The sequence below is a fragment of the Stenotrophomonas sp. genome (assembly GCF_032103445.1).
In the GTDB taxonomy this organism is placed as follows: Bacteria; Pseudomonadota; Gammaproteobacteria; order Xanthomonadales; family Xanthomonadaceae; genus Stenotrophomonas.
Genome location: NZ_DAMDFR010000009.1, coordinates 1 through 57671 on the forward strand (window position 1 = coordinate 1; position 57671 = coordinate 57671).

Below are 57671 nucleotides of genomic sequence, written 5' to 3' on the forward strand. Positions count from 1 at the left end.
GCCGGAAGTGCGCGCGGCGGCCGACGGTCACGAGACCAGCACAGCGCCGATGCCGGCGCTGAGCGCGCAGGAAGCCACGGCACGTCACGCCGCCGACGCCGCCACCAGCGAAGCCGCGCAGATCCGTGGCGAAACCCAGACGGCGACCCAGCGCAGTGTGCAGCACGTACAGCAGGCGCAGAAGACGCAGGAAATGCTGGCCCAGCGCGCCCGTGGCGAATCCCGTGTGGAGTACAGCTTCAACAGCTGGGGCGCAGGGCACGCCGTGGTCGCACGTCAGCAGGGCGGTCACTGGACCCTGCAGCCGTCCTCGACTCGCGTAAGCCAGGCCTTGGGCAGCAGCACAGCTCCCGACGGCGTGCAGATCCGCCTGACCGGTGAAGGGAAGGGCGTGGACGCCGCGCTCGAGACCGATCCGGATGGCCGTCGCCGCCAGCAGCAGGAGCAGGACACCCCATGAGCGCCCGCCACTGGCCCTTCGCCACCTTGACCGAGGCCGACGTGGCGCAGGCCCGGGTCGCGGCCGAGGGTGCGCGCCTGGGGCTGCGCTTCGAGTGGAGCATGCCGCCGGAACAGGGCGCGATGCTGCGCTTCGACGTCAGCGGCCCCTTCGGTGCACTGCAGGTGGCGGTTGCCGCTGACGACTGGTGCCCGCAGATGCTGCCGGCACTGGAGGGCCTGGCGTGGTCGGAGCTTGTTGATCGCGACACGCTGACGCGCTGGCTGCCCGATGCGCGCCTGCTCGATTTTGCCGATCCGGTGTTGGCCGGCAGCCAGGTGACCCTGCGCGAGGTGGTTCCCGCCAGCGCGATGGCCCGCACCCGGCAGCCGCAGCCCCGCGTGATCACCGGGCAGGGCCCGGCCTGGATCGAGCAGGCCGACGTGGCACCGCATCTGCGTGCCACCGATACCGCCCTGGACCTGTGCGTGCCGGTGGAGCTGGAAGTCGCGCGCCTGACCTTGCCTTTGCCGCGGCTGCGCAGCTTGTCCCCGGGCAGCGTGCTGCTGCTGGAGCAGTTCCAGCCCATCGCGCGCCATCGCGCGCAGCGCCTTTACACCTTCGACTTCACTTTGGAGACCGTTTCCGTGAATACCCCCTTCGATTTTGACGAAGACGACACCGACACTGTCGGCTTCGATCCGCTGCCCGCCGCCAGCGCACCTGCGGCCCTCCCGCCCGGCCTGGACGTGGCACGCCTGCCTGTGACGGTAGAGGTGGTGCTGTGCCAGTTGCAGCAGCGCGTCGGCGACCTGGCCGCGCTGCAGCCGGGTACCGTCTTCAACCTGCCGCCCGACGCCTGGACCCAGCTGCAGCTGCGGGTCAATGGCCAGACCGTCGCCCGTGGCGAGCTGGTGCAGGTGGGTGAACAGCTTGGCGTGCAACTGCATCAGGCTCCCGTACTGTCATGAGCTTCGTCAACAACGACATCTCGCTGATTGCGGTGATGTCCATGGCGGCGCTGCTGCCGTTCATCATTGCCGCCGGCACGTGCTACCTGAAGTTCTCGGTGGTGTTCGTGCTGCTGCGCAATGGGCTGGGCCTGCAGCAGGTGCCGTCCAACATGGTGCTCAACGCACTGGCGCTGATGCTGGCGTTCTATGTCATGCAGCCCATCGTGCAGAACATGTACGAAGCCTACCTGGCGCTGGAGGCCCCGCTGAACTCGGTCGCCGCGGTGATCGCGTTCCTCGACTCCAGCCTGGACGGCTACAAGGTCTACCTGGCCACGTACTCCGATCCGGAGCTGCTGGAGTTCTTCGAGCGTGCCCGACAGGCCGAACCCGGCCAGCCGCTGCCCGCGCTGGAGCCGCACGAGCGTTCGCTGTTCGCGCTGATGCCCACCTATGCCCTGAGCGAGCTGAAGGATGCCTTCCGCATCGGCTTCTATCTGTACCTGCCGTTCGTGGTGATCGACCTGGTGGTGTCCAGCGTGCTGCTGTCGCTGGGCATGATGATGATGAGCCCGGTGACCATCTCCGCGCCGATCAAGCTGATCCTGTTCGTGGCGATGGATGGCTGGAGCCTGCTGTCGCAGGGTCTGGTCCGCCAGTACCTCGACGTGCCGATGTAGCGCCATGGACGCAATCATGTTCATGGGCAACAAAAGCCTGCTGCTGATTCTGCTGCTGTCGGCCGCGCCGGTGGCGGTGGCGACCATCGTCGGTCTGGCCATCGGTCTGTTCCAGACCGTGACCCAGCTGCAGGAGCAGACCCTTCCCTACGGTGCCAAGCTGCTGGCGGTTATTGCCTGCCTGCTGCTGCTGATGTCGTGGATGAGCGCGCGCATGCTCGACTTCGCCCGGCTGGCCCTGCAGACCGCGCTGACCGGGTAAACCATGCAGTTGTCGCCTCTCGACGCCGAGCTGGTCGCGCTCAGTCGCGACCACCTGCTGCCGCTGGTGCTGGGCATGGCCCGCATCGGCGCATGCCTGGTCTGGGTGCCGTACCTGGCCCCCGGCGTCATGCCGGCCAAGATGACCCGCACCGTGGTCACGGTGATGGTACTGATCGGCCTGTGGCCGGCCACCGTCGGCACCGCCACCGGCATGCCACAGGACATGCTGTCGATGGGCGGCGTGCTGCTGCGCGAAGTGCTGATCGGCACCGCCATCGGCATCGTGGTGGCGCTGCCGTTCCACATCTTCCACGGCATGGGCGCGATCGTCGACAACCAGCGCGGTGCCGGTGTGGGCGCGATGCTCGACCCGGTCAGCGGCATGGAAGCCACCGAACTGGCCAACCTGCTGCAGCTGATGAGCGTGGTGGTGTTCATGGCTACCGGCGGCATGATCGCGTTGCTGGAAGTCATCCAGGACAGCTACGCATTGGTGCCAATGGGCGGACCGATGTCGCTGAACCTCGGCAACCTGCAGGACTTCGCCGGCACGCTGTTGGCCGGGGCCGTGCGCATGGCGCTGCCCGTGCTGCTGCTGCTGTTCCTGGTCGAGATTCTGCTCGGCACGCTCTCGCGCTTCGCGCAACAGCTGAATCCGTTCTCGATCTCGCTGGCGGTGAAGTCGCTGATCGCCTTCATTGCGCTGTTCCTCTACCTCATGCCCACCATTGCCCGTCAGGTGCCGCTGATCCGCGACAGCACCGACGCGCTGAAGCTGCTGCTGCCGGCCGCCCAATGAAGACCGAAAAGCCGACACCACACCGACTTCTCAAAGAGTCGAAGAAGGGCAAAAGCTACGTCAGCCGTGACCTCGCCGGAGCCGCGGTGCTGGTCGCCGGCCTGGTCGCGCTGGCCACGGCAACCTCGGCCGGTCACCTGCATGCCTTCTACCGGGGCATGGCCGAGCGCGGCTTCGCGCTCACCCCGGCCGAGGCCGCGCACCAGGCCACCATGGCATTCCTGTGGATGGCAGTACCGGTGGGCGTGGCCGCGATCATTGCCGCCGTTCTGATTTCCCTCATTCAAAGCAAGGGCGTGATTGCCGCTGAGGCGGTGCGAATCGACCTGGCTCGTGTGAATCCCATTTCCGGTTTCAAGAATCTTTTCTCGTTGAAGACGGTGAAGGGCGCAGTGACGGCCGTGCTCTATCTGCTGGCTGGCACCGTGTTCGCATTTCTGGCGTGGCAGATCTTCGCACCTACCTTGTTTGGCCAGGTGCTGCTGCCCGACAAGGCCGCCGGCGCGCTCTGGCACAGCGTCACCTGGAAAAGCAGCGCCCTGCTGCTCGGCGTGCTGTCGCCCATCATCTTCGGCGCCGCGTTTGTCGAGTACCGGCTGTACATCCGCGAAATGCGCATGGACAAGAGCGAGGTCAAGCAGGAGCACAAAGACCACAACGGCAATCCGGAAATCAAGCAGAAGCGCCGCCAGATCAACGAAGAGCTGTCCGGCCAGGTGCAGGCCGACGTGGCGGGTTCAACGATGATCCTTGCCAACCCCACGCACATTGCGGTGGGCATCTTCCTGCATCCGGACTACCCGGGCCTGCAGTTCGTCTCCGTACGCGAACGCGGCAACCGCGCTCGCAAGGTCATCAAGCTGGCAGAGAAGCTCGGCGTGCCCGTCGTGCGCGACATCTCGCTGGCACGCGGCATCTACTTCAGCACCAAGCGCTACCAGTTCGCCCCCAGCCGCTTCGCCGAACCGATCCTGCGCATCCTCGACTGGCTGCTCGACATCGAGCGCCAGAAGGCCGGCCAACAGCTGCCTGACGACACACCAGATGAGTGAAACACGAAAGCCCCCTCTTGCCCCCAACGCCACACTGTGCTTGTCCTGCAGTACCGGTGGCACCCAACCCAGGTAACAACCGAATGACCTCCACTGCCCCCGAAAACACTGCTGGATCCGACGCCGACCAGGCCATGCTGGATGAGATGGCCCAGGTTCTGATGGAAGGTGCCCAACAAGGTGCCGCCCTGAAAGACCTCAAGGGTGTCAGTGACGACATGCTGGAAAGCGTTTATGCGTACGCGCATCGCTTCTACACCGATGGCCGGCTGGACGAGGCGGAAACCTTCTTCCGTTTCCTCTACCTGTACGACTTCTACAACGGTGACTACGCCCTCGGGCTGGCCGCCGTGCTGCAGATGAAGAAGCAGTACGCCAAAGCCATCGACATGTACGCACTGGCGTATGCCCTGCTCAAGCGCGACGAGCGCCCCATGCTGCATGTCGGCCAGTGCCATCTGGCCATGGGCAAGCTGCAACTGGCGCGCGACTGCTTTGAGACGGTCCAGAAGCGTTCGGATGATGCTGCATTGGTGAACAAGGCCAACGCCTATCTGCAGGCCATGGCCAGCACCAGCAGTGAACCCCCCGAACACACCCAGGAAACCTGATTCCCCATGAATTTCTCCGCCGCTATTGGTGCAACGCCGTACGCCTTCACCGGCGCTACAAGCAAGTCTTCCGAGCAGTCCGCGAAAAGCGCAGCTGGCTTCGGCGCAGCGTCCATGCAGCAGATCCAGGCGATCGACGAGCAGGTCGTCGCCCAGCTGGCAAAGGCCGCTACCGAACAGGCCAGCGAGGCTCACACAACCAAGCCTCAGGATCCGGGCAAACCGGAACTGCGTCAGGCCGACATGCGGCACCTGACGCGTGCCGCGCAGGCACGCAGCCCTGGCACTCCGGGTCAGCCGCAGGCACCGATGACGCCGGAAGCGGCGCTGCTGATGTTCAGCATGATGCTGGGCGACACCCTCAACGAAGAGAACAGCCGAAAGCTGGCCTCGCAGCTGGAACTGGTCAAGCAGCGGCTGGCTGCGCATGCCGCCACCGCCGAGGAACTCTCGGAAGCCATCCGTCTGGCCCAGGCCGTGGTCGATGCCGCGCAGAGCGAAGTGGGCCTGGCCGAGGGTGAGCTGAGCGCTGCCTTGCAGGCCTTGAAGGACGCCCAGGCGGAAGTGGCGCGTCTGGAGCGGGCGCTGGAACAGGCCCCGCCGGAAGAACAGGAAGCGCTGCGCGCCCAGCTGGAGGCGGCCAAGGGCAAGGTGGCCGCTCAGCAGGGTGCGGTGGATGCCCTGCACGCAAAGCTCAACGAGGTGCTGAATACGCTCAATAACGCGCTGAAGGATCTGGAAGACTTCAAGCAGCAGGCCGACAAGCTGGACCCAAGCCGCAGCATCAGCGCACGCGGCGATGAGGGCGCGCGCACCAACCAGAGTGAGCTCGAGTTCCTGCTGGCCATGCTGCAGAAGCTGATTGGCGACGCCAACCTGAAAAAGTTCGCGAAGGACACCGAGTTCGTCCAGGCCATGCTGAAGGCGCGCGAAGCGGAGAACATGCGCCGCTCCGAAGAGTACCAGCGCGAGCTGGAAAAGGCCGAACAGGCCCAGAAGAAGATGGGCTGCATCGGCAAGATCGTCGGCTGGGTGATCACCGTGGTTGCTGTCGTGGCCGCGCCGTTCACCGGCGGTGCCAGCATGGCACTGGCCGGCATCGGTCTGGCGTTGGCCATCGGCCAGGAGTTCGGCTTCGATCCGCTGGGCAAGGTGCTCGAGCCGATCATGAAGCTGGTGATGAAGCTGGTCCAGGAAGTGGCCAAGGTCGTAAGCAGCGCCCTGAAGGCGCTGGGCGTGCCGGACAACATCGTTGACAAGATCAAGGATGTGGTGGCGCTGATCGCCGTTGCCGCCATGGTTGTGGCCATTGCCTTCATCAGCAAGAAGGCCGCCAGCACCACCGCCGTGCAGGCCATCACCAAGGCCGTGACCAAGGCCGTCACCGAGGCCATCAGCAAGGCGTTGCCGGCCATGGTCAAGGCGGCCGCGCACACCGTGAAGAGCACCGTCGACGACGTCGCTGCGTCGCTGAGCAAGACCGTCTCCAAGGTGGTGGGCAGTGATGCCGACACGTTGGCCGTACGCGCCGGTCAGGCCACCAAGGCCATGCATGTCATGCAGTTCGGCAAAGAGCTCGCGATGGGCGCGGGCAACATTGTCATCGCCGACATGTATGTCGACGCCGCCAAGCTGCAGGCCGAACTGGAAGAAGGCATGGCCGACTCGGCCATCTTCCGCGACCTGATCCAGATGATCCTGGACTACTACCTGCAGACCAACACGCTGATCGCAGCGCTGTTCCAGGAAATGACCGAAGTGCGCGCCATCCAGGATGAAACCGCGTCGCACATCACCTCACGGATCGGCGCCGTCGCCTGATCTGCATCGACCAAACTTCCAGGATTACCAACATGACCACCGGAATTACAGCACCCAACGCGCCTCAGCACATTCAATCGGGCCTGCCGGGCGAAATCAAAAGCCGCGCAGATGCGCCGATCAAAGTTGAAGAGATGAGCACGGCGCAGGTCGCCAACCTGAGCCATGCGGTGGCGGAGCGGCTTATCGCGGAGGGCAGAACCGCCGGCGGCGAACGGGTCGACCTGCGTGCCCCCACCATCCCCCTGGGCGAGGCCGCCACGTTGCTGCGCGGCATCATTTCCAAGCTGCCGGCGATGCTGGCCGGCCTGGTGCCGATCGATCCCATCAAGACCGAACCGGGCACCGAACTGCGGCTGACCGAGGCGGCTGCGGTCAATGCCGTCCGCACGGATGCTGCCGGGCAGCCGGACGCCACCTTCGCCGAGCCGGCTACGGGCGGGGACGTCGAAGCCGCCGACCGTCTTGCCAATCTGGGCGCGTGGATCAAGGGCAATCCCTTCGCCAACCTGCTGACCTTCCTGCGCCAGTTGCTGCTGGAGTTCGAAGCGATGGACCGCCGCAACAACTCGCAGATGATCATCCTGAATCGTGAGATGACCATTCGTGCCGGTGAGCTGGGCGTGGAAAAGGCAAAGCAGAATGTCGTTGCCACCGCACTGGCGGCCGGCGTGACCGCCGCCGTCGGCGGAGCTGCAGTCCACCAGTCGTTCAAGTCGACCAAGATCCAGACCGACTCGAACGTCAAGCACCTGAACAACGCGAATCGAACCGCCGTCGATTCAAGCAGGACCAGTCACGCTGCCCGGTCCAATCCGCTGCCTTCGGCTGATCATCGCGGGGCGCGCAATCTGGACGGCTCAGCGGTCAAGCAGTCAGGAGGCGACGCACGCCCTGCGGCGGACCTGCAGGACGACATGACGTCGTACACGTCTGCAATGAAGCAGACGAGCCGGCAAGTGGCATCGGAACGGGATCCGGACATCCTGCAGTCGGCTCACGCCTATCGCATGGCCCAGTCGCAGATTCCGGCATCGAACGCGATGTTCCTGAACACGATCTCCTCCTCCGCGGGCGGCGTGGCCAATGCCGGCATGCAGATCGAAGTGGAGCAGACCGAGGCTGAGCGCCTGCTTATCCAGAGCGTGGCCGAGACCTTCAAGCGCGTTGCAGACGCACACCAGGACCAGCAGGTGAAGAACCGCGAGATGCGCGAGGCCACCGGGCAGCTGCTGGAGACGCTGATGAATCTCGCCGCCAGCACCAGCAGCCACGTCATCTCCAAGTCCTGAGGAACCGCATATGACCACGTCCATACCTCCCCCGTCACTACGGGTCGACGCCCGCCATGGGTTGGTGCGTGCGCCGGTGGCCGAGCAGAAGGCCACCGAGTTGCCGCCCATCGACCCGGCCACCACCGCCAAGCTGGGGCAGGCCCAGGTGTTTCTGGACAACGTCCGCCAGGCCTGGGCCAGGCAGTCGCAGGCCGCCGTGCGCTACACCGCACAGTTGGCAGCGTCGCAGCGCTTTGTTCAGGCCACCGCCGCCCAGCTGGGCTTGCCGGTGGCACCGTCCACGGTGGTGCCGCATCCGTCCGAGGTCATCGCCCATCCTGAGGTGCTGGAAGAGCTGAAAAAGCACCGCGAGCGCGAATCGCGGCTGGCCGAGGCGCTGGGCGACGCCATTGACGGTACCCAGCGGCCCACGAATGAGCTGCTGCGCGCCCTGGGCTTCCTGGACCTCGGCCCCACACGCGAGGAGCGTCCGGACCAGGGCGAAGCACCGCCCATCAACCCGGAGGCCTTGGACGCCAGTGGCCTGATCTGGAACTCGCATGCCGAGTTCTACGAACAGATCGGCCTGCTGCTGGCGGCGCTGAAGCAGAACTGGCTCAGCAAGTACCAGGATGCCATGAAGACCTTCCTCAAGTTCCATGAGGAATTTCAGGACATCCTCGAACTGCTGAAGGTGGAGGGCAGCGGAGACAAGGGCGACGTGAACTTCTACGCCAATGATGCAGCTTCACAGTTGGATTCGCTCATGTTGCGGTACGGCAGGGACGACCATGCACTTGCCACGTTCTCCACGCAGGCAGAGGCCCAGGCCTTCATCGACAACCTCGGCTTGCCCGGCATGAAACCCGTCCCAAGCAGCCAAGGCGGCTGGGCGGTAAAGATCAACACGAAGGCCGTAGCGGACCTGCACAAGAGTCTCCCTGAAAACGAGTATGACAAGCATGGAAACGAGATTCCCTCCAAGTGGGATAGCGCGAAGTACAACGCGTGGGTATCCAATAAGGATGGCAACGTCGAACAGATCAAGCACATCAGCAAGGTGCTGGGTGAAAAGCTGAGTGAGACCACCCAGCAGTTCGACAACATCGTCAAGATTCTCAGTTCCACCATCGACAAAATCACAGACGCCGACATGAGCTTCGTCAACGGCCTCTGATCCCGTCTCAACCCACCGTGCCACCCCGGCAGTACCGCAGGGGTGGCACACATTTCCGATCACGCTGCGATTCCATTGCGCGGCACCGGACAACGCCGAGCCCCCCACATGAGCATTTCGATTCAACCCACCGCGCTGGTCAGTCCGCGCCACGCCATTGCCCACGCCGTCGCAGCGTCGCAACTGGCTCCCGAGTTACCCCCTGTCGACGCCGCCACCTGCGCCCGGTTGAGCCAGGCCCAGGTCTTCCTGGACAACGCCCATCACGCTTGGAGCCGGCAAGCGCAGGCCGTGCAGCGCTATACCGCGCAACTGGCAGCATCGCTGCAGTTCGGCCATGCGGTCGGCGCACACCTGGGGCTGCAGGATGCCGCATCCACATTGGCACCGCACCACGCCGAGGTCCTGCTGCACCCCGACATCATAGAGGAGCTGAAGAAGCACCGCGAGCGCGAGTCGCGTCTGGCCGCGGCGCTGGGCGACGCTATCGACGAATCCCGACGTCCCATGCACGACCTGCTGCGTGTGCTGGGTTTCCTGGATTTCGGCCACACCCGCGAAGAGCGACCGGCGGAATCCACTGATCCGATCATCAATCCGGCGGACAAGGACGCCAGTGGCCTGATCTGGAACTCGCATTCCGAGTTCTACGAACAGATCGGCCTGCTGCTGGCGGCGCTCAAGGAGAACTGGCTCAGCAAGTACCAGGACGCGATGAAGACGTTCCTGGAGTTCTATGAGGAGTTCCAGGACATCCTGGAGAAGCTGAAGATCTCAGGGTCTGGCGACAAAGGCGACGTTGCCATCTACGCCAAGGCGGTCAAGGACGGGTTGACCAAGCTCATGCAGAAGTACGGCATGGATGACAAAGCGCTCGCATCTTTCTCCAGCGAAGCTCAAGCCCAAGCCTTCGTTGAAAACATGGGGCTGCCCGGCCTCAAGGCGACACCGGGTCCGGATGGGACGTACGTTGTAAAAATTGATCTAAGTGCAGTGGAGGCAATTCGCGACAGTCTACCAACCAATCCGACGTTTCCAAATCCTGGTGGCGACCCTATTGAATTTCCGGTCACCTGGGACAGCGCCAAGTACAACGCCTGGGTGTCCAACAAGGATGGCAACGTCGAGCAGATCAAGCACATGAGCAAGGTGCTGGGCGAGAAGCTGAGTGAAACCACTCAACAATTCGACAATATTGTAAAGATTCTCAGCTCCACCATCGACAAAATCAACGACGCCGATATGACGTTCGTCAACGGCCTTTGATCGGGGTCGCCGATCCTCTCATTGAAAATCAGCTTGTTACCAGGATTGAGGAGTACCCATGCCGCTAAACATTTCATCCCCCGGCGCTCACCCGGCACAGTATGTCCCCTTCAGCGCTACCAAGGTAGTCAGGGGGATCTCGCTGTCGAGTATTCGAAACGAGAAGCAGGATCCGTTCCGTTGTGGCATGTCCCGTGTCACGGGTGCTCATCACCGGGACGCGCTTGGCACTGCGATGAGCAAGTTTCAGGATGTCATGAGCCAGGCGACCGGTCTCTCTTCGCGTGATAAGGCGTGCATCCAGCAGACCCTGGGCTGGATGAACTCTGCAGGCGCTGGCGGCATCGGGAACATCGTTCTGCGACGTCTCGCGGCGCTGGGCGCGTCTCATGCTGCAGTGGCCGATCTGCTCAAAGGCACTCCCGGGGACACAAATCTTGTGGCGCTTGAGAAGAAGGTTTCCAGGATGATCGTCGACCTGGGGGTGGCTATCGGGAAGTGCCCTGCGCCTCCGCAGGGGACGGCCCTGACTAGTCGTGAGTCCGTTGTTAGCGATCGGGTTGCCGCAGCCGATGAATGTGTGCAGTCCTGCGTGTCGAGCATTGGTGGGCAGAAGATCATGGAGGTCATCGGCAGGGTGATCCTCCCCCAGCCGATCATGAACGCCCTGGTTGAGAAACGACAGGATCTGGTTGCCAAAATGTCTGCAGAGGATCCTGCGTCCACTGATCTCACGCAGATGGTGAACGCCAAGGCATTGTGGGCTCTTCAGAACGTGGTCAACACCGAACTGGATACCTCAGATCCCCAGGCGGCGGTAACCGCCATCATCGAAGTGCTGAAGATTCCGGAGTACCTGGTCGAAGGTGATCCCGGAAAAGAGGGGGCGCAACCCAGCAACGAGAAGGGCGTTTCGGACCTGCCGCCGCGCCTGCGCGAGCTTGCAGGCGATGGCAGAAACGTTGCCGGCAACTACAACGACTTCGGCAGCATGGGTAACAAGTCGACAGTGGACGGCGCGAACGCAGCGCAGTTGGCTGAACTCGAGGTCGAGAAGCACCGCATCACCATTGAAGGCATGCTGTCGGCGTTCAAGCTGGGGCTGGAAGGAAGCAGTCGCTGTGGTCACCTCATCACCGGCATCCACAACCCCTGCGGCAACGTCCGTCACTTTGCCCATGAACCGCTCCAGGCAAAGACCACGGGCAATATCGATATCCAGACGGACCCGGAGGAGAACGACCAGCGGAACGGCAACAGCGTGAACTTCGAGTTCCGCCAAGGTGTGGGCAACATGCCAGATGGCAATGACCAGGGACCGGGCCCGCTCCAGCCGCAGCCAGATCCGGCCAACGCCGAAGCCGATGCGGATGCCTATACCCTCGTAGAGGGGGATGCGCTCGTCGGTGATGACGAAGCCATCGACAACATGGTCATCCAGAACTCTGCGGTTCGAGTGAACTCGCAGGATGACAACGCCCGTTCGCCGGACCCTGAAGTTCTCGGAGTAGAGCAGAACCCGGTCGGTGATGACGACGATGTTTCGATTGACACTGACACGCTGGTGAAAAGATTTGAGGCGCTGCGGTCGAACGGCTTCGACAATGAAGATGCCCGCGAGCGGATCGAGACTGAGAGGCTTCGCCAGTCAGATCCCCCGTTGACGTACGTCACGGAGACTGTCAATCCGTCCGTACAGTCACTGGACGCAATCAAGAATCAGAATCCACCGCTGGCCAAGGTGCTGGAGGATGACGCGCAGCTGCAGAAGGAGAACACGTCTCGGGTGGACCACGGGGCGCGTATCCGTACAGAAACCATCACCACCAGCGAAGACAACGGTGCGGCCAAGGACGCTGCCGCAAAGCTGTTCAAGCCTGTCAATGTGAAGGAGGAACTCAAGGTCTATTTCGACGGATTGTCGGTTCATCCTATGATTCGCGAATTGGTCTTGCACGCGCCACGTCGTGTGGTGCAGGGTTACCAGGAGAGCGTGGACGCGGCCGGGCGCAGAGAAATCAAGCCGGTCGTCCAGGATGCTTCCCGCTTCGCCCTGAACTTCGGTGCTCACGTGATGCCGAGTGATCTGGTCAATTTCAAGAAGGAACAAGGAATCATCAAAGAAGCGGCGTCCCCCGTTTCGCTGCCTTCCGTGGAGAGCCCTGAAGATGAGTATCTGCAGTTCAAGCGTGTGATTAATGCACGCGACGCTGCCTATGCTGAAGGTGCGGGGCTCGGTGCACTCAATATCCGTGACGAGTTGAAAAGGATCAACGCCGGGCTCAAGCAGCCCCTCGCACCTCAGAAGACCTTCGGTCGTGCGTTTGAGCGCGCGGACAGTTGGGCCGAGGCTGTGTCCAAGGCGGTCAAGCCGATTACCGGTGATGCCGAAGCGCGGGACCAAGTGACGGTGACGCAGAACAGAATGGCGGCCGTTGGACGGTGGGTCCAGTCACAGTCGCCGCAGATGGACCCGGTGGAGCCGAAAGCTGACGTCAAACGCCCCATCCAACCCCTCATCCAACCTGCGCCCCGCATTGAGGCTTCGCAGGCGGGCATTCGCGACATGTTGAGCAACTTGCTGACGACCCACGTGCAACGCGGTCCGTCGCCCGTCGATCTGTTCAACGGTAATGCAGCACGCGGCGAGAAGGCCGCAGCCTCGCATGGCACGCCGAATGGTCAGGCCGCAAAGTTCGTTCGCTCTGATTCAGCGCTGAACAGCGTCGGCTCCAGCGCGGCCCCCAGCGAAGCGAGTGATGATGATTCGGTGAGATGGGATCAAGGCACTCCCGATCAACTGATGGACGAGTACTCCATGCAGCTGGACCAGATGCCCCATTTCGTCCCGAACCCGGAGCCGTTGCAGGAGAAGCCGCCGATCGTCCTCGATGAGCGTGCCGACATGCCCATTTTCAGCGCCGGGCTGACCCGGGAGCAGAACCTGAGGATGATGCAGTGACCATGCGCTTCACCCTGCACGACCTGCGCCACTGCTTGGCCGACCATCTGGAACGTGACCTCGCCGAGATCGGCGAGCAAGCACGCCTGGTCGAAGACCTGGGCATCGACTCGCTGGCCATGCATGCCCTGCTGATCGAGATTGAAGAGCTGGGCGGGCACATCCCCGAGCCGGAGTCGCTGGAACGCGTCTGCACCGTGGCCGAGTTGTACGCCGCGGTCGTGGCCGACACCGTGCCGTGAAGCGTCACTGGTGTTGGGGGGGCGTGGTGGCCTTAGCCGCCGCGGCTCCGCTCCAGGCCCGTGTGTACGCCACGCTGGGGCCTGATGGGCAACTGCAGGTGTCGCAGACACCCACAGCCGGTGCCACCGCATTCGACCCGCACCGCCCTGTGGCGGTGCGGGCGTCTGTGCGTGGGAAACTGGCCGTGCCTGAGTTGGGAGTGCGTCGTGCACACTCCGCAGCGGCGGCGCGCTGGACTTCTCTCATTGACCAGGTGGCTGCCGAGCACGCGGTCGACGCGCATCTGCTGCATGCCATCGTCACCGTCGAGTCCGCCTACAACGCCACGGCCCGCTCCCATGCGGGCGCACTCGGCCTGATGCAGGTCATTCCCGCCACCGGCAAACGCTTCGGGGCCAGCAACCTGCTCGATCCGCTGCAGAACCTGCGTGCCGGCACCGCCTACCTGGTCTGGCTGAACAAACGCTTCAACGGCAACCTGGACCTCATGCTGGCCGCGTACAACGCCGGCGAGGGCGCGGTGCAGCGCCATGGCAACCGGATTCCGCCCTATGCGGAAACCCGTCAGTACGTGGCAAAGGTCACGGCCCTGTACAACGCGCGCCGCAACTGACGCGGCGCGTGGCTGCACCTGGACGGTGCAGCACGTCGAACGATGCAGTTGACATCGTCCTTCGAAATCACTTTGAAACTTTTTTTGTACGTTGCCCCGCGCGCAGCTGTCAGTCTGCGCGCCGTGGCAGCCGATGCGCTGCATTGGCTCCTCCCTTGACCTTCACTCCGGATTTCGCATGCCTCGTATTCACAAGTTGAAACTGCTCTCTGGTCAGCTCGACGGCGTTGAATTCACGCTGCTGCCGGGCGATACCGTTTTTCACGTCGGCTCGGCGCGCACCTTCCACGAGAGCAATCTGGCCCCCACGTTGGCCAATGCCGACAACATTTTCTACATCCCCGGCGACCACCTGCCGGCCTCGTTCCGCATCCGCTGCGGCGATATCGGGCTCAGCCTGGAAGTGCGCGAAGGCGACAACATCTGCTGGATGGCGCAGGAACTGCCGATCAACGAGGTGGTGCATGTAGCCGGTCTGGCCATGGCGGTCCGGGCCGAGCATGAAACGTGGTCTGAGGCGGTACTCAACCATCGTCTGCCGGTGCCATCGCCGTACGACGCCTTCGACGACGCGGTGCCCGTTGCGATGGTCAATCGCACGCCGCCGGCAATGTGGGCCATGCTGGTGCTGCTGGCAGCCTTGCTGAGCGCCTCCGCGTGGTGGCTGTATGACCGCCAGCGCCCGGCTACCCAGGTACGCAACCTGGAGCGCGTGCTGGCTCATTCGCCCTACGACTACAACGTCGTGCCGGACAAGCATGGCCGCATCCATGCCTTTGGCGACACCGCCGAAGCCATGTCCTGGGGCCAGCGCGCCAGTGAGCGTGCCGGCCGCCATCACGACATCTACCACGTGCGTCACCTGGAAATCGCCCGTATCGGCACCTTCCTCGACAGCGCTGGGGTGGAGTATGCGGTGATCCGTCTGCGCACGCCGGAAGTGCCGGAGGTGGTCATCACCTCCATTGGCCCGGAAGACGCTGAGCGTCGCAAGCGCGTTGCCGCGATGCTGGCTCCGCATCTGCCTTACGCCAAACGCATTGATGTGCGCACCGTCACAGACGTGCAGCTGATCAATCTGGCCCGCAACGGCCTGCGTGCACGCGGCATCAGCACCCGTTTGGGCACCCAGGGCGCGCGCACCAGCATCACCAATGACAGCTTCCTGGACGACGCGGCGCTGCACAGCATGGCGCGTTACCGCGACGAGTACGTGCAGGAATGGGGCGCACGCCGCGTGCATATCAATATCCGTTTGTGGGACGACCTGCTCAAGGGTCGCTCCTATCAGTACTCCGACGATCAGCTGCTCTCCGTTGGTGAGGGTCGTTGGGAGTTTTCTACCGCAGGCAGCAGATGACCTAACGACCCTTTGGAGATATGAAATGACTGTACCGACTACAAAGCCTGGGTTTAATGACCCCGAGATTCCTGAAGATCCGAATCGCTGGAAGGGCTGGCTGAGCGAGCACAGCCAGAACTTTGATGATGGTGTGAAGCAGCTTAAGAAGGAGTTGGATGAGGCCTACAAGGCGATCTCCGGCGACAAGGAGGCCGGCGAGGACGGTGACCCGACCAACCCGCAGCTGCTGGCGAACTACCAGACCAAGCTGTCCGAGTACACCACCTTCCGCTCGCTGCAGTCGAACTCGGCCAAGAGCCTGGCCGACATGCAGAAGCAGAACGCCCGAAACCTGGGCTGATGCACCCGGCAGGCCGGTGCCTTGTGCCCGGCCTGCCGTTTCCACGCGCCATTACCCGCAGGAGTCCCCACCATGCTGCAAGTTACCCATATTGCCACGGGCATCGGCACGGCCGAAGGCGCAGACGGTGCTGCCGTTTCGCTGTCCGACCGCATGACCCACGCCCTGGCCAACAGCTACGTCACCTCGGGTGAACAACTGTCCATGATCCAGGCCGCCAGCAATGACCCGTATACCGCCAGCAACCCGGCGCACCTGTTCGCGCTGCAGACCGCACTGGCTGATTACACCAAGCGCATGACCGTGGCCGCCGGCCTGGCCAACCACATGAACAAGACCTTCGAGACGCTGCTCAAGTCATGAACACGCCGTTGTTTGCCGGCACCTTCCGCAGGGCGCGGTGGGTGCTGTTGGCACTGTTGGCCGTGCTGGTATTGACCGGCTGTGCCCGCAAGCCCCTGTTGGAAGGCCTGGACGAACGCCAGGCCAATGAAGTGATTGCCGTGCTGCTGCGCCATAACATCAGTGCGGAGAAGATGAATGTCGGCAAGGGCGGCTTCCAGGTACAGGTGGCCGCGCGCGACCTGCCCGAATCCATCGAGCTGATGCAGCGCAACGACCTGCCATCTGCTCCTCGCAGCCAGGTGGCCACGTCGTTCCCGGCCGATTCGCTGGTCAGCACGCCGCTGGGCGAGCGCGCACGTCTGATCTCCGCCGTGGAACAGCGGCTGGAAGAGTCGCTGCAGCTCATCGATGGCGTGCAGTCCACCCGCGTGCACCTGAACTACGACGCCAGCATCGGTGGCGAGAACCGACGCACCGACAAGCGCCGCATGCATGTCGCCGCCGTGGTCGCGCATGCCCCCGGTGTGGACGAAGAGGTGCTGATGCAGTCGATCAAGCGCTTCCTGCGCAACACGTTCGACGGCATCGATTACGACAATGTCTCGGTCATCCTGACCGAGGTGGAAGGCCCGCGCACCCTGGCGGTGACCGCCGCCACCGAACGCGGCATGTCCGGTCTGGTGCTGGGGTTGTTCGCGGTGCTCGGCGTGGCTCTGGTGCTGGGTGGCTGGGTGCTGGTGCGCACCGTGCCTGCCGTGGCCGGCCGCATGCGCAAGCTGTGGCAGCGCCTTCGTCAGCGCGCCCCGGCGCCGGTGAGGAGTCGCTGGCGTGGGGCCTGACCTGCTGCGGCTGGTCTATGCCCCGGCCAGTTACTACCGGCCGTGGCGCAGTGTGTACGCCACAGCCACTCCGGCCCAGCAGCGCTGGCTGAATGCCACGCTGATCCGTGAGCGGAATCTGCCGATGCCGTCGGCACGTGCGTCAGCCAATACGCTGCTGGCGCGTCGCATGATCGCGGTCTGGGAACACTTGCCGGATGTGGCGGTGCTGATTGGCGCGGCGCGACTGCGCGACTGGGTATCCGCGCAGCGCGGTGGTGCCGCATTGCCGCTGCCGGTGCAGGCGTTCATGCGGTCGGGCTATTCGCGCTACGACACCGCGGAGCGCCCGGCACGTCTGCTGGAAGATGACCCCGACGCGCTGCTGCGCTGGGGCGCGGCCGAAGTGCGTGCGCTGTCGCCCCTGTTGCCGACCTGGCTGGCCCCCCGGCTGGCGTTGCCGCTGCACACCGTAAGCGGTGACATGCCGCATCGCGACGTGGTGCCCGATGTGGATCTTTTCTGGAGTGCGATGAGCTATGTTGAAAAGCTTTCCTGAGCAGGCCTTGAACTTCGCCGTGGGCGGCGTGATTGCGCCCAGCGCGCTGGAACAGGCCGCGCGGGCCGACCAGCTGCTGGCGGTCGCGCGTCGCCGTGCCGCGCAGACGCTGGATGGCGTTCCCGCGCAGGTGGCTGAGGCCACCACCCAGGCCCATCGAGAGGGCTTCCACAAAGGCTACGCCGACGCGCTGACCCAGGTGGTGCCCCTGCTGCATGCCACCCTGGCCGACGCCCAGACCCTGCGCGAGTACGTGCTGGGGCAGATGCGGACCGTGATCACTGCCAGTCTGGATGTTGAGTCGATCGACGCGCAACTGGTGATACAGCGCTGCGAGCAGGCCTTGGCGGGCGGCGAAACCGCACTGCGGCTGCACGTGCCGGCGCAGATGGAAACGCTGCGAGACGCGCTGCAGGGCGAACTTTCCCAGCGCGTGCCTGCACTGCCTTTGCAGGTGCTGGCCGGGCAGGGCGAGTTGCCGGTGCTGAGCATCGGCCCGCTGGTCTACGAACTGGATGCAGCCGGGTCGATCACCCGTGCGGTGGAAGCCAGTGTCGACGCCGAAGCGCTGGAAGCCGGTGCGCGTGAGCGTGCGGCGGCGTATCTGGCCGCATTGAATGCCCGATTGAAACCCTTGCCTTTCCCTGATGCAACGACTGGAGTACCCACGTGATGCTGGACAAACTGGGCGGCATGACGCCGTCAGCCATTCCTGAAACCATTTACGCCGACCCGACCTCGCTGGCGCAGCGTATGCGCGCGGCGATGGGCGAGGAGGGCCGTCGGCCTGACTTCGGCGACCTGGTGCCGGAGATCCAACCGATCTATGAGCACCCGACGGTCAAGCCGGACCCGATTCCGGTGGAGGAAATCATCGCCGACATGTGCCGGCGCTGGTTTGAAAGCGACTTCCTGCAGGCCATGCTGCTGGGCGACCCGGATGAGAAGCTGGGCGTGAAGCCGGAGCCGTACGCCTGACATGTAGAGCCGGGCTTGCCCGGCTGCTTTTCACCGGATTCGTCCGCAGCCGCTTCGTAGAGCCGGGCTTGCCCGGCTGCTTTTCATCGGATTTCGCCCGCAGCCGGGCAAGCCCGGCTCTACGACACTACGGCGTGGCCGGCACCGCCATCCACCGCTTGATTTTCGCATCCAGAATATCCAGCGGCATCGACCCATCGCGCAGCACTTCCGCATGGAACTTGCGCGGATCAAACCCCGCCCCCTGCGCACTCTGCACAGCGTCACGCAGCTCCAGCATCTTCAGCTCGCCAAGACCATTGGCCAGCGTCTGCCCCGGCAGCGCCATGAACCGTTCTACCTCGGCCGCGGCATCTTCCGCCGGCATGTCTGCCGTCTTCACCAGATAATCCACCGCCTGCTTCTTGCTCCAACCCTGCGCATGCACGCCGGTCTCCGCCACCATGCGCGCACTGCGGGTCAACGCAGCCTGCAGGTACGCCACCTTGGCGTACGGGTCCTCATACACACCCAGCGCATCCCCCAGCGATTCCGCATACAGTCCCCAGCCTTCCACGAACGCCACATCACCACCCAGGCGACGGAAGCGCGGCAGCTTGTCCAGTTCCTGCTGCAGCCCCAGCTGCACATGGTGGCCCGGCACTGCTTCATGAAGGTACTGCATCGGTGCCGCCCAGCTGCGTCGGGTCGGCAGGCCGCCGGTGTTCACATACAGCGTGCCGGGGCGCATACCGTCCGGCAGCGGCGGCTGGTAGCTCACCGCCGCGGCACTGCCGATGCGGTCCGGCTCAACTGCGCGAATGTCCAGCTTGGCCTTGGGCAGCGTGTCCAGCTGCGTCGGCAGACGCGCTGCCACCTGCTGCTGCAGCTGGGTGTAGCGGCCCAGCAGGGCCTGCGGGGTGGCGAACTGGAAGTCGCGGTCGCTGCGCATGTTGCGCAGCACCTTCTGCTGCGAACCGCGAATGCGGTTTTCTTTCAGCACCTTGCTGATCTGGTCCTGCAGCGCGGCCACGCGCTGCTCGCCCTGCTGGTGAATCTGCTGTGGCGTAAGTGTGCTTGCCGTGGTCTGCACGATGTTCTGGGCGTACCAGGCTTGCCCGTTGGGCAGTGCCGACAGCCCATCGGTGCTGCGGGCGGCCGGCAGGTACTCGGTTGCGATGAAACCACGCAGAGCGCGGTACGCCGGCATGATCCGGAACTCGATCATGCGCTTGTACTCGGCACTGATGCGGTTCTTGTCCGCCTCGGAGAAGTCATCAGGCAGGTTGCGCACCGGGGCCCAGAAGATGCTTTCCTCTGCGGTGGGCTTGATCACCGCATCCAGCTGCGGCAGCACCTTTTCCATCAGGTCGCGGGGCTGCACCACGCCTGCCTTCATGCCCTCGCGCATGTTGGCGATGGCCTGGTCGAACAGCGGCGGAATGCCCAGCGAGCGGCGCGACCAGGCGTCGTAGTCGGCCACCGTGTTGAACGGCTGTGCCCCCGAGCCGGAGCCCAGAATGGCCATGATGCTGCCGAGGTTGTAGTACTGGCTGATCGGCATCTGCCACGACGGGTATTTTTCGGCTGCCAGCGACATCTGCGCGTCGCGAACGAAGATCTGGTAGCTCAGCAGATCCTGGCCGGTCAGGCCCTGCGGGCCGATCTTCTCGACCTTGCCCAGCCATTCGGTGGTGAAGTCGTGCGACTGCTGGCGCCACGCGGCGGACAGGATATTGGGCAACTGGTCGTTGTGGCTGCCGTCGCCCTGGAAGGTGGCCTGCAGCGGATTCAGCCGCATCGAGGCGTCCCAGTATTCGTCGTACACCCGGTTCAGCTGGTCGGCCGTGGTCAGCTGGCGCACCAGCGGCTTGCGTGCCGGCGCGGCCGGGCGCGCGCGGGGTTTGGCCTTGGGCTTGGCGGCCGGGCGCGTCTGCGCGGCGGTCGGGCGGTTGGCCTTCTTCTTGGCGGCTTCAGCCGGCGGCGCGGCGCTGAAGATCAGCGCGGCAGCGATGGCGAGCGCCAGAGCGCGGGCGGGGTGGGGCATGGAACACTTCCGTAAATCCTATACAGATCCGGGAGCTTGCCTGATTCCCCCCGATGCAGCCACCACGTCGTTCAGTTTCGGTAGCGCCGGCCGTTGGCCGGCTCACGGACCGTTTGGGCCGGCCAACGGCCGGCGCTACCAGGTCAGCGGTCGCCAGCGCGGGTAAACGGCACGCTCTCCGGGGCCACCGCGCCGCCAGAGATGATGAAACTCATGGCCTGGTCCACGGTCCAGTCGGTCGGGGTCAGCAGCTCCACCGGCACGATTTCCAGGTAACCCGAGGTTGGGTTGGGGGTGGTTGGCACATACACCGCCGCCAGCTCGCGGCCGCTGCCCTGTTCCTTGATCACCCGCGTGACCAGGCCGACCGACTTCATGTCACGGTGGGGGAAATCGATCAGCACCACGCGCTGGGTGGTGCCCGGCTCGGTCTGCAGCATGTCCAGCAGTTTCTTGGCGCTTTCATAGATGATGCTGGCCAGCGGAATGCGCTTGATCACCGCGCCGAACCAGCGCAGCAGGCGCTGGCCGATCACCCGGCGGCTGAGCACGCCCACGCTCAGAATGACCAGCAGGGTCGCACCCAGGCCGATCACGTTCTGCACCCATTCCACCTTGACCCAGCCCAGGTAATGCGGGAACGAGCCGGCAATCTGTTCAGAGAACGGCACCACCAGCGGGCTGCTGATGCCTGAAAGCAGCACGAACACGAATTTGACCACCACCCAGGTCAGCCAGATCGGCAGCAGGGTGAGCAGGCCGGTCAGGAACAGACGCTGCAGGGAGGGGCGCGGAACCAGGTGGGGGGCTTCGATCGACATCGGCGCATTGTATGCCGTCTGCGTGCCGCACCGACCGGTCCGGCATCAACCGCGACGGAACAAACTGGATCGGAATCACCCGTAGAGCCACGCCCTGCGTGACTTCGCGATGCCCGACCCAGCCGCAGCCACGCAGGGCGTGGCTCTACGGGGCGGTTTTGCGCGCCTCCGGCTTCAACCGCAGGTAAACCTGCTTGCGCACCCGCGCCACCACCTCACCCTGCGCATCCACAACGTCATTGCTGAACCAATGCAGATGCTTGTCCCCATCCGCCGTCTCCGCCCGCAGCCCGTCCAGCAGCGCATCGTCCAACCGGAACTCCGCCACCACTGTCCCCCGACCGGGCTTCACGAACTCGATCTCACCCGCCCGGTCCCAAACGTAATAGTTCCGCCCCAGGTTCTGCATCACCGTCAGCATCCAGAACGGATCGGTCATGGCAAACAGGCTGCCCCCGAAGTGCGTGCCCACGTAGTTGCGGTTCCACGGGCGCATGCGCAGTTCCACGCGAACGTAGCGGTAGTCATCGCTGACGTGGGTGACATGGATGCCGGCAAACAGGAACGGCGGCCACAGATTGATGCCATGGCGGAACAGGCTGGCCTTCATGAGGTAGGCGAAGGTAGGGGAGACCCGGAAAGCCTACCATTCGCTTGCGTATGGTTCAAAGCGTGGGCCGATGAAAAGAGGGCGCGTGCCCCGGTCAGGAGGTGATCCCTTGTAGGGACGCGCCATGCGCGTCCCCGTGGACTTGGAAATCCAGGCAACCAATTGAGTCAGGCGATCATTCGATGTAGCACTGGATGTCGTCGGCTTTCCGTTCGCAGCGGAACATCACCCTCCACGTTGGAAGCTCGCCGTGCACAGGAACGGAGGCCCATGCAGCGCGCTCAATGAAGGCATTTCCTAGAACGTTCACGTGATCATTAATGGAGAACCGGCGGCCCCCTTCAGTAGGCGCAAAGTCGATGCGAGTCTGCTGAATCGGCCCGCTTGCAAACGAGGAGATGTGGTGCCAGCGACGCGATGCGCGGTCGAACTGAAAATTGGAATACAAAATGTCATTCCAGACCATGTCTCGTCCGAAGTGGAGCCCGGCATACAGCGACAATGGCGTATGCAGTTCATGCTCGAACTTCAACAGCCGCCCGCCGGTCGTGGAAGTGTCGAGAAAGTTGAATTCGGGGGTAGTCATCAGAAAGCGGTGAACCGTCTCCCGCGCGATGCCATGCTTCGGGTGCAGCGCGGAGAGGTGATGTCCCCACAGCAGTTGGGTGGACCGACCGTGGTCGGTATCAGGAGCAAGCAATTCGACGTTCTCCAGCTGTCCGAGCATTATCCCCAATGAAGGATCCATCAGCGCCATGAAGCCCTGGTACTGACGCTCGAGCCAGTCTTCGACGGGGAACGGCGTCGCGATCAGGTTGCCACCCGTATGTGCTACCTCGAACCCGGCGATGCTCAAGTCACTGTAGTCATACACATAATGCCGCCCAACCCCCTGCGCCAGCGCCACATCCTCCATTTCCGCCGGCGTGCAGTAGTAGCACTTGTAGGCAATGGGATCTTCTTCGTTCGCCATCGCCTGCATCGGTAGTGCGGCCAGCATCATCCAGAACAGCTTTTTCATCGTATTGCTCCATGTGATCCGCTGTGTGCGGAGTGCGCAGTGGAGCAAAGCAGGGTGATGGGGCGGTATCGGAATTGTCCTAAGTGGGGTGTGGTGGTGTTGGGGGCGGTGTTAGGTGGGGGTTTTTGATGGGGTGGGGCGGGTTTCTTCGGTTGGGTGCGCGTCGTTAATGAGCCGATCGGGCGTTATCGGTCGTCGTCTTTCGACCGACGCTACCAATAGCCAGCCCCAATGACGGGTTCCAACAGCCGGTTCGATCGATCATGGGTATCCCGTGCATCGCACGGGACCGCGTCAGTAATCGACGATGTCCGTCGCGTAGCCGTCCTGGCCGGCGGCACGGGCACGCTGCAGGGCGGCTTCTGCGCCCTGCATGATGGCCTTGGGCGTGCTGCTGGCGTCAGGAACGCGCACATATACGCCTACCGATACCGTCACCGGCGTGGTCTGCCCGAGCTGTATCGGAACGTTCAATCCACGCACCCGCGCAATCAGATCTTCCACCACCTGCAGGGTGCCGTCGCCGTTGGTTTCCGGCAGCAGCAGCGCGAAGCGGTCGGTGCCGAGGCGCGCGCTGATGTCGTGCGGGCGGCGTGCGTGTGCGGTCAGCTGCGAGGCGATGGCGCGCAGCGCGGCGTTGCCGGCGTTCAGTCCGTGCAGGTCCACCAGTGCGTTGAAGTGATCCAGCTCGATCAGCACCACGCTCAGCGGGCGCTGCAGGCGCTGCGCGGCACTGTGCTCCTCTTCGAGGTGGTGATCGAAGCGGCGGCGCGTGCCCAGTTGGGTCACCGGGTCGATATGGATGAAGCGTCGCCAGTGCAGCGCGCACCAGCCCAGCCACGCCGCCAGCACCGCGCCCATGCTGACAGCCAGGGCCATGGGCGCAAACCACACATAGCCCAGGCGCAGCAGCAGGAAGCTGCCGAGCAGCACCGACGGAATTGCAATGAGTGCGACAAGGCGGGCGCGAGGCAGGGTCAGCAGCAGGCCGAACAAGGCCGCCAGCAAACCGCTCAACAGGGTCTGCACCCACACCGGCGTCAGCCGGATCACCTTGTCATCCAGCAGCATGGCAGCCACATTGGCCTGGTACTCGCTGCCGCTGAGGCCGCGCACCGGGGCGCTGGGGGTGAGCAGCAGCGGCGCTTCGGCGGGGGTGGTCACGCCCACCATTGCCAGGCGGCCACGCAGCACGGTGCGGTCGACGCGGCCCTCCAGTACATCCACGTAGGACACCTGTGGGAAGGTGCGCGCCGGGCCGGCAAAGCGCACCCGCACCAGATGGTTGCGTCGCCATTGCCAGGGGGATGCGTTGTCCGGGCCGGGATCCAGTCGCCCGGGCAGCAACCCGCGGCGGGCGGCCAGTGCCGCACCCAGCGCAGGCCAATGCGGTGAACCGACGCCGGCAGTGAGGTACAGGCTGCGGCTGATGCCGTCCGGATCGACCTCGACGTCACTGTGCCCCAGCGTGGTCGCGTTGGCCGCGATCATGGGAATCGGCAGCAGCTCCTCGGAAACGCCGGGCCGTTGGGTCGGCAGGGCGACCACCGGCAGCACCACCTGCCCGTGGCGACGGATCGCGGCGGACAGCTCGGCGTCCTGGCTGGCATCGGGGTCAGGGTCGGACAGCAGCAGGTCCATCGCCACGCGGGTGCTGCCGGCCTCGGTCAGGCGATCCAGCAACTGCGCATGGGTGGCGCGCGGCCAAGGCAACGGGCCCAGCTTTTTCACGCTGGCGGCGTCAATGGCAATGATCAGCAGGCGCGGATCGGGTGCGTAGCTCCAATGGCCGACCCAGCGGTCGTACAGGGCTTCATCCGGCTTCCACAGCACCTGGCCATGGCTGAGTGCGGCGGCCAGCAGGCCAACCAGCACCGCCAGGGCGATGCGCCGGGACCACGACAACGGGTGCGGCAAGCGACGTGAACTCACAATCATCTGAGCCCTGATGCACGGGGCCTGGTTCGCGACCCCCATGGTCTGAACCGCACCTCCCCCCGGTGGGTCGGGGTGGCTGGCACCCCGCGCCGGCATTATGACCCGGTTGCCGGGCGGGTAAGGGGGCGGACGCCGTTTCCGGCCCGGTTCAGAACAGCAGCGCGGCCATCCGGCGGCGGTAGGTGCCGACCAGAGCAGGGTCGTCGATCACCTTGAACGCATCCACCAGCAGCTTGCGCGGCAGGCCGTCGCTGAAATTGCGGTCGCGTTCGAGCAGGGCAATGAACTGCTCCAGCGCGGCTTCATCCTGGCCGCCCAGCAGCAACTGCACGCCGCGCAGGTGGCGGGCCTGCAGGTCGTCGCCATTGGCTGCAATGCGGGCGTCCAGTGCGTCGGGCGACGGCGCATCCTGCAATGCGCTGGCGAAATCGAGGCGGGCGCGGGCGCGTACAGCACGTTCGTCGGTGGACAGATTGGCCGGCAGGGCGTCGATCAGGGCGCGGGCTTCGGTGGTGCCGCCGGTCTGCAGCAGGGCCAACGCCAGGTCCAGCTTCAGGGCTTCGTTGTCCGGTTCGGCGGCGATGCTGGCGCGCAGCACGTCCACCTGGGCCTGCGGGTCCAGCGGTTCGGGCTCGGCTGTGGCCTCATCGGCGGCCTCGGCCGGGGTGATGCCGTGCTGGGTCAGGAATTCGCGCAGCTGGCCTTCCGGCAATGCGCCGGGGAAGCCATCGACCAGCTGGCCGCCCTTGACCAGGAACACGGTCGGCACCGAGCGGATCTGGAAGGCGGCGGCAATCTGCTGCTCCTTGTCCACGTCCACCTTGGCCAGCTGGAAGGCCCCGTTGTACTCGGCGGCCAGCTTTTCCAGGATCGGCCCCAGCGTCTTGCAGGGTTCGCACCAGGTCGCCCAGAAGTCGACCAGCACCGGGGTCTGCAGCGACTTCTGCAGGACCTCGGCCTCGAAGGTGGCGGTGGTGGCTTCAAAGACGTGGGTCACTTCGCTCATGGCAGGCAGTTCAACCGGTAAAGATGTCCCCAGTTTATGGTGACGCGAATGGCCCTGCGCAACCCCGGCCATTGCCGTCATGCCCGGCTATAGGCGTGCGCGCCCGGGTGTCAGACAATGGGCGCATGCAGACACTTCAACGTTTTGACCCTTGGCTGGGCGCGCTGGGCGCGGGCCTGTTCATCCTGGCAGTGATCGGCTTCGGTGCCGCGTTGCCGGGCTACCTGCCGCTGGGCCATCCGGTGGCGCTGCTGGGGGCGCTGGGCGTCCCGCATGCGCTGGCCTTCAATGTGCTGGGCTTTGTGCTGCCGGGGTTGATCGCGGTGGCGGTGGCGCTGCGGCTGCTGGCGCGGGTGCCGCGTACGGCACCGTGGTCGTTGCGGGTCGGCGGGCAGATGCTGTTGCTGTCGGGGTTGGCCTTCGCGGCCATGGGCCTTTTGCCGTTGGACGCCAGTGATATTGAAAGCCGGGCCAGCCAGTATCACGCCAGCGCGTGGATGGTGTGGGTGCTGGCGTTCGTGCCCGGGGCGGTGCTGTCGGGCTTGGGCGAGCGCGGCTTGTCCGGCGGGCGGCGGTTGGTGGTGGTGCATCTGGCGGCCGGGGTGGCCACCGGGCTGGGGGCGCTGGTGCTGCAGATGGTGATGCCGGCCCCGCTGGCGCAGCGGCTGGCCTTTGTGGCCTGGGCGGTGTGGTTGGCGGTGGTGCTGCCGGTGGCCCGACGGTAACGCCGGGCTTGCCCGGGTGTTCGGGCGATTGGGATGTTCGGGCGGTCCAGATGTAGAGCCGGGCTTGCCCGGCTGCCGTTGGCGGTGCGCGAAAAGCAGCCGGGCAAGCCCGGCTCTACGGGGCGTCACGGATCGGTGTGGTGACTTTGCGCGCTTCGGGTTCGGTGCGTTGGCCTTCGCTCTTCACAAATCCTTGATATATCAACAGCATGACGCCGTCGCCCGTGTCGTTTCCGGCACCGATTGGAGCGCTTTGCCGCACTGCGGTACCCTGTGCCGCTTTGCCGCCGCACACGCGTTTCCATGACCAGCGTCGAACCCAACGTTTACGACCCGCAGCAGGTTGAATCCGCCGCCCAGAAGTTCTGGGACGCCACCCGCGCCTTCGAGGTGAACGAGTCTTCGGACAAGCCGAAGTACTACTGCCTCTCGATGCTGCCGTACCCGTCCGGTGCGCTGCACATGGGCCACGTGCGCAACTACACGATTGGTGACGTGATCAGCCGCTACAAGCGCATGACCGGTCACAACGTGCTGCAGCCGATGGGTTGGGACGCCTTCGGCCTGCCGGCCGAGAACGCGGCGATCAAGAACAAGACCGCACCGGCCAAGTGGACCTACGCCAACATCGAGCACATGCGTGGCCAGTTCAAGGCCATGGGCTATGCGATCGACTGGTCGCGCGAGTTCGCCACCTGCACGCCGGACTACTACGTGCACGAACAGCGCATGTTCACCCGGCTGATGCGCAAGGGCCTGGCCTACCGCCGCAATGCAGTGGTGAACTGGGACCCGATCGACCAGACCGTGCTGGCCAACGAACAGGTCATTGACGGCCGCGGCTGGCGCTCCGGCGCACTGGTGGAAAAGCGCGAGATTCCGCAGTGGTTCCTGCGCATCACTGACTACGCCCAGGAACTGCTCGACGGCCTGGACGACCTGCCGGGCTGGCCGGACTCGGTCAAGACCATGCAGCGCAACTGGATCGGCCGCTCCGAAGGGCTGGAAATCCAGTTCGACGTGCGCGATGTCGACGGCAGCGCGCTGGATCCGCTGCGCGTGTTCACCACCCGTCCGGATACCGTGATGGGCGTGACCTTTGTCTCCATTGCCGGCGAACACCCGCTGGCGCTGCACGCGGCCAAGTCGAATCCGGCGCTGGCGGCGCTGCTGGCTGAAATGAAGCAGGGCGGCGTGTCCGAAGCCGAACTGGAAACCCAGGAAAAGCGCGGCATGGACACCGGCCTGCGCGCGGTGCACCCGGTCACTGGCGACACCGTGCCGGTGTGGGTGGCCAACTTCGTGCTGATGGGCTATGGCACCGGTGCGGTCATGGCCGTGCCCGGCCACGACCAGCGCGACAACGAATTCGCCAACAAGTACAACCTGCCTATCCGCCAGGTCATTGCGCTGAAGAGCCCGCGCAAGGATGAAGGCGAGTACGACGGCAGCCGCTGGCAGGACTGGTACGGCGACAAGAGCCGCGAGACCGAACTGGTCAACTCGGCCGAATTCGACGGCCTGGACTTCCAGGGCGCGTTTGAAGCACTGGCCGAGCGTTTCGAACGCAAGGGCCAGGGCCAGCGCCGCGTGAACTACCGTCTGCGCGACTGGGGCGTGAGCCGCCAGCGTTACTGGGGCTGCCCGATTCCGGTGATCTACTGCCCGAAGTGCGGCGCGCTGCCGGTGCCGGAAGAACAGCTGCCGGTGGTCCTGCCGGAAGACGTCAATTTCGTCGGTACCGGTTCGCCGATCAAGGCGGATCCGGAATGGCGCAAGACCACCTGCCCGGACTGCGGCGGCGCAGCCGAGCGTGAAACCGACACCTTCGACACCTTCATGGAGTCCAGCTGGTACTACGCGCGCTACACCTCGCCGGGTGCCCGTGATGCGGTGGACAAGCGCGGCAATTACTGGCTGCCGGTGGATCAGTACATCGGCGGCATCGAACACGCGATCCTGCACCTGATGTACTTCCGTTTCTTCCACAAGCTGCTGCGTGATGCGCGCATGGTGGACAGCAACGAGCCGGCGCAGAACCTGCTGTGCCAGGGTATGGTCATTGCCGATACGTACTTCCGCCAGAACGAAGACGGCTCCAAGGACTGGATCAACCCGGCCGACGTTGATGTGCAGCGCGACGAGCGCGGCCGCATCACCGGTGCCACGCTGATCGCCGATGGCCAGCCGGTGCAGATCGGCGGCACCGAGAAGATGTCCAAGTCGAAGAACAACGGCGTGGATCCGCAGGCCATGGTGAGCAAGTACGGTGCCGACACCGTGCGTCTGTTCTCGATGTTCGCGGCGCCGCCGGAGCAGTCGCTGGAGTGGAACGAAGCCGGCGTGGACGGCATGGCGCGCTTCCTGCGCCGTCTGTGGGCGCAGGTCCACAAGCACGCCGCCGACGGCACCGTGCCGGCACTGGACGTGGCCGCGCTCAATGCCGAACAGAAGGCGCTGCGCCGCAAGACCCATGAAACCATCGGCAAGGTCAGCGACGACTACGGCCGCCGCCACAGCTTCAACACCGCCATTGCGGCGGTGATGGAGCTGATGAACGCGCTGGCCAAGTTCGACGACAGCTCCGAACAGGGCAGGGCAGTGCGCCAGGAGGCCCTGCAGGCCACCGTGCTGCTGCTCAACCCGATTACCCCGCATGCCAGCCACGCGCTGTGGCAGGTGCTGGGCAAGGGCGAGTCGCTGCTGGAAGACCAGCGTTTCCCGCAGGCCGATGAGGCCGCGCTGGTGCGCGACGCGGTCACCCTGGCGGTGCAGGTCAATGGCAAGCTGCGTGGGACCATCGAAGTCGCGGCTGACGCCCCGCGTGACCAGATCGAGGCACTGGGCGTGGCCGAGCCGAATGCGGCAAAGTTCCTGGAAGGCCTGACCGTGCGCAAGATCATCATCGTGCCGGGCAAGATCGTGAACATCGTGGCGGGGTGATGGCTGGATCGCCCGATGGCCTGATGGGCGGCTTCGGCCGGGTCTAAACGCCGGTGGCGGCACCGGCGCGTGTGTGGCGCTTGCGTTGGACGCTTGCGCCGCGCTGCGCGCGGTTGCCACGCATGGCGTGGCACTACGGAATTTATACGTGCACAGGACGATCTCAAGCCTTGTTCACGCGGGCTCGGGCAATCTGGGCGATGAATTCCCTGTTGCCGCGCTCGCCCGCCTCAATCAGACTGTGCCCATGATCCGACTCCTGCTTGCCCTTGTCCTCACCGTTGCCCTGGCCGGGTGCGGTTTCCATCTGCGCAACAAGCTGATGCTGCCGGCCGACACCGCCGCAGTGCGGGTGGTCTCCACCGCGCCGTACAGCGAACTGGCCAAGCTGCTGCGTCGCGGCCTGCTGGCGTCGGGTGCGGAACTGGCCGATGAGGACAGCAAGGGGCCGGCGGCACAGCTGCAGGTGTTGTCTGAGCGCTGGGGCGACCTGCCCATCGCCATCGACGCCCAGGGCCGTGCCCAGGAGTACAGCCTGCGTTATGCGGTGATTTTCGTGTTCCGCCGCGAGGATGGCAGCGACCTGGTGCCTCAGCAGGTGATTGAACTGTCGCGCGACTACGTGTCGCCGCCGACCGACGCCACCGGTACCACCACCGAGCGTGAGATCCTGGCCGACGAACTGCGCCGCGAAATGTCCGCGTCGATCATGCGTCGCATCGACAGCGTGGTGCGCAAGGAACTGGAGCGCGGTCGCGCGCCCAGCCCGACCGCACCGGCCGTGCAGCCGGCGGCACCGGCCAGCCCGGTCATTCCGCCGCAGGGCTCCTGAGCCGGCCTCGGCTCTGCTCCGCATGGAACTGCGCCCGGAACAACTTGCCAGCCAACCGGCCAGCCAGCCGCTGGCCCCGGTTTATCTGATTGCCGGCCCGGAAACCCTGCGCGTGCTGGAAGCGGCCGATGCGATCAGGGCCCGGGCCCGCGCCGATGGCGTCAACGAACGCGAAGTGTTCGATGCCGACGGCCGTGACTTCGACTGGAACCAGCTCGACGGCACCTTCAACGCGCCCAGCCTGTTCAGTGCGCGCCGTCTGGTCGAAGTGCGCCTGCCCAGCGGCAAGCCGGGCAAGGAAGGCAGCGAAGTGATCAGCCAGTTCTGCGCCAACCCCGCGCCGGACGTGATTCTGCTGATCACCTGCAACGAATGGAGCAAGGCGCACCAGACCAAGTGGACCGAAGCGGTCAGCCGGGTCGGGGTGCTGTCGGTGGCCTGGGCGATAAAACCGCACGAGCTGCCCGAATGGATCGAGCGCCGCCTGCGCCAGAAGGGGCTGCGTGCCGATCCGGCCGCAGTGCAACGCCTGGCCGAGCGGGTCGAGGGCAATCTGCTCGCCGCCGCGCAGGAGATCGACAAGCTGGCGCTGCTGGCCGAAGGCCAGAGCCTGGATGTGAACACCATGGAATCGCTGGTGGCCGACGCCGCCCGCTATGACGTGTTCCGTCTGCTGGAAGCGACCTTCTCCGGCCAGCCGGCCGCAGTGCTGCGCATGCTCGCCGGCCTGCGCGGTGAAGGCGAGGCCGTGGCCGCGCTGATGCCGATGGTGATCCGTGAAATGTTGTCGACCGCCGGGCTTGCCCGCGTGCAGGCACGGGGCGGCAACCTCGCCGCGGAAATGAAAAGCCGCGGCATCTGGGAGGCCCGGCAGGCCCCGTTCAAGCGTGCGCTGCAGCGCCACCCCGAGCCCAAGCGCTGGGAGCGGTTCGTGGCCGAAGCGGGGTTGGTGGACCGTATGGCCAAGGGTCGTGCCGACGGCGACCCGTGGCTGGGGCTGGAGCGGCTGCTGGTGGCGGTGGCCGAGGCCCGTGCGGTGCGTCTGCTGGCCCGTGCCTGATGCCGCTGCGCATCCTCTACGGCGGCACCTTCGACCCGGTGCACCTGGGCCATCTGGCGATTGCGCGTGCCGCCCGCGACCAGTTGCAGGTCGCCGTGCGTCTGCTGCCCGCCGCTGACCCGCCGCATCGCAGCCCGCCAGGGGCCAATGCCGAACAGCGCGCCCACATGCTGGAACTGGCCATCGGCGACGAGCCGGGGCTGCTGGTGGACCGGCGCGAGATCGAACGCGCGCAGCAGCACCCGGGTGTGCCGTCGTACACCGTGGACACCCTGCGTGAGTTGCGCGCTGAACTGGGGCCCCTTCAGCCGATGGCGTGGCTGGTCGGCGCGGACAGTCTGCGCAGTCTGAACCAGTGGCATGAATGGCGGGAGCTGTTCAAACTTTGTCATTTCATCGTGGCCGAACGCATGGGCAGCCCGATGCAGGCGGGGCTGGCTCCGGACCTCGGAGTGATGTTGCACGGACGCGAGGTCACTGATGAGCGTCCGCTGCTTTCCACGCCGGGCGGCCGCATCCTGCGTCTGCGCGCACCTCTGCGCAGCGAATCTGCCACCGCGGTGCGTGAACAGATCGCCCAGAACGGCCCATGGCGCAACCTGCTGCCTGAACCCGTTGCCGACTACATCGCCGACCACGGCCTGTACGGTGCCAGCGCGGCGTGAATACGTTCAGGCCCAAGGCCCCGTATAATCGCGCCAACACTTTTTGAGTTTCCTGCTTTGAGCGACCAGACCCAGCCTCAGACCATCAAGGTCGAACTGCCCCATCCCGCGCCGTCCACCCAGCAGCTGTTGGAATGCGTACGCGCGGCGACCGAAGAGCTGAAGGCCAAGGATGTCGTTGAAATCAACGTCATCGGCAAGTCCAGCGTCGCCGATTACATGGTGATCGCCTCGGGCACCTCCAGCCGCCACGTCAAGTCGATTGCCGACGAAGTGGTCAAGTTCGCCAAGCAGGCCGGCAACATGCCGCTGGGTGTGGAAGGCGAGCGCGAGGCCGAGTGGGTGCTGGTCGATCTGGGCGATGTCATTGTCCACGTGATGCTGCCGCGCGTGCGCGAGTTCTACGCGCTGGAGCGTCTGTGGACGGTCGGCGACCAGCCGCCGAGCCTGCTCGATGAAGACGGCCAGAACGACGAAGACGACGGTTACGCCGCCCGCTGACTTGTAGCCGGGCTTGCCCGGCTGGCCATGCCATGAAAGCACGATTGATCGCCACCGGTGAACGCGCCCCGTCCTGGGTGGCGCAGGGCTTTGCCGAGTACCAGAAGCGACTCTCGCACTGGCTGCCATTCGAACTGGTGGAAATCGAACCGGGGCTGCGCGGCAAAGGCCGCGACCCGCGTCGCGCCACCGAGGACGAAGGCAAGCGGGTCATTGCCGCATTGCCCAAGAATGCCTACGTGGTGGCATTGGATGTTCCGGGCCGCCAGCTCAGTTCCGAGCAGCTGGCACAGCGCCTGGAGCACTGGCGCAGCCAGGGCCGCGATCTGGCATTCCTGATCGGTGGCCCGGAAGGGCACTCGCCCGAGGTATCGGCGCTGGCCGATGAAAAGTGGTCGATCGGTCCGCTGACCCTGCCGCACATGCTGGTGCGGCTGGTGGTGGCCGAGCAGCTGTATCGTGCGGCGGCGATGCTGGCCAATCATCCGTATCACCGCGCCTGACAGCATGGGCGCATCACAGGGGTTACATCCTGTGAAAAACCCGGTTACAATGCGCACCCCGCCCGAATAGCTCAGCCGGTTAGAGCACTTGACTGTTAATCAGGGGGTCGTTGGTTCGAGTCCAACTTCGGGCGCCAAGTTTCAGAGCCTCGCAGCGATGCGAGGCTTTTTTTTGTCCGCGAAGCAGCCACGCAGGGCGTGGCTCTACGGGTGACAAAAAGCCCGGGCATTGCCCGGGCTTTCTGGTTTACATCACGTAACCCGCATCAGTTGAAGGTGTACTTCGCGCCCACCGTGAAGTAGCGGCCAATCGCGCCGCTGAAGTGCAGCGGGTTGTAGTTGACGCCGCCGTAGGTGGTCGGGTCGAGCGGTGCGATGCGATCAAACACGTTCTGCACCGAGGCGTTGAGCTCAAACGCGTCGTTGATGTTCCAGCGACCGGACAGGTCGAAGGTGGTGAACGAGGAGATCTTCTCCACCGGCGTGCCGTCGGCATAGAAGGCGAGGTATTCGCCGCCGCGGTGGTCCTTGTTCTCCAGGCTGGAGATGTAGTTGACCACGCCGCTCACGCTCCACGGGCCCTGCTTCCAGGTGGTGCCGAAGTTGACGCGGTCTTCCGGCGTGCCGATGCAGTTGGTGACATCGCAGTTGCCGTGGGTGCCTACGTAATCCACCGTTTCGCCGCCCTCGGTGCGCTCGAACTTGAGCACGTGGCTCCACTGCAGATCCATCTCCAGCTGACCCGGGCCGATGTCGAAGGTCTGGCGGATATCGGTGTCGATACCGCGCACCCGCGACGAGTTGGCATTCACGTAAGCGGTGTTCACCGCCAGGATGCTGCCGGTACCCGGGACACCGTTGATCAGGTCGATGTCACGCAGCACGTCGCCGTCGGCGATCGCCTGGGCGGTGCTGCCCTGGGCGATTTCGTTGGTGCGCTTGATCTGCCAGGCATCCACCGTCAGCGAGGTGCTGGAGGTCGGCTGCAGCACGATGCCCACCGAGTAGCTCTTGGACTCCTCGGGCTTCAGGTCCGGGTTCGGGCTGGTGATGATCGCCACCGGGCGTGCGCCGCAGTTGGTAGTGGTCGGGTCGGCGGCGCAGCGCACCGGGTCGCGTGCGGTGGAGAACGCTGCCAGGCCGCCGTCGCCGTTCTCGGCCGGGTTCGGTGCACGGAAGCCTTCCGCATAGGTGGCACGCAGCGCGATCCAGTCCACCGGGTTCCACTTCACGCCCAGCTTCGGCGTGGCCTTGCCTTCACCGCTCTCGTACTTGTCGTAACGGACCGCGCCCGTGAGTTCGAGCTGCTCCAGCACCGGCGCGGACAGTTCCACGTAACCGGCGTATACGTTCTGGGTGCCGTCGTAGGCCGAATAGCCCAGACCAATGATGTCGCCGATGTCCGTGTAGGTCTGCGGACGCAGGCTGTTGCTGGTCTTTCGCCATTCGGTGCCCATGGCCAGGCCCAGCGGGCCACCTTGCAGGTCGGCCAGGCTGCGCGACACGGTGAAGTCGAACATGTCCAGGCTGGAGCTGGCGCGGGCGTTGATGGTCGGGGAGATGTAGTCGTACAGCGCCTGCGAGTTCTCGCCGGCGTTATCGCCGACGCGCCATACGCCGCCCGGGCAGGCGGTGTTGCCCAATGCGCACTGCACGGCGCTGTAACGCAGGAAGCCGGTGCGCACGTTGTCGAGCTCGGTACCCGAATGCAGGTAGGCCGTGTCGTAGCTCCATTCGCCCCAATTGCCCTTGACGCCCACCAGGAAGCGGTTGAACTCATTGGTGTTGGTGGTCACGCGCGGGCCGACGTCCCAGGCCGAGTAGCGCAGGCGCGATTCCTGGCCGGGAATCGGATTGTCCGGATGGTCGGGGGCGAGTACCACCGCACCCGGGCCGCTGCTGGCGTTCACCGGACCGCCCGGATAACCCCAACTGCCGGACACGCCCGACGGCGTATTGCTGAAGACGGTTTCCTTCTTGGAGTAGCCGATTTCGGTGTAGACCTCGCCGCCCTCGCCGAATGCGAAGCTGGCGCGACCGAACACGTTGACGTATTCCTCCTTCGGGCTCAGGTCGCGGTAAAGCTGCGCCGGATTCCACAGGCAGCCGTCCTGGGCAATCGAGGCATCGGTCTGTCCGGGAATGGTGGTCAGGCCCTGGCAGCCGGGCAGCGGGACCAGGAAGGCCGGATTTTCATCGGTCACGTTGCGGTCGTCGAACACCGAACCGTTCGGGCCGGCACCGCCACTGGTGCCGCCACTGAGGTACGCACCGCCGATGAACTGCGAGTCGGCGGCGGAAATACCCCAGCGACGCAGGTCGCCGGTGCCGATCCACTTGCGGTTCTTGCGGTCGCTGATCTTGATCGCGTCGGTCTTGCCGACGTCCAGGCTCATGAAGGCGTTCCAGCCGTCTTCCACCAGGTTGCCGGTACCGAGGGTGAGCGTGGCCTTCTTGGCGTCGCCGTCACCGTCTTCGGACATGCCGTAGGAGCCGCGCAGGATGCCGCCTTCGAAGTCGCTGCGCAGGATGATGTTGACCACGCCCGCAATTGCATCCGAGCCGTAGATCGCCGATGCGCCGTCCTTCAGCACTTCCACGCGCTCCACGGCGTCGAGCGGAATGGTGCTGAGGTCGGTGAACACTTTCTGGCCGTCATCGGCCAGACCGTAGGTCGCCATGCGGCGGCCGTTCAACAGCACCAGGGTGGACCCGGCACCCAGGCCGCGCAGCGAGATGCCCGCGCCGCCGCCGGCAAAGCCGTTGCCGAAGGTCTTGGGAATGGAGCCTGCGCCGTCGGAGGTCAGCGTCTGCAGGTATTCGGCCACCGTGGTCTTGCCGGTGCGGTCGATTTCCTGGCGCGTCACCACCTGCACGGGCGAGGGGGTTTCGGTGTTGGTACGGGGGATGTTGGAGCCGGTGACCGTGATGCGGTCCAGATTGGTGGCCTGATCCTGGGCCATGGCCGTCGAGGACGCCAGGGCACCGCTCAGGAGGAGCAGGCCGCCGGTAAGCGCGACGGATACGGAGTGAGCCAGATTGTTGCGGCGGCCGAAGGTGGGCCGTTGGATCGGGTGTTTCACAGTTTCTCTCCTGACTGGGAAAACCATCGAAGTCGGTGGATCGCACTGAGGGGCAGTGTCGACCGCGCAAATCTATGTTTCCCACAGGTGACGCAACCGTGAAAAATTGCTTAATTGGCGACGCTTCCTGACCTGTGTCACAAAGCCGGGGCGCGCTGCTTGCGCGCCCCGGTCCTTACCTTGTACGGACACGCGCTGCCTGTCTCATTTGTTCAGTCGGGCAGCGAGAAGGTAACCGGCACCAGTCCTTCCGCGACCACCGTCTGCCCGTTCACCTGGGCCGGTACGAAGCGCCAGTGACGCAGGATCTGTTGGCGTGCGGCGGTGTCCAGCGCCCGCGACCCACTGCTGCGCTCGATCACCACGCTGGAGGCCTTGCCGTCGGCCTCCACCCGCACCCGCAGCACCACGGTGCCTTGTTCGTTGCCGCGGATGGCGGCGATCGGGTAGGTCGGCGGCGGCGCGGTGCGGTATTGCAGTTGCACGCCGGTCGGCATGGCCGGGGCCGGATCGGCTGGAGCCAGCGTCGGGGCCTGGGTGTCCGCGGCGGGCAGTGGCGGTACCGCCAGCGCGTCGCTGGCATCGGCGGTGGGCGGCGGCAGCGGAGCCACGCGCGGCACCGGGTTGGCCGTGGCCGGGGTGATCGGCTTGGGCTGTTCCTTCTGGATGATCACCGGCGGCGGCAGCGGTGGTTCGGGTTGCGCTTCAAAGAAGGTCACCGGCGTGCGTTCGCGCGGTAGCGGGGCGGCCACATAGGTGGCGGGGATCAGCAGCAGCAGGAAGGCCAGCGCGTGCACCGCGATGGCGGTACTCCAGCCGAGCACGCGTGAGGCTTCAATCTGCAGGGGTACAACGCGGGGATGGGTCCGGACCATGCTCGACTCTCCTTGCCAGGTGTGCGGGAACATCAACGTTGCGGCGCGACCACGCGGGGCCGCGCAATGACAGGAATACTGGAGTGGCGCGCCCGCCGGAAGGCAGGGGTGGCAGCCACGTTTGGCTGCCAGTCAGTCTTTCCGGTAGCAGCGGACCGTTGGTCCGCTGACCCCTTACCGGCCCAGGTCGAACACCACGTCCAGGTTCACCGACACGCTCGACTCACCCGGCGACACCGGCGTCGAGATGTCGGCCGCCATCGGGGCCGCGGCCGCGCGCATCATCACCGGGCGGAAATTGCCGCCACCGCTTTCCGAGATGCTCACAATCCGGCGCACCCGCAGCCCCAGCGCCTTGGCGTAGGTTTCCGCGCGTGCCTGGGCCTTCTTCAGCGCGGCCAGGCGGGCTTCGTCATACACCGGCTCGGGCTGGTCGATCTCGAACTGCGGCCCGTTGATCTGGTTCGCGCCCTGCGCGGCCAGTGCATCCAGCACCTTGCCCAGCTTGGCGATGTCACGCACCTTCAGGCTGACCGTGTTGCTGGCCTGGTAGCCGGTGATCTTCGGGGCCTCGTTCTCGGCGTAGCGGTACTGCGGGCTGAGGTTGACCCCGCTGGTCTGGACATCGCGCTCGACAATGCCGGCGGCCTTGATCGCGGCCAGCACCTTGGTCATCTGTTCGGCGTTCTGGCGCATCGCGGTGTTGCCGTCGGTGGCCTGGGTGACCACGCCGGCCGACAGGGTGGCGACGTCGGGCACGCGCTTGGCTTCGGCGTTGGCCGACACGTTGAGCAGGGTGCCGTCGATCGGGGCGGCAATGGCCGGGGCAGTCTGGGCGTGGGCGGTCATGGTGGCTCCCAGGGCAAGGGACAGGGCGAGCAGCAGCGGGGACAGGGTCAAGCGGCGCATGAACATCTCCTTGTGAAGGCGTTGAGGTTGGTGTCGGGGCGATGAACGCGTGGTGAGGCTGAGCGGGGTTGATGTGGATTCTGTCCGGTTGTGCGCGATTCAGACAGCGGCCGCAGGTTATCCTTCCGCGATGCTTTATCTCGCCTCCCGTTCGCCTCGACGAACCGAATTGTTGTCCCGACTGGACCGGCCGTTCCGCGCGCTGGATCTGGACGTGCCTGAAGTCCGTGCCCCCGGGGAAACCGCCCTGGACTATGTGCAGCGCGTGGCCGCCGACAAGGCCCGGGCCGGTCTGGCCCAGGTCGCTGCCGACCCCGATGCAGTGGTGCTGGGCTCGGACACCGAAGTGATCCTGGACGGGGAGGTGTTCGGCAAGCCGGTTGATGCCGCCGATGCCGCCGCCATGCTGCGCCGGTTGTCCGGTCGGACCCACCAGGTCGCCACTGCCGTCGCCGTGGTCGCCGCCGACCGCCAGCAGAGCGTGCTGGTGGTGTCGGAGGTCACCTTCATGGAGTGGAGCGAGGCCGCCATTGCCCGCTATGTGGCCAGTGGCGAGCCGATGGGCAAGGCCGGGGCCTACGCCATCCAGGGTGGGGCCGAGCGATTCATCCGCCATCTGGCGGGAAGCTATTCGGGTGTGATGGGATTGCCCCTGCAACAGACCGAACAAGTGTTGTTGGCGTTCGAGCCGAAGGGAGTCGCCCATGTCTGAGGAAATCCTGGTCAACGTCACGCCGCGCGAAACCCGCGTGGCGGTCATCGAAAACGGCATGCTGCAGGAACTGCACATCGAGCGCGGCTGGCGTCGCGGGGTGGTGGGCAACATCTACAAGGGCAAGGTGCAGCGGGTGATGCCGGGCATGCAGGCCGCCTTCGTCGAGGTCGGGCTGGAGCGCGCCGCGTTCCTGCACGCCAATGACGTGGTGCGTCCCGCGCCGGTGGCCAGCGGCGACACCGAAGGCACCACGCTGCCGCCGCCATCGTCGGTGCCGATCGTGGAACTGCTGCGTGACGGCCAGGACATCGTGGTGCAGGTGGTGAAAGACCCGATCGGCACCAAGGGCGCGCGCCTGACCACCCAGATCAGCATTCCCTCGCGCTACATGGTGCTGCTGCCGCAATCCAAGGTGGTGGGGGTGTCGGCGCGGATCGAGGACGAGGCCGAACGCGCGCGCCTGAAGACCCTGGTCACCGAACTGTCGGCCCAGCACGGCGGCTACGGCTACATCGTGCGTACCAATGCCGAAGGCCAGCCGGCCGAGGCCATTGCCGAAGACATCGCCTACCTGTCGCGGGTGTGGAACGTGGTCGAGCGGCGCGGACGCGAAGCGGCACCGTGCAGCGTGATCTATGAAGACCTGAGCCTGCCGTTGCGCTCGGTCCGTGACCTGATCCGCAAGGACGTGGACAAGGTGAAGGTGGATTCCAAGGAAACCTTCGCCCAGCTGCAGGCCTTCGTGGCCAAGTACATGCCGGTGCTGGCTGAAAAGCTGGAGCTGTACAGTGGTGATCGTCCGATCTTCGACATGTTCGGGGTGGAGGACGAAATCGGACGCGCGCTGGACAAACAGGTCCCGCTCAAATCCGGCGGTTATCTGGTCATCGACCAGACCGAAGCGATGACCACCATCGACGTCAACACCGGGTCGTTCCTGGGCCAGCGCAACCTGGAAGAAACCGTGTTCCGCACCAACCTGGAAGCGGCGCAGGCGGTGGCACGCCAGCTGCGGCTGCGCAACCTGGGCGGCATCATCATCATCGACTTCATCGACATGGATGACGCCGAGCACCGTCGCCAGGTGCTGCGCACGCTGGAAAAGGCGCTGGCACGTGACCATGCCAAGACCACGGTGTACGACTTCTCGCCGCTGGGCCTGGTCGAAATGACCCGCAAGCGTACCGTGGAGAGCCTGGAACGACAGCTCTCGGAAACCTGCCCGCAGTGCAGTGGTCGCGGCAGCATCAAGACCACCGAAACGGTCACCTACGAGATCTTCCGCGAGATCACCCGCGCGGTGCGCCAGTTTGACGCCGCGCGCCTGCTGGTGATCGCCTCCACCAAGGTGGTGGCGCGCATCACCGACGAGGAATCGGCCGCGGTGGCCGAGCTGGAGGAATTCCTCGGCAAGTCGATCCGGTTCCAGGCTGACGAGCAGTACCTGCAGGAGCAGTTCGATGTCGTGCTGCTCTGATCTTCATGCACAGGCACGCCGTGGCGTGCCGGCGGGTCGATGACCACGCCGCTGCGACTGCGGCTGCGAAGGATCCGCCGCCATGTTGTCTATGCCCTGGCCATCGTGCTGGTGGGCGTGGCCGTGCTGGTCGGCACGGTCAGCCAGCTGCTGCCCCTGGCCGAGCGGCATCCCGACAAGGTGGCCGCGTGGCTGAGCGCGCGTGCCGGCCAGCCGGTGCGTTTCGACCACCTCGATACCCGCTGGACCCGGCGCGGTCCGCTGCTGGCGCTGCAGGGGCTGCGCATCGGTGAAGGGCAGGGCCTGCGCATCGGTGAAGCCGAAGTGCTGGTGTCGATGTATGCCGGCCTGCTGCCGGGCCAATCGCTGACCGAGCTGCGCCTTCGCGGCCTGGCACTGGAACTGCAGCGCGCCGATGACGGCCGCTGGTCGGTGCAGGGCCTGCCGCAATCGGGCAAGGGCGACCCCTTGGAGTCGTTGCGCCGACTGGGCGAACTGCAGGTGATTGGCGGACGGCTGACCGTGGATGCGCCGTCGCTCAAACTGCACACCGAATTGCCGCGCATCGATCTGCGCCTGCGCGTGAACGGCCAGCGCCTGCGCGTAGGTGCGCGTGCCTGGGCCGATGAAAAGACGCAACCGCTGACCGCGGTGCTCGACTTCGAGCGCAGACGCGGCGACGGCCAGGTGTGGCTGGGCGCGGACCCGGCCGACTTCAGCGCGTGGTCGTCGCTGCTGCAGTTTGGCGGTGCCCGCCTGCAAAAGGGCACCGGCGAGTTCAACGCCTGGGTGGACGTGCGCGATTCGCGACTGGTGATGGTGACCACCGATGCCGATCTGCACGATGTGCAGTTGCAGGGGGCACCGCTGGCCGACGGCAAGCGCCCGCAGATGACCCTGCAGAACCTCGAGCTGCGTGCACGCTGGCGCTGGGTCAAGGGCGGCTGGCGCGCGGACGCTTCGCGCCTGCGTATCGGCATGGACGGCAACGAGCAAGCCCTGGACGGGCTGCTGGTGGCCGGCGGCGAGCATCTGGCCCTGGCCGGTGACAACATCGACGCCAGCGCGCTGCTGCGCGGCCTGGCATTGACTGACCGGGTTGACCCGGGCCTGCGCAGCTGGCTGCATGCGGCCGTACCGCAGGTTCGCATGACCCGGGTCCGTTTCAGTGGTGAGCGCGGCGGGGCACTGCGGTTTGAAGGCGACCTGGAGGACATCCGCTTCGCTGCGGCCGGGCACGCGCCGGGTCTGAGTGGCGTCGGCGGGCACTTCCAGGGCGACGCCGATGGCTTCCGCCTGGACCTGCAGCCCAGCCGCGTGATGCAGTTCGACTGGCCGTCCGGGTTCGGCGTGCGTCACGACGTGCATCTGGCCGGCAGTGTGGTGGGCTGGCGCGACGAGGCCGGCGGCTGGCGGATCGGCACCCCGGCACTGCGCGTGCAGGGCACCGACTACGCCGCCGACGTGCGCGGCGGGGTCTGGTTCCAGGGCAACGGCACGCGCCCGTGGCTGGAGCTGGCAGCCAAGCTGGATGACGTGCCGATGACCGCGGCCAAGCGTTTCTGGATCCATTCCAAGATGAGCAAGGGGGCCACCGACTGGCTCGACGCGGCGCTGGTATCGGGGCACGTGCGCGGCGGCATCGGGCTGGTCACCGGCGACTTGGAAGACTGGCCGTTCGATCAGAACAACGGTCGCTTCGAGGCCACCGGGCATATCGACAACGGCAACATCCGCTTCCAGCACGACTGGCCGACCATGAACAAGGTCGATGCCGATATCGCCTTCATCGGCCCGGGCTTCGAGCTGCACGGGCGCGGTGATCTGGCCGGTGTGGCGGTGAACCACTTTGATGCCGGCATTGCCGACTTCGGACAGACCGATCTGTATGTGAAGGCGAATACGCGCAGCGATGCCAGCACGTTGCTGGCGATGCTCAAGCAGAGCCCGCTGCAGAAGACCTACGGCGATTCGCTCAACGCGCTGACCGCCAAGGGCCCGGCGGTGGTCGACTTCGACCTGCTGCAGCCGCTGCACCACGATGCCGGCCCTGGCCATCTGCAGGGAACGGTCGAGCTGGCCGGAGCCACGCTCAGCGACAAGCGCTTCGATCTCACCTTCGACAACATGCATGGCAAGGCCAGCTACAGCAATGACGGCTTCGGTGCCGAGCAGCTGGCCGTGCGTCACCTGGGCCAGGACGGCCAGCTGAGCCTGCGCGCGGGCGGTTTCGTGAAGGATCCGGCGCAGGCGTTTGAATCCGAACTCAGCGCATCGCTTGATGCCGGGTTGCTGCTGGACCGCGCGCCCGAGCTGAGCTGGATCAAGCCTTACATCGAAGGCACCTCGCGCTGGACCATCGGGGTCACCCTGCCCAAGGTGGCGGCGGGGGCAAAGATCGAGCCGCCGACCCTGCTGACCCTGCATTCGGATCTGGTCGGCACGCGCCTGGACCTGCCGGCTCCACTCGACAAACCCGCACCGGTGTCACTGCCGACCGCGGTGACCGCGCAGTTGCCGATGGGGGCAGGGCGGGTCGATGTCGCCTTCGGACAGCGTCTGGCGCTGGCGGCGCGTACCCACAACAACCAGACCGGCGTGCAGGTCACCCTGGGCAGCGACCGCGTGGATCGCGATCCGCCGGCCAGTGGGCTGGCGGTGAACGGACGCAGCGGCTCGCTGGATGCGCTGGAATGGATCGCGCTGGCGCGCTCACCTGACGGTGGTGGTGACGACCCGATGCCGCTGCGGCACGTGGACGTGCAGGTCGGGCAGTTGCTGTTGGCTGGCGGCGTGTTCGAACAGACCCGCCTGCAGTTGCGGCCGACGCCCGCCAGCATTGAAGTGCGCATGGACGGCCCCTCATTGGCGGGCGATCTGAGCGTGCCCAATGCCGACGGGGCTCCCATTGTCGGAAAGCTGGAGCGCGTGCACTGGAAGTCCCTGCCAACTCCGGTCAAGCGCCCGGACGACGGGGCCGCCATCGTGCTGCCCGATGACGCCACGCTGCCGGCCCGCGTGCAGGCCAGCGCCAATGACACCAATCCGGCGAAGATTCCGCCGCTGTCGCTGGATATCAACGACCTGCAGTTCGGCAAGGCCAAGCTCGGCCAGGCGGTGCTGCGCACGCATCCGTTCGGCAACGGGCTCAGCGTGGACCAGCTGCAGTTCCGTGCGCCCAAGCAGCAGATCGACATCCAGGGCCGCTGGCTGGGCATGGGCGCAACCGCGAACACCCAGATGCAGGTCCAGGTGCAAAGCGAAGATCTGGGTGGACTGATGCAGAACCTGGACTACGGCGGCCAGCTGCGTGGCGGCGACGGCACGCTGCGCCTGGAGGCCGGCTGGCCCGGCGGACCGTCCGACTTCGCGCTGGGCGAGCTGGAAGGGCAGTTGCAGGTGCATGCGCGCAATGGCCAGCTGCTGGAACTGGAACCCGGTGCGGGGCGCGTGCTTGGTCTGCTCAGCGTGGCCCAGCTGCCGCGCCGGCTGATGTTTGATTTCCGCGACTTCTTCTCCAAGGGCTTTGCCTTCAACCAGGTCGAGGGCACGCTGGCCTTTGCCGACGGCATGGCCACCACCGACAAGGTGCTGATCGAAGGCCCGGCGGCCAATATCAGCATTCGCGGGCAGACCGACCTGCGCCGTCAGCAGTTCGACCAGACCATCGATGTCAATCCGCGCGCCGGCAATCTGCTGACCGTGGTCGGTGCGGTCGCCGGCGGTCCGGTGGGCGCGGCGGTGGGCGCGGCAGCCAACGCCGTGCTGTCCAAGCCATTGGGCGAGATCGGGGCCAAGACCTACCGGGTCACCGGGCCGTGGGCCGAGCCCAAGGTCGAGGTGATCGACCGTGACGATGCGCCGCCTCTGCCGCCGGTGCCGGCCGCTGCGCCGGCAAAACCGTGAACATTCCTTTCTGTGCTGCTTGCGATAGCGGCCCCTGCCCATAGATCAGGACCATGACCGACAACGCACTGACACTTGCCCAGGATCGACTGCTGCTGCCCGCCGGGCTGGACGCGACAGGCCTGGAACGCACCTTCGGGACCCTGCTGGGCCCGGGTATCGATTTCGGCGACCTGTATTTCCAGCACGCCCGGCGCGAAAGCTGGAGCGTGGAAGACGGCATCGTCAAGGATGGTGCCCACTCCATCGAGCAGGGCGTGGGCGTGCGCGCCATTGCCGGTGAGAAGACCGGCTTCGCCTACTCCGACGACATCCACGGCGACGCCCTGCTGGCGGCGGCACACTCGGCCCGCGCCATCTCCCGTGAGGGTGGGGCGCAGCCGGCCCGGGCCCTGGCCCGGGGCAATGCGCGCGCGCTGTACCCGGCGCTGGACCCGATTGACGGCATGGGCAATGAAGCCAAGGTCGAGGTGCTCAAGCGCCTGGACCGCTACCTGCGTGCGGCCGACCCGCGCGTGCAGCAGGTGATGGTCAGCCTGTCCGGCGGCGTCGACACCGTGCTGATCGCCCGCAGTGACGGCGTGCTGGCCGGCGACATCCGCCCGCTGGTGCGGCTGAACGTGCAGGTGATCGTGGAACAGAACGGTCGCCGTGAGTCCGGTTATTCCGGTGGCGGTGGGCGTTACAGCTATGCCGAACTGTTCGCCGACGGTCGCCCCGAGGCCTTCGCCCGTGAAGCGCTGCGCCAGGCGCTGGTGAATCTCGAGGCCATTCCGGCCCCGGCCGGGGTGATGAGCGTGGTGCTGGGGCCGGGTTGGCCCGGCGTGCTGCTGCACGAGGCGGTTGGCCATGGTCTGGAAGGTGACTTCAATCGCAAGGGCACCAGCGTCTATGCCGGCCGCATCGGCGAGCGCGTGGCCGCGCCGGGCGTGACCATTGTCGACGACGGCACCCTCGAGGGCCGCCGCGGTTCACTGAACGTGGATGACGAAGGCCATCCCACCCAGTGCACCACCCTGATCGAAGACGGCATCCTGGTCGGCTACATGCAGGATTCGCTCAACGCGCGCCTGATGGGCGTGGCTCCCACCGGCAACGGCCGGCGTGAGTCGTTCGCGCACCTGACCATGCCGCGCATGACCAACACCTACATGCGCGCCGGCCAGCATGACCCGCAGGAGATGATCCGCTCGGTCAAGCGCGGGCTGTACGCCGTCAATTTCGGCGGTGGCCAGGTCGACATCACCAGCGGCAAATACGTGTTCTCGGCCACCGAGGCCTACCTGATCGAGGACGGCAAGGTCACCGCGCCGGTGAAGGGCGCGACCCTGATCGGCAACGGGCCGGAAACCATGCAGAAGGTGCGCATGATCGGCAACGACCTGGCCCTGGACGAAGGCGTCGGCATCTGCGGCAAGGACGGGCAGAGCGTGCCGGTGGGCGTGGGTCAGCCGTCACTGTTGATCGACGGCCTGACCGTGGGCGGTACCCAGGCCTGAGCCCGGGCATGCGCTCAGTCTTCGACGCTGTCGTCGCCGTCTTCGTCTTCGGACGGGGCGGCGTTGGCCGCGTCCAGGCCCAGCGCGGCCGGCAGCATCAGCCCGCGCAGCACCTGGTAGATTTCGCGAAACGCACGCGGCGGCTTGTTCTTGGCTTTTTCCGCCTGGGCGTTACGCACCAGCGTGCGCAGCTGCTGGCGGTCGGCCTGCGGGTATTCGTCCAGCAGCGCGGCCAGCGCGGTGTCGCCGTTGCTGAGCAGGCGCTCGCGCCAGTCTTCCACCCGGTGCAGCATGGCCACTTCCCGGCGCGAGGTTTCGCTGTTGGCGTCCAGCGCGTCGCGGATGGCATCCAGGGTGGATTCTTCTTCGCGACGCATGTGCTTGGCCAGGTAGGCCAGCTGGCGCTTGTGCGCGATATGCGCGGTAATGCGCTTGCACTCGGCGATGTGCGGCAGCAGGTCTTCGGGCACCGGCACGCGGGCCAGCTGGGCCGGGGTCAGCGAGACCAGCTTCTCGCCCAGCGCAAGCACGTCCAGCGCGTCACGGCGCTTCTGCTTGCGGCTGCTGTCATGAAATTCACCGGTCTCTTCGTCGCGTCCGCGCATCGTTCTTCTTCCACATCCAATACTGTGCCCCGCGTTGCGCCGGGCACTCACCTGCACAGGATAAAGCATTGAACGTGATCTCCCCTGAAGCCCTGACCGCCGACGACAGCCTGTCGCGTCTGGAACACCTGGCCGACCTGTCCCAGCAGCTGCTGGAACGGGCCCGTGCGCTGGGGGCCAGCCAGGCCGAAGTGGCCTGCAGCGAAGAGCGCGGCCTGGACGTGAATGTGCGCCTGGGCGAGGTGGAAACGGTGGAATCCACCCGTGACCGGGGCATCGCCGTCACCGTCTACTTCGGCCAGCGCAAGGGCAGTGCCAGCACCGCCGACCTGCAGCCGGCCAGTCTGGAAGCCACGGTGGCCCAGGCCTGCGCGATTGCCCGCCACACCGAGGACGATGCCGCCGCCGGGCTGGCCGACGCGGCGTTGATGGCGCGCGAGTTCCCGGACCTGGACGGATGGCACCCGTGGGCGCTGCAGGCCGACCAGGCCGTGGACCTGGCCCTGGCCTGTGAAGCGGCCGGGCGCGCCGCCGACAGCCGGATCAGCAATTCCGACGGTGCCTCGGCATCCACCGCCACCAGCCTGTCGGTGTATGCCAACTCGCACGGCTTCATCGGCCGCGACCGCAGCAGCCATCATTCGATCGGCTGCGCGCTGATCGCGGGGCAGGGTGATGGCATGCAGCGTGACGGCTGGTACAGCAGCGCGCTGGCCCGGGAAGACCTGCAGGATGCGGCTGCGATCGGCCGTCGTGCCGCCGAGCGCACCGTGGCGCGGCTGCAGCCACGTTCGATGGCTACCGCACAGATGCCGGTGCTGTACGCGCCGGAGGTGTCACGTTCGCTGATCGGCAGCCTGCTGGGTGCGGTGTCGGGCGGCGCGCTGTATCGCCGCGCCAGCTTCCTGCTGGACAGCGTGGGCACGCAGATCTTCCCGGACTGGTTCGCCATCGACGAGCGCCCGCTGCTGCGCCGGGGCCTGCGCTCCAGCGCCTTCGATGGTGACGGTGTGGCCACGCGCAACTCGGCGCTGGTCGCCGATGGCGTGCTGCAGCGCTATGTGCTGGGGGCTTACTCGGCCCGCAAGCTGGGCCTGCAGACCACCGGCAATGCCGGCGGCGTGTACAACCTGCAGGTGAAGCCGAGCGTGGACGCCGGTCTGCAGGAACTGGCCCGGCAGATGGGCGAAGGCCTGCTGGTGACCGAGCTGATGGGGCAGGGGGTGAACCCGGTGACCGGCGATTACTCGCGGGGCGCAGGCGGCTTCCGGGTCGAGAACGGGGAGATCCAGTACCCGGTGGACGGCATCACCATCGCCGGCAATCTCAAGGACATGTTCACCCGGATCGAGGCGGTGGGTAGCGACGTCGACCCGCGCTCGCATATCCACGTCGGGTCGATCCTGGTGGGACGGATGACCGTGGCGGGTAACGACTGACGTTTTCAAGCGTAACTGACGTTTTCAACGATTGACGTAATCCTTGACGTATCCTATTGGCGCTGCCTGGGCAGGCGGGGAGCCTGCCACGCACCACCCAATACACTGAACAAGGAGTTTCACGTGAGCGACTTTGAAAACGTTACCGCCCCGCCGCCGCCGCCGGTCACCGACGGTCCGGTGCCGAGCGACCAGCGCACCATGGCGCTGGCCGCGCACCTGCTGGGCATCTTCACCTGGTTCATCGGCGCGCTGATCATCTGGCTGATCAACAAGGACGACCCGACCAAGGCCTTCGTCACCGACCAGGCCAAGGAAGCGCTGAACTTCCAGATCACCATCACCATCGCCATGGTCATCTGCTTCATCCTGATGATCGTCATCATCGGCGGCCTGCTGGCTCCGATCGTCGGCATCCTGAGCTTGGTGTTCTCGATCATTGCCGCAGTGAAGGCCAACAACGGCGAGCTGTACCGCTACCCGTTCGCGCTGCGCCTGATCAAGTAATCAGCGCGCTGCAACGATATCAAAAACGCCCGGGATTCCCGGGCGTTTTTGTCTGTGCGTACGATTGCACGATCTACGTAGAGCCGGGCTTGCCCGGCTGCTGTTGGATTTGTGCGAACAGCCGATGGTCATCGGTTTCCGTGTTTTGTCGTGCCGGGGTGGGTTTGCGGGACACGCCGTGAATACGTCCGTGTAGGCTCGTCAAAAACATCCATGTTTTTGACGGTCCCGCAAACCCACCCCGGCACGCCTCAGACAGATTGTCGGTGGCCGTGGGAAATGCCAAATCAACGGCGGTGTCGATCCGTGGTCATGCGTTACCGATTGTTGGGGATTTCACGGCGATCGTCTGTCGACCGATCCCACCGGAGCCGCGAAAGGGTTTTGATTTTCGATGGCCACCTACCCACTGTCGATGGCGGGTCGGGATGGGCTGGAGGGGGCATGAGCCGCATGGATGCGGCGACTGAGCCTACACGGACGTACTTGCGGCGTCCCCCGGAACGCCCGTCCCGATCCGCCAAACCAGGGATTCCGTGACCACCGGCTTTTCGCGCGAATCCAACAGCAGCCGGGCAAGCCCGGCTCTACGAATCACAGCTGGTCAGTGATCCCGCTCTACCGCCAAGCGACCGAGTGCCCGCAGTGCGTCGGCGCGTTCGTCGTAGCCGGCCAGGCTGTCGTGCATGCGCTGGCTCAGCGTGGCCAGTTCAGCCTTGGCACCGTCCATGCCCAGCAAGGCCGGGAAGGTGGACTTGGCCTGTGCCTGGTCCTTGCCCGCAGTCTTGCCCAGCTGCTCGGAGCTGGCTTCCACGTCCAGGATGTCATCACGCACCTGGAAGGCCAGGCCCAGCGCGCTGGCGAAATCGTCCAGCTGGTTGAGGTCAGTCTGCGGTGCGTCGCCACACAGTGCGCCCATGCGTACCGCCGCACGAATCAAAGCGCCGGTCTTCAGCGCGTGCATGTGCTGCAGGTCCGCCAGCGGCTGCAGGCGGCCGGTGGCGTCGATATCCAGCGCCTGGCCGCCACACATGCCTGCCGCGCCCGACGCATGCGTCAGTGCCTGCAGGCAGTGCACCCGCAGCAGCGCGGGCAGCGGTGCATCGGCCAGCAGACCGAACGCACGGGTCTGCAGTGCGTCCCCGGCCAGGATCGCGGTCGCTTCATCGAAGGCAATGTGCACCGTCGGTCGACCGCGACGCAGTGCGTCGTCGTCCATCGCCGGCAGGTCGTCGTGCACCAGCGAGTACGCGTGGATCAGTTCCACCGCCATCGCCGGCGCATCCATCGCATGTTCGTCCGCACCGAATATCTGGCCGGCGGCGTACACCAGCAGTGGTCGCATGCGCTTGCCGCCGCCCAGAACCGCGTAACGCATCGCCCGGTGCAGCCCTTGCGGGGCGGCTTCAGGCGAGGGCAGGCTGGCGTCGAGCTGGCTTTCAATCCGGTCGCGCCAGCGCGCGAACGTCAGCTCAGCCGTCATGGCCGGGCGGGTCGAATGGTTCGGCCGTTTCCGGGCGGGCCGGGTCGCTGAGCAGGCGCACGCGCAGCTCAGCCTGCTCCAGCGCCTGCTGGCACTGGCGGTACAGGCCCACGCCACGTTCGTAGGCGCTGAGCGACTGTTCCAGGCTCATGTCGCCGGTTTCCATCTTCTCCACCAGTAGCTCCAGTTCTTCCAGCGACTGCTCGAAGTGGGCCACGGGGGAGGCGTCAGTAGGGGACTTCTTGGGCATGGCGCAAGTGTGATGCGCCAACCCGGTGGGGTCAATTCACGCGACGCCCGGTGTCCATTGCAGGCGGGCGCCGTGTTCATCCAGCCAGTGCTGCAGCGGCGCGGCAATCACCCGGTCACCTGCGGCCAGCAGGGTTTCGCCGTCATACAACAATGGCAGCTGACGGCGCTGCCACGGCGGCAGCCCGCTGTGCTGAAGCAGGTCTTTCAGCGCATGCGAATGGCGGCGACCCGGCAACTGGATGCGCTCACCGCCGCGCCGCGCGCTCACCTGCACCGGCGTGGCCAATCGGTCGCGACCCACCAGTGCCAGTTCACCGCCGTCTGGCAAGGCCAACGGGCTGCGGCCCTCCCAATGCACGCTCCAGTCCAGCGGCAGCGCCAGTGCGGCGGAAAGCAGGTGCAGCTGGTTACGCCAACGGCGGATACGTACCCCCTGCCAGGCGAACTGCGCGTCGGCATCATGTGCCGCCGGCAGCAGTTCACGTTCGATCGCCTTGATGCCCGCCGCCGGCAATGGCGGCTGCCCGCAGCTGCGCACCCACTGCCGCAGCAGGCGTGCGCGGCGCTCGCGCGGCTGCCGCGACAGGCGGCTGCAGTCGAGCACTCCGGGCGAAATCACACAGCGCCGAAGTGCCTCGTGGTCGGCCACGTCCAGCAGGCGCTGCGACTGGGCCGCCAGTTCGGCGCTGCGCGCGAAACTTGCGTCGGCCTGCGGCCAGCGCTGCGCCAGCAACGGCATCACATGCAGACGCAGGAAGTTGCGGTCGGCTGCATCGCTGGCGTTGCTGGGGTCCTCGATCCAGTGCAGGTCGTTGGCCAGCGCGTAGTCGCGCAGGTCCGTGCGCGGAATCTGCAGCAGCGGACGCCACAGAGACCCGGCAGCGAAAGGCCCGTGGGCACGCATCGCGGCCAGCCCATCCACGCCGGAGCCACGCAGGGCGCGCAGCAGGAAGGTCTCCGCCTGGTCATCGCGATGATGGGCCAGAGCCAGGTGTTCGTGTTCGCGCAGCACCTGGGCGAACGCTTCGCGGCGTGCGCTACGTGCGGCCGCTTCCAGCCCGTTGCCGCTGTCGCGTGGCACCTGCACCCGGATCACCTGGAGGGGGAGTTCCATTTCGGCGCAGATCGCCTCGCAGTGCGTAGCCCAGGCATCGGCTGCGTCCTGCAGCCCGTGGTGCACGTGCACGGCACGCAGGCCCGCGGCACGCTGCGCCGGCGACTGCGCCAGCCAGTGCAGCAGCACGGTGGAATCCAGCCCACCGCTGAAGCCGACCAGCACCGGGGTCGGCAGATCGGGCGGCGGGGGCAGGGGGGAGGTCATCCAGGCAGTATCGGCGGTCGCGGGGACCGCCGCCATCAGAGAATGTGTAGAGCCACGCCCTGCGTGGCTGAACGTACGTCGGGGACCGCGAAGCCACGCAGGGCGTGGCTCTACGGGCGCCCCGGGCAACCAGAGGCCGTCAGTCGGCCTTGCGCTCGAACGCCTTGCCGTCGGGCAGCTCGACCGGCACGCCCTGGGCGTCGCAGGTGCCGGCATCGCACAGGCGCTGGCGCAGGCGCGGGGTGGCCTGCACGATCATGTGGTAGATCGTGTTCTGCTCCAGCGTGCCGCGGATGGCCTGGCTGCCCGGGCCGCGGGCCCAGATGCCCACGTCTTCGCCGCCATGGCTTTCGCTCTTCATCGGCACCAGCGCTTCCTGCATGTAATCCGGGTGCTCGGTGTCGACGTGGGTCAGGTCCGGGCGGCCCTTGACCGGGTCGAAGCTGCTCGGGCCGTGCGGGTAGGTCTTCGGCCCGGCCGGCTGCTGGTTGGTCTGGCCGGTGAAGCCCGGGCCGTTGGCGTAGCTGAGCGTGGTGTAGGGCAGGCCGGTGCCGTCACGGGCCAGGTCCAGCGCGCCTGCGCCGTCTTCGCCGCCCTTGTCCTTCACCTTGCCCAGGATCGGGTTGCCGCGCGCCGGGTAGCCGACGAAGTTCAGCGTGTGCGAATGGTCGGCGGTGACGATGATCAGGGTGTCCTGGTCGGAGCTGGCTTCCACCGCCGCACGCACCGCGTCGGACATCGCCACGGTATCGCTCAGGGCGCGGTAAGCGTTGCCGCTGTGGTTGGCGTGGTCAATGCGCGCGCCTTCCACCATCAGCACATAGCCTTCGCTGTGACGGGACAGATTGGCAATCGCCGCACGGGTCAGGTCGGCCAGGCTGGGCTCGCCGGACGGATCGTCCTTGCGCTCGATGTCGTAGCGCATGTGGTCCGGCTCGAACAGGCCCAACAGAGCCGGCGCATTGGCCGCGGCCTTCAGCTGCTCGGCATTCCACACATACGCGCCCTGCGGGTGGGCCTGCTTCCATTCGTTGACCAGGCTGCGCCCGTCCAGGCGCAGGCCGACCTTGTCGTCGTACTCCGGATCGGTTTCTTCGACGGTGGTGAACTGCGCACGACCGCCGCCCAGGGCCACCAGCGGGCCGCGCCCGTAGCGCGAGGTCGACAGCAACTGCTGGGCGATGTCCTGGCAACCGGCGGCCTTGGCAGCCTCGGTCAGGTCGGTGTCGTTCTCCCAGTTACGCTCCGGCGAATGCGCATAGGTTGCGGCCGGGGTGGCATGGGTCAGGCGCGCGGTGGACACGATCCCGGTAGCCATACCGGCGCTGTCGGCCAGCTGCAGCCAGGTCAGCAGTCCCTTGTTCAGGCTGTCGGCGCAGTCACTGCGGGTGCCCGCGCTGACCCCGATCGCGCCCATGTGGGTCTTCACGCCGGTGGTGATCGCGGTCATGGTCCCGGCAGAATCGGGCGTCTGTGAATCGGTGTTGTAGGTCTTGCTGAACGCAGTGGCCGGGAAGCGCTCCCACGACAGCAGGTTTTCCTCGCCCGAACTGCCCTTGCGCTGGCCCTCGAAGATGCGCGCCGCCGCCACCGTGGTCAGGCTCATGCCGTCCCCCAGGAACAGGATCACGTTCTTCGCCTTGCCGCCCATGGCCCCGTGGCTGGCCGCCTGGGCTGCGCCGTTGCGATACCACCACTGCGGGGTTTCACCCGCGGGATGGGCGACGGTGGGTACCTGCACCTGTACGGCGGCAGTGGAGGCGGAGGAGGCGGGCGCGGTGCTGGCGCAGCCGGCCAGCAGGGTGGTGGCCAGGGCGGCGACCAGGGGCGTGAAGCGGGACATGAACGCAGTCATCTCGATGTGAAACGGGCGTTCATTATGCAGAACCCAGAAAGGCACGCCGATGACACGCTGATTCCCCCTGCGGTACCTCGTTCCCGGGGGCGGGTTCAGCTACTGTGACGGGCTGTATCACTCTCCCTGGAATGCTCATGACGCTGGTCTCTGCCTGGCTGCGGATCCCGTTCTGGCAGCGCGTCCTTGGCGGCTTCGTGCTGGGTGCGCTGGCCGGCTGGCTGCTCGGCCCGGCCGCTGAAACTTGGTTTGGTCCGCTCGGCGACCTGTACGTCACTCTGATCAAGATGATCGCGGTGCCGCTGGTGTTCTTCGCGGTCATCAACGCGATCTCCTCGCTGCACGGCCAGAAGTCAGTGGCGGCGCTCGGCGGACGTACCTTCCTGTGGTTCATCATCACCGCCGCGCTGGCGGTGTGCGTGGGCCTGGCCGTGGGCACCATCATGCAGCCCGGTACCGGCAACCTCAGCCTGAGCATGGACCACGGCTACACGCCGCGCGAAGTGCCCAGCGTGGTCAAGGTGATCATGGACGTGGTGCCGTCCAACGTGTTCTACGCGCTGAGCGGCATCGGCACCCGGGTCAACGCAGCGGGCGAAACCGTGCTGGCGGCCGGTCGCGGTTCGATCCTGCCGGTGATCTTCTTCGCCGGCCTGGTTGGCTTTGCGATGGTCAAGCTGGGCGACAAGGTGGCCGAGGCGCGCAAGCTGACCGGGCAGATGAGCGAGATCATGATCCAGATCACGCGCTTCGTGCTGGAAGTGACGCCGCTGGGCACCTTCGGCCTGATCGCCGGGTTGGTTGGCAGCTATGGGTTTGAAAAGCTGCTGCCGCTGGGCAACTTCGTGCTGGCGCTGTACATCGCCTGTGCGCTGCACATCGTGGTGGTGTATGGCAGCCTGCTGCTGGCCCACGGTCTGAACCCGCTGAAGTTCTTCCGCGGCGCATCGCCGGGCATGCAGGTCGCCTTTGTCAGTTCGTCCAGCTTTGCGGCGATGCCGGTGGCGATGCGCTCGATCACCCACAACCTGGGGGTGAACAAGGACTATGCCTCGTTCGCGGTGCCGCTGGGTGCCAGCATCAAGATGGATGGCTGCGGTGCGATCTATCCGGCGCTGTGCGCGGTGTTCATTGCCCAGTACACCGGCGTGCCACTCACCCCCGAGCAGTATGTGGTGGTGCTGATCGCCTCGGTACTGGGCAGCTTCGGCACCGCCGGCGTGCCAGGCACGGCGGTGGTGATGGCCACGGTGGTGCTCAGCGCGGCCAACCTGCCGCTGGAAACCATCGGCTATCTGTATGCCATCGACCGCATTCTCGACATGATGCGTACCCTGACCAACGTGACCGGGCAGATGCTGGTGCCGGTGCTGGTGGCGAAGGAAACCGGGCTGCTGGACCAGCAGGTCTACAACAACCCGGTCACCAATGTCGGGGTGGATGAAGACCCCACCGCGCCACAGTCCGGCACCTGACTGCGCGCTGTAAAGGGTGTATCACCGGGTGTAACAGCGGTGATACACCCCGCGTTGAACCGCTGTTATCAAGGCGTTAGCGCTTTGCGCCTACGCGTTCAGTCAATGTGAACGCACGCCAACGTGTAACACCTGCGTTGCGTTGAACGGCCCGGGCATACGCTCAGGCCCTGCTGTTTCGGGCTTTCCAGACTTGGCACGAATGCTGCTCTACCTCTCCCGCATGGTTTCGGGAGATCGCGATGGACAGCGTTGCCGTACACAGCAGAACCGCACGAACCGCCACCTGGCTGCTGGCCCTGGTGGTCATGTTGCCCGCCGCAGTGCAGGCCTCCGGTGCCCGCACCGGGGTCAAGTCGCAGCCGGGTGAGATCGTCCTGCTGCGCGATGTCTCCACACGCATTGCCTACCGCCCTGCGCCGCCGGGCGTGGCGCTGATCGCCGATCCGTCCCCCAATCGTGAAGTCTCCGCGGCGCTGGGAACGTCCAGCGGCATGGATGAACTGGGCGACGAGGATTTTGCCTCGATGGGTTCCAACACCGGCATGGGCACGGCGGGGCATTCGCAGACCACGGTGGAGCGGGTGACCGGCGGCACGGTCAACGCCACGTTGGGCAGGATAACCGGAGACGGGGTGCTGTCCGGTAGCGGGCTGACCAAGACCATGAGCACCCCGATGAGCGCGGTGGGCAATGCCACGCGCGGCATCGGCGACACGGTGCGTGGCGCGCTGTCGCAGTTCCCGATGGGCACCGGGCAACCCGCAGGTGGGCCCGGCAAATGAATCGTTTCCTGTTCTGCATGGGTGTGGCTGCACTGCTGCCACTGTCTGCCGTCGCGCAGCAGGCGGACGACTACACCGCCATGCTCGGCTACCTCAACCACAGCCGCATCGACGGCAACACCCTGCGCAATGCGGACGGCGCGATCACCGTGAACATGGTGTCCGGCGACCTCAACCAGCAGGCCAATCTGCTGGGCATGGCCAGCGGTGAAACTTCAGCCATCAACATCAGTGCGCGGCAGCGCCAGGCGGGCAACCGGGTCACCGGTTCCGGTCCGCTGGATGCCAGCGCCAGCATCGGCGGTCAGGCTCTGAACGGAGCTACCGGCGTTGCCATGATCAATCAGGCCAGCGGCATCGGTAACGCGACGCTCAACGTCGTGACCACCACGCTGGCGCAACAGGGCATACGCGAGTCCGACGACGAGGCCCTCGCGGCTTCGGGGGCACTCGCGTCAGCAGGGGGGCAGGACCTCGCCAACAGCCGCAAAGCGGCTGGTACCCGCAGCGTCGCCGTGGAGGACACGGCATTGCGGGGCTTTGACGGCGTGCTGCAACTCAATCAGATCGCGGGTTCTGGAAATGTCACCGCCAACCAGCTTGGCATCTCGGTGCAGTCCACCCCGTGAGTTGCTTCACCCACCCGATAGTCCGTGATGAGAGAGAGGGCACCATGAATACCACCATGAAAAGGACCGTACTGGCGCTGGCCATCGCCGTTGCTTCTGCGTCGGTAGCCGCAAATCCCCGCCACAATGGACCGGATATCGATACTGAAATCGATACCCACATCGATACTGACATCCATACCGATATCGACACCAACATCGATACCGATATTGATACCGATATCGATACCAACATCGATACCAACATCCGCAACGACTGGGATTCGCGGACCCGCATCCGCAACAGCAGCACCACCAATACCAGCAGCAACACCAGCACCGATACTCGCACGGTGAACCACACCCGCGACGTACGGGTCAACGAGAACGTCGAGAAGCACAGCAACATCCAGGCCGACGAGCGCAAGGAAAAGAACAACCACGGCGTGGACGTGAACCTCGAATCCGACCTGCAGGTCGGCGCCGACGTTCAGTTCCGTGGCCGTCCGACCGTGTCGGGTGACCTGGAAGTCGATTCGGCGGCGATCGCCATCATCGACAACCGCCAGTCGATCACCAACAACGAAGGCGACAACGAACTGCTCGAGAACAACTCGTCGATCAGCGAGAACGTTGCCCAGGGTGCTTCCGGCAACCTCGGCTTCAACACCGCCGCCGGCGACAACAACGCGCAGGACAACGCGGCTGCGCTGTCCGCTGCAGATGCCTCGTTCACCTTCGGCATGTCCGATGCCCAGGTCTATGTGAACCAGTACGGTTCCGGCAACCAGACCTGGAACGATGGCGTGGTGAACAACTCCAGCCTCAGCGGCAATGCCTTCCGCAACGCCACCGGCAACATCGGCGTGAACAGCGCGGCCGGCAACAACAACGGGCAGAAGAACGCGCTGGCCGCTTCGGTGTCCACCGCCCGCATGGCCACGGCGAGCATCAGCTCCAACCAGGTCTCCACGGGTAACAGCGTGTCCAACGAAGGCTACGTCAAGCGCATGCAGGACACCACCGAAGTCACCCTGCGGGGTACGGTGCGTGGTGGCACTGCCGCGATCGGCGTCGGCGGCTACAAGGGTGAAGGCAACGCCTACCAGTCGTCCAACTTCTATGCGGACAGCTGGGAAGGTGAGCGTCACACCGGTGGCGACTCGACCGGTCATATCGACTATGACAACCAGTCGCAGGGTGCGGTGCAGAACCCGAACAAGCCGGGCGTCGGCGGTCTGGGCTTCGACACCGAAGAAGAGGGCGTGCTGGCCTTCGGCGAAGTCGGCTATGCCGACCTGCGTGCGAGCCTGAGCGGCACCGTGCAGAGCACCCGGTGGGTGGTCGAGCGCGCAGAGAACAACTCGTCGCTGTCCGGCGATACGTTCCGCGGTGCCAGCGGCAACATCGGTGTGAACGTCGCAGCCGGCACCGGCAACCTGCAGGCCAACAGCCTGGCACTGGCCGTGGCCCAGCCCTCGACCGGCACCCCGGGTGGCGGTGGCGGCGAATAAGTCTGTCCGTTTTCGCAAGCAACACGCGTTGAGCGCAACAAACCCGGTCATCCGCCAATGGCCGGGCTCCCCGGGAGCCCCTGTTCCATCCTCCCCCTTTGGGGCAGGGGCTCCTTCCTTTTCCTGGAGCCACGCCGATGTCGATCTGCCGTCTG

The 57671-nt window shown here is 65.6% G+C and carries 53 protein-coding genes and 1 tRNA gene (1 of these 54 running past the window's edge); 40 read left to right on the forward strand and 14 right to left on the reverse strand.

Going from position 1 to position 57671, the window contains the following annotated elements:
* The 21 genes from RT551_RS05305 to RT551_RS05405 form a co-directional block, all read left to right on the forward strand.
* A partial coding sequence (locus RT551_RS05305; protein ID WP_313456199.1) for a hypothetical protein occupies window positions 1-460 on the forward strand: 460 nt, incomplete at its 5' end.
* On the forward strand, window positions 457-1410 hold the full coding sequence (sctQ, locus tag RT551_RS05310; RefSeq protein WP_313456200.1) for a type III secretion system cytoplasmic ring protein SctQ: 954 nt from the start codon (window positions 457-459) through the stop codon (window positions 1408-1410). The genes RT551_RS05305 and sctQ, both read left to right, overlap by 4 nt.
* Complete coding sequence (locus RT551_RS05315) at window positions 1407-2072, forward strand: EscR/YscR/HrcR family type III secretion system export apparatus protein (protein ID WP_311192130.1); 666 nt, start codon at window positions 1407-1409, stop codon at window positions 2070-2072. Before sctQ ends, RT551_RS05315 begins: the two co-directional genes overlap by 4 nt.
* Window positions 2073-2076: 4 nt before the next feature.
* Complete coding sequence (gene sctS / locus RT551_RS05320) at window positions 2077-2334, forward strand: type III secretion system export apparatus subunit SctS (protein ID WP_311192129.1); 258 nt, start codon at window positions 2077-2079, stop codon at window positions 2332-2334.
* A 3-nt stretch (window positions 2335-2337) separates the two neighbouring features.
* Entirely contained in the window at window positions 2338-3135 is a 798-nt protein-coding gene (gene sctT / locus RT551_RS05325) for a type III secretion system export apparatus subunit SctT (protein WP_313456203.1), read from the forward strand.
* Entirely contained in the window at window positions 3132-4187 is a 1056-nt protein-coding gene (locus tag RT551_RS05330; protein ID WP_313456204.1) for an EscU/YscU/HrcU family type III secretion system export apparatus switch protein, read from the forward strand. Before sctT ends, RT551_RS05330 begins: the two co-directional genes overlap by 4 nt.
* An 83-nt stretch (window positions 4188-4270) precedes the next feature.
* Window positions 4271-4798: a SycD/LcrH family type III secretion system chaperone gene (locus RT551_RS05335; RefSeq protein ID WP_313456206.1), complete on the forward strand. Its 528-nt coding sequence runs from the start codon at window positions 4271-4273 to the stop codon at window positions 4796-4798.
* A gap of 6 nt (window positions 4799-4804) precedes the next feature.
* Window positions 4805-6619 (forward strand): type III secretion system translocon subunit SctE, encoded by a 1815-nt coding sequence (sctE, locus tag RT551_RS05340; RefSeq protein WP_313456208.1) that lies wholly within the window; start codon window positions 4805-4807, stop codon window positions 6617-6619.
* A 32-nt stretch (window positions 6620-6651) separates the two neighbouring features.
* Window positions 6652-7911: a hypothetical protein gene (locus tag RT551_RS05345; protein ID WP_313456210.1), complete on the forward strand. Its 1260-nt coding sequence runs from the start codon at window positions 6652-6654 to the stop codon at window positions 7909-7911.
* Between the two features lie 10 nt (window positions 7912-7921).
* Window positions 7922-9070, forward strand: coding sequence for an IpaD/SipD/SspD family type III secretion system needle tip protein (locus RT551_RS05350; RefSeq protein ID WP_313456212.1), 1149 nt, complete (start codon window positions 7922-7924; stop codon window positions 9068-9070).
* 108 nt (window positions 9071-9178) lie between these two features.
* The gene (locus tag RT551_RS05355) at window positions 9179-10336 is read left to right on the forward strand and encodes an IpaD/SipD/SspD family type III secretion system needle tip protein (RefSeq protein WP_313456214.1); all 1158 of its coding nucleotides are present in this window, start codon (window positions 9179-9181) and stop codon (window positions 10334-10336) included.
* A gap of 235 nt (window positions 10337-10571) precedes the next feature.
* Entirely contained in the window at window positions 10572-13298 is a 2727-nt protein-coding gene (locus RT551_RS05360; RefSeq protein ID WP_313456215.1) for a hypothetical protein, read from the forward strand.
* Window positions 13299-13300: 2 nt separating this feature from the next.
* The gene (locus RT551_RS05365) at window positions 13301-13540 is read left to right on the forward strand and encodes an acyl carrier protein (RefSeq protein ID WP_313456338.1); all 240 of its coding nucleotides are present in this window, start codon (window positions 13301-13303) and stop codon (window positions 13538-13540) included.
* 26 nt (window positions 13541-13566) lie between these two features.
* Window positions 13567-14154 (forward strand): lytic transglycosylase domain-containing protein, encoded by a 588-nt coding sequence (locus RT551_RS05370; RefSeq protein ID WP_313456216.1) that lies wholly within the window; start codon window positions 13567-13569, stop codon window positions 14152-14154.
* 178 nt (window positions 14155-14332) lie between these two features.
* Window positions 14333-15514 (forward strand): PrgH/EprH family type III secretion apparatus protein, encoded by a 1182-nt coding sequence (locus RT551_RS05375; protein ID WP_313456218.1) that lies wholly within the window; start codon window positions 14333-14335, stop codon window positions 15512-15514.
* 25 nt (window positions 15515-15539) lie between these two features.
* Window positions 15540-15857: an EscF/YscF/HrpA family type III secretion system needle major subunit gene (locus RT551_RS05380; protein WP_313456219.1), complete on the forward strand. Its 318-nt coding sequence runs from the start codon at window positions 15540-15542 to the stop codon at window positions 15855-15857.
* Window positions 15858-15929: 72 nt separating this feature from the next.
* Window positions 15930-16220: a type III secretion system inner rod subunit SctI gene (gene sctI / locus RT551_RS05385; RefSeq protein ID WP_313456221.1), complete on the forward strand. Its 291-nt coding sequence runs from the start codon at window positions 15930-15932 to the stop codon at window positions 16218-16220.
* Window positions 16217-17041 (forward strand): type III secretion inner membrane ring lipoprotein SctJ, encoded by an 825-nt coding sequence (sctJ, locus tag RT551_RS05390; RefSeq protein ID WP_313456223.1) that lies wholly within the window; start codon window positions 16217-16219, stop codon window positions 17039-17041. The genes sctI and sctJ overlap by 4 nt, the downstream gene beginning before the upstream one ends.
* The gene (locus tag RT551_RS05395; protein WP_313456225.1) at window positions 17031-17579 is read left to right on the forward strand and encodes a hypothetical protein; all 549 of its coding nucleotides are present in this window, start codon (window positions 17031-17033) and stop codon (window positions 17577-17579) included. Before sctJ ends, RT551_RS05395 begins: the two co-directional genes overlap by 11 nt.
* Window positions 17563-18252 (forward strand): hypothetical protein, encoded by a 690-nt coding sequence (locus RT551_RS05400; RefSeq protein WP_313456227.1) that lies wholly within the window; start codon window positions 17563-17565, stop codon window positions 18250-18252. The genes RT551_RS05395 and RT551_RS05400 overlap by 17 nt, the downstream gene beginning before the upstream one ends.
* Window positions 18252-18557, forward strand: coding sequence for a hypothetical protein (locus tag RT551_RS05405; RefSeq protein ID WP_313456229.1), 306 nt, complete (start codon window positions 18252-18254; stop codon window positions 18555-18557). Before RT551_RS05400 ends, RT551_RS05405 begins: the two co-directional genes overlap by 1 nt.
* Before the next feature lie 127 nt (window positions 18558-18684).
* On the opposite strand, the gene RT551_RS05410 is transcribed toward RT551_RS05405, so the two are convergent.
* The 6 genes from RT551_RS05410 to trxA all read right to left on the reverse strand — a co-directional run bounded on the left by RT551_RS05410 (window position 18685) and on the right by trxA (window position 25979).
* Entirely contained in the window at window positions 18685-20583 is a 1899-nt protein-coding gene (locus tag RT551_RS05410) for a DUF885 family protein (protein WP_313456231.1), read from the reverse strand.
* Window positions 20584-20726: 143 nt separating this feature from the next.
* Window positions 20727-21404 (reverse strand): DUF502 domain-containing protein, encoded by a 678-nt coding sequence (locus tag RT551_RS05415; protein ID WP_311192109.1) that lies wholly within the window; start codon window positions 21402-21404, stop codon window positions 20727-20729.
* A 145-nt stretch (window positions 21405-21549) separates the two neighbouring features.
* Entirely contained in the window at window positions 21550-22014 is a 465-nt protein-coding gene (locus RT551_RS05420) for a DUF4442 domain-containing protein (protein WP_313456233.1), read from the reverse strand.
* A gap of 175 nt (window positions 22015-22189) precedes the next feature.
* The gene (locus RT551_RS05425; RefSeq protein WP_313456235.1) at window positions 22190-23035 is read right to left on the reverse strand and encodes a hypothetical protein; all 846 of its coding nucleotides are present in this window, start codon (window positions 23033-23035) and stop codon (window positions 22190-22192) included.
* 294 nt (window positions 23036-23329) lie between these two features.
* Window positions 23330-24973 carry a CHASE2 domain-containing protein gene (locus RT551_RS05430; RefSeq protein WP_313456237.1) on the reverse strand — a complete coding sequence of 548 codons (1644 nt, stop codon included), beginning with the start codon at window positions 24971-24973 and terminating at the stop codon, window positions 23330-23332.
* 148 nt (window positions 24974-25121) lie between these two features.
* The gene (gene trxA / locus RT551_RS05435; protein WP_313456239.1) at window positions 25122-25979 is read right to left on the reverse strand and encodes a thioredoxin; all 858 of its coding nucleotides are present in this window, start codon (window positions 25977-25979) and stop codon (window positions 25122-25124) included.
* A 125-nt stretch (window positions 25980-26104) separates the two neighbouring features.
* On the opposite strand from trxA, the gene RT551_RS05440 reads away from it, so the two are divergent.
* The 8 genes from RT551_RS05440 (at window position 26105) to RT551_RS05475 (ending at window position 33345) form a co-directional block, all read left to right on the forward strand.
* The gene (locus tag RT551_RS05440) at window positions 26105-26704 is read left to right on the forward strand and encodes a DUF998 domain-containing protein (protein WP_313456241.1); all 600 of its coding nucleotides are present in this window, start codon (window positions 26105-26107) and stop codon (window positions 26702-26704) included.
* A 303-nt stretch (window positions 26705-27007) separates the two neighbouring features.
* Window positions 27008-29647, forward strand: coding sequence for a leucine--tRNA ligase (leuS, locus tag RT551_RS05445; RefSeq protein ID WP_313456243.1), 2640 nt, complete (start codon window positions 27008-27010; stop codon window positions 29645-29647).
* A gap of 247 nt (window positions 29648-29894) precedes the next feature.
* Window positions 29895-30479, forward strand: a complete 585-nt coding sequence (lptE, locus tag RT551_RS05450) for an LPS assembly lipoprotein LptE (protein WP_313456245.1) — start codon at window positions 29895-29897, stop codon at window positions 30477-30479.
* 22 nt (window positions 30480-30501) lie between these two features.
* Entirely contained in the window at window positions 30502-31539 is a 1038-nt protein-coding gene (gene holA, locus RT551_RS05455; protein WP_311192101.1) for a DNA polymerase III subunit delta, read from the forward strand.
* The gene (gene nadD / locus RT551_RS05460) at window positions 31539-32204 is read left to right on the forward strand and encodes a nicotinate-nucleotide adenylyltransferase (protein ID WP_313456247.1); all 666 of its coding nucleotides are present in this window, start codon (window positions 31539-31541) and stop codon (window positions 32202-32204) included. Before holA ends, nadD begins: the two co-directional genes overlap by 1 nt.
* A gap of 57 nt (window positions 32205-32261) precedes the next feature.
* Entirely contained in the window at window positions 32262-32705 is a 444-nt protein-coding gene (rsfS, locus tag RT551_RS05465) for a ribosome silencing factor (RefSeq protein ID WP_313456249.1), read from the forward strand.
* A gap of 32 nt (window positions 32706-32737) precedes the next feature.
* The gene (rlmH, locus tag RT551_RS05470; protein ID WP_311192098.1) at window positions 32738-33208 is read left to right on the forward strand and encodes a 23S rRNA (pseudouridine(1915)-N(3))-methyltransferase RlmH; all 471 of its coding nucleotides are present in this window, start codon (window positions 32738-32740) and stop codon (window positions 33206-33208) included.
* A gap of 60 nt (window positions 33209-33268) precedes the next feature.
* A tRNA-Asn gene (locus RT551_RS05475) sits at window positions 33269-33345 on the forward strand.
* Between the two features lie 129 nt (window positions 33346-33474).
* Here RT551_RS05475 and RT551_RS05480 read toward each other — a convergent pair.
* The 3 genes from RT551_RS05480 to RT551_RS05490 all read right to left on the reverse strand — a co-directional run bounded on the left by RT551_RS05480 (window position 33475) and on the right by RT551_RS05490 (window position 38075).
* Window positions 33475-36291: a TonB-dependent receptor gene (locus tag RT551_RS05480; protein ID WP_313456251.1), complete on the reverse strand. Its 2817-nt coding sequence runs from the start codon at window positions 36289-36291 to the stop codon at window positions 33475-33477.
* 212 nt (window positions 36292-36503) lie between these two features.
* Entirely contained in the window at window positions 36504-37166 is a 663-nt protein-coding gene (locus RT551_RS05485; RefSeq protein WP_313456253.1) for a TonB family protein, read from the reverse strand.
* 174 nt (window positions 37167-37340) lie between these two features.
* Window positions 37341-38075 carry an SIMPL domain-containing protein gene (locus RT551_RS05490; protein ID WP_313456255.1) on the reverse strand — a complete coding sequence of 245 codons (735 nt, stop codon included), beginning with the start codon at window positions 38073-38075 and terminating at the stop codon, window positions 37341-37343.
* A gap of 130 nt (window positions 38076-38205) precedes the next feature.
* Here RT551_RS05490 and RT551_RS05495 point away from each other — a divergent pair, with 130 nt between their 5' ends.
* The 4 genes from RT551_RS05495 to tldD are packed head-to-tail and all read left to right on the forward strand — an operon-like array spanning window position 38206 to window position 45672.
* Window positions 38206-38787: a Maf-like protein gene (locus tag RT551_RS05495; protein ID WP_313456257.1), complete on the forward strand. Its 582-nt coding sequence runs from the start codon at window positions 38206-38208 to the stop codon at window positions 38785-38787.
* A complete protein-coding gene (rng, locus tag RT551_RS05500) occupies window positions 38780-40267 on the forward strand; it encodes a ribonuclease G (RefSeq protein WP_311192093.1) in 1488 nt (495 codons plus the stop codon). Before RT551_RS05495 ends, rng begins: the two co-directional genes overlap by 8 nt.
* 39 nt (window positions 40268-40306) lie before the next feature.
* A complete protein-coding gene (locus RT551_RS05505) occupies window positions 40307-44173 on the forward strand; it encodes a YhdP family protein (RefSeq protein WP_313456259.1) in 3867 nt (1288 codons plus the stop codon).
* Window positions 44174-44226: 53 nt separating this feature from the next.
* Window positions 44227-45672: a metalloprotease TldD gene (gene tldD, locus RT551_RS05510; RefSeq protein ID WP_313456261.1), complete on the forward strand. Its 1446-nt coding sequence runs from the start codon at window positions 44227-44229 to the stop codon at window positions 45670-45672.
* Window positions 45673-45686: 14 nt separating this feature from the next.
* Here the strand turns inward: tldD and yjgA are convergent, their stop codons facing one another.
* Window positions 45687-46277, reverse strand: a complete 591-nt coding sequence (yjgA, locus tag RT551_RS05515; protein WP_313456263.1) for a ribosome biogenesis factor YjgA — start codon at window positions 46275-46277, stop codon at window positions 45687-45689.
* Between the two features lie 68 nt (window positions 46278-46345).
* Between yjgA and pmbA the strand changes: the two genes are divergently transcribed.
* Together pmbA and RT551_RS05525 are read left to right on the forward strand one after the other, a co-directional pair.
* Window positions 46346-47716, forward strand: coding sequence for a metalloprotease PmbA (gene pmbA, locus RT551_RS05520; protein ID WP_313456264.1), 1371 nt, complete (start codon window positions 46346-46348; stop codon window positions 47714-47716).
* Window positions 47717-47839: 123 nt separating this feature from the next.
* Window positions 47840-48223, forward strand: coding sequence for a DUF4870 domain-containing protein (locus tag RT551_RS05525; protein WP_313456266.1), 384 nt, complete (start codon window positions 47840-47842; stop codon window positions 48221-48223).
* 604 nt (window positions 48224-48827) lie between these two features.
* Here the strand turns inward: RT551_RS05525 and RT551_RS05530 are convergent.
* From RT551_RS05530 to RT551_RS05545, 4 genes are all read right to left on the reverse strand, one after another.
* Window positions 48828-49706, reverse strand: coding sequence for a farnesyl diphosphate synthase (locus RT551_RS05530; protein WP_313456268.1), 879 nt, complete (start codon window positions 49704-49706; stop codon window positions 48828-48830).
* Window positions 49696-49956, reverse strand: a complete 261-nt coding sequence (locus RT551_RS05535; RefSeq protein WP_313456270.1) for an exodeoxyribonuclease VII small subunit — start codon at window positions 49954-49956, stop codon at window positions 49696-49698. Before RT551_RS05535 ends, RT551_RS05530 begins: the two co-directional genes overlap by 11 nt.
* Before the next feature lie 36 nt (window positions 49957-49992).
* A complete protein-coding gene (tilS, locus tag RT551_RS05540) occupies window positions 49993-51279 on the reverse strand; it encodes a tRNA lysidine(34) synthetase TilS (RefSeq protein ID WP_313456272.1) in 1287 nt (428 codons plus the stop codon).
* 139 nt (window positions 51280-51418) lie between these two features.
* On the reverse strand, window positions 51419-53122 hold the full coding sequence (locus RT551_RS05545; RefSeq protein WP_313456274.1) for an alkaline phosphatase: 1704 nt from the start codon (window positions 53120-53122) through the stop codon (window positions 51419-51421).
* A 149-nt stretch (window positions 53123-53271) separates the two neighbouring features.
* Between RT551_RS05545 and RT551_RS05550 the strand changes: the two genes are divergently transcribed.
* The 5 genes from RT551_RS05550 to RT551_RS05570 form a co-directional block, all read left to right on the forward strand.
* Window positions 53272-54609, forward strand: a complete 1338-nt coding sequence (locus RT551_RS05550; protein ID WP_313456276.1) for a dicarboxylate/amino acid:cation symporter — start codon at window positions 53272-53274, stop codon at window positions 54607-54609.
* Window positions 54610-54917: 308 nt separating this feature from the next.
* Entirely contained in the window at window positions 54918-55394 is a 477-nt protein-coding gene (locus RT551_RS05555; protein ID WP_313456341.1) for a hypothetical protein, read from the forward strand.
* The gene (locus RT551_RS05560) at window positions 55391-56023 is read left to right on the forward strand and encodes a hypothetical protein (RefSeq protein WP_313456278.1); all 633 of its coding nucleotides are present in this window, start codon (window positions 55391-55393) and stop codon (window positions 56021-56023) included. The genes RT551_RS05555 and RT551_RS05560 overlap by 4 nt, the downstream gene beginning before the upstream one ends.
* 56 nt (window positions 56024-56079) lie before the next feature.
* Entirely contained in the window at window positions 56080-57516 is a 1437-nt protein-coding gene (locus tag RT551_RS05565) for an adhesin (protein WP_313456279.1), read from the forward strand.
* Window positions 57517-57653: 137 nt separating this feature from the next.
* A protein-coding gene (locus RT551_RS05570; protein WP_313456281.1) for a C39 family peptidase crosses the window boundary here: on the forward strand, window positions 57654-57671 show its start. The gene runs 678 nt beyond the window's last position; the window shows 18 of its 696 coding nt (coding positions 1-18); the start codon lies at window positions 57654-57656; the stop codon falls past the right edge of the window.

Bases quoted from the DNA above. Each gene is read 5' to 3' on its own strand.
- RT551_RS05405 (WP_313456229.1), top strand. From the start codon at position 18,252: ATGCTGGACAAACTGGGCGGCATGACGCCGTCAGCCATTCCTGAAACC.
- RT551_RS05495 (WP_313456257.1), top strand. From the start codon at position 38,206: ATGCTTTATCTCGCCTCCCGTTCGCCTCGACGAACCGAATTGTTGTCC.
- RT551_RS05415 (WP_311192109.1), bottom strand. From the start codon at position 21,404: ATGTCGATCGAAGCCCCCCACCTGGTTCCGCGCCCCTCCCTGCAGCGT.
- RT551_RS05440 (WP_313456241.1), top strand. From the start codon at position 26,105: ATGCAGACACTTCAACGTTTTGACCCTTGGCTGGGCGCGCTGGGCGCG.
- sctJ (WP_313456223.1), top strand. From the start codon at position 16,217: ATGAACACGCCGTTGTTTGCCGGCACCTTCCGCAGGGCGCGGTGGGTG.
- RT551_RS05420 (WP_313456233.1), bottom strand. From the start codon at position 22,014: ATGAAGGCCAGCCTGTTCCGCCATGGCATCAATCTGTGGCCGCCGTTC.
- RT551_RS05360 (WP_313456215.1), top strand. From the start codon at position 10,572: ATGAGCAAGTTTCAGGATGTCATGAGCCAGGCGACCGGTCTCTCTTCG.
- RT551_RS05380 (WP_313456219.1), top strand. From the start codon at position 15,540: ATGACTGTACCGACTACAAAGCCTGGGTTTAATGACCCCGAGATTCCT.
- lptE (WP_313456245.1), top strand. From the start codon at position 29,895: ATGATCCGACTCCTGCTTGCCCTTGTCCTCACCGTTGCCCTGGCCGGG.
- RT551_RS05335 (WP_313456206.1), top strand. From the start codon at position 4,271: ATGACCTCCACTGCCCCCGAAAACACTGCTGGATCCGACGCCGACCAG.
- trxA (WP_313456239.1), bottom strand. From the start codon at position 25,979: ATGAGCGAAGTGACCCACGTCTTTGAAGCCACCACCGCCACCTTCGAG.
- sctS (WP_311192129.1), top strand. From the start codon at position 2,077: ATGGACGCAATCATGTTCATGGGCAACAAAAGCCTGCTGCTGATTCTG.
- RT551_RS05545 (WP_313456274.1), bottom strand. From the start codon at position 53,122: ATGTCCCGCTTCACGCCCCTGGTCGCCGCCCTGGCCACCACCCTGCTG.
- RT551_RS05315 (WP_311192130.1), top strand. From the start codon at position 1,407: ATGAGCTTCGTCAACAACGACATCTCGCTGATTGCGGTGATGTCCATG.
- sctT (WP_313456203.1), top strand. From the start codon at position 2,338: ATGCAGTTGTCGCCTCTCGACGCCGAGCTGGTCGCGCTCAGTCGCGAC.
- RT551_RS05490 (WP_313456255.1), bottom strand. From the start codon at position 38,075: ATGCGCCGCTTGACCCTGTCCCCGCTGCTGCTCGCCCTGTCCCTTGCC.
- tldD (WP_313456261.1), top strand. From the start codon at position 44,227: ATGACCGACAACGCACTGACACTTGCCCAGGATCGACTGCTGCTGCCC.
- RT551_RS05565 (WP_313456279.1), top strand. From the start codon at position 56,080: ATGAAAAGGACCGTACTGGCGCTGGCCATCGCCGTTGCTTCTGCGTCG.
- RT551_RS05430 (WP_313456237.1), bottom strand. From the start codon at position 24,973: ATGATTGTGAGTTCACGTCGCTTGCCGCACCCGTTGTCGTGGTCCCGG.
- sctI (WP_313456221.1), top strand. From the start codon at position 15,930: ATGCTGCAAGTTACCCATATTGCCACGGGCATCGGCACGGCCGAAGGC.
- rlmH (WP_311192098.1), top strand. From the start codon at position 32,738: ATGAAAGCACGATTGATCGCCACCGGTGAACGCGCCCCGTCCTGGGTG.
- RT551_RS05350 (WP_313456212.1), top strand. From the start codon at position 7,922: ATGACCACGTCCATACCTCCCCCGTCACTACGGGTCGACGCCCGCCAT.
- RT551_RS05530 (WP_313456268.1), bottom strand. From the start codon at position 49,706: ATGACGGCTGAGCTGACGTTCGCGCGCTGGCGCGACCGGATTGAAAGC.
- RT551_RS05555 (WP_313456341.1), top strand. From the start codon at position 54,918: ATGTTGCCCGCCGCAGTGCAGGCCTCCGGTGCCCGCACCGGGGTCAAG.
- RT551_RS05355 (WP_313456214.1), top strand. From the start codon at position 9,179: ATGAGCATTTCGATTCAACCCACCGCGCTGGTCAGTCCGCGCCACGCC.
- RT551_RS05375 (WP_313456218.1), top strand. From the start codon at position 14,333: ATGCCTCGTATTCACAAGTTGAAACTGCTCTCTGGTCAGCTCGACGGC.
- RT551_RS05505 (WP_313456259.1), top strand. From the start codon at position 40,307: ATGACCACGCCGCTGCGACTGCGGCTGCGAAGGATCCGCCGCCATGTT.
- holA (WP_311192101.1), top strand. From the start codon at position 30,502: ATGGAACTGCGCCCGGAACAACTTGCCAGCCAACCGGCCAGCCAGCCG.
- tilS (WP_313456272.1), bottom strand. From the start codon at position 51,279: ATGACCTCCCCCCTGCCCCCGCCGCCCGATCTGCCGACCCCGGTGCTG.
- rng (WP_311192093.1), top strand. From the start codon at position 38,780: ATGTCTGAGGAAATCCTGGTCAACGTCACGCCGCGCGAAACCCGCGTG.
- sctQ (WP_313456200.1), top strand. From the start codon at position 457: ATGAGCGCCCGCCACTGGCCCTTCGCCACCTTGACCGAGGCCGACGTG.
- sctE (WP_313456208.1), top strand. From the start codon at position 4,805: ATGAATTTCTCCGCCGCTATTGGTGCAACGCCGTACGCCTTCACCGGC.
- RT551_RS05425 (WP_313456235.1), bottom strand. From the start codon at position 23,035: ATGAAAAAGCTGTTCTGGATGATGCTGGCCGCACTACCGATGCAGGCG.
- RT551_RS05410 (WP_313456231.1), bottom strand. From the start codon at position 20,583: ATGCCCCACCCCGCCCGCGCTCTGGCGCTCGCCATCGCTGCCGCGCTG.
- RT551_RS05535 (WP_313456270.1), bottom strand. From the start codon at position 49,956: ATGCCCAAGAAGTCCCCTACTGACGCCTCCCCCGTGGCCCACTTCGAG.
- RT551_RS05485 (WP_313456253.1), bottom strand. From the start codon at position 37,166: ATGGTCCGGACCCATCCCCGCGTTGTACCCCTGCAGATTGAAGCCTCA.
- yjgA (WP_313456263.1), bottom strand. From the start codon at position 46,277: ATGCGCGGACGCGACGAAGAGACCGGTGAATTTCATGACAGCAGCCGC.
- RT551_RS05560 (WP_313456278.1), top strand. From the start codon at position 55,391: ATGAATCGTTTCCTGTTCTGCATGGGTGTGGCTGCACTGCTGCCACTG.
- RT551_RS05345 (WP_313456210.1), top strand. From the start codon at position 6,652: ATGACCACCGGAATTACAGCACCCAACGCGCCTCAGCACATTCAATCG.
- RT551_RS05330 (WP_313456204.1), top strand. From the start codon at position 3,132: ATGAAGACCGAAAAGCCGACACCACACCGACTTCTCAAAGAGTCGAAG.
- RT551_RS05550 (WP_313456276.1), top strand. From the start codon at position 53,272: ATGACGCTGGTCTCTGCCTGGCTGCGGATCCCGTTCTGGCAGCGCGTC.
- leuS (WP_313456243.1), top strand. From the start codon at position 27,008: ATGACCAGCGTCGAACCCAACGTTTACGACCCGCAGCAGGTTGAATCC.
- nadD (WP_313456247.1), top strand. From the start codon at position 31,539: ATGCCGCTGCGCATCCTCTACGGCGGCACCTTCGACCCGGTGCACCTG.
- RT551_RS05365 (WP_313456338.1), top strand. From the start codon at position 13,301: ATGCGCTTCACCCTGCACGACCTGCGCCACTGCTTGGCCGACCATCTG.